This window comes from Vibrio sp. 10N.247.311.12 (assembly GCF_041467515.1).
Taxonomy (GTDB): domain Bacteria; phylum Pseudomonadota; class Gammaproteobacteria; order Enterobacterales; family Vibrionaceae; genus Vibrio; species Vibrio crassostreae_C.
The window spans coordinates 1-44,841 of sequence record NZ_JBFSUV010000048.1 but is presented as its reverse complement, the minus strand read 5'-3'; the positions used below and the strand labels follow the sequence as shown (position 1 = coordinate 44,841).

Here is a 44,841-nt window from a genome sequence, read left to right as displayed (position 1 = left end):
CCCGTAGAGGACTTTCACCTCCTAGATCAACGCCATGCTCGGCGCACAACAAAAATGTCAGCGTATTATACGCTGACATTTTTATTTATCCGGAGGCGGCTAGCTTACAGATATTTCTCAATCGGTAGCAATTGCAAAAAGCCTGACTGCATTCGTTCCCACTTACCCGTTTCTGGTTCGCTGTCCCAGCTTTGATCGCCTGAATACCAATACACATCACCGTCTTCCAGTTCCAAACGCCAGCTATTATCGTCACTCATTGCTTGTTCAATAGTTTTTGCTAACATTTCAGCAATCTCTTTATTCTCGATGATCAAAACCGATTCCGTATTGAGGTAGGTAGAACGCAAATTGAAGTTAAATGAGCCGATGCTCGCGATGCTGCGGTCAAATACGACTGACTTTGCGTGCAAGCCATAGGCCGTCTCAGGCGCACATTTAGACGCGTCTTGAGTCGATGCTTCACACAGCTTAGATTCTGGTTTTAGCTCAAACAGGTCGATACCATGCTCCAACATATCGTAACGTCTACCCGCATAAGCGGAGTGATTGGTCACCAGATCATTAGACGCCATAGAGTTCGTTAGCGCTTTTATCTCAACGCCCTTGTTATTCAATACCTGCCACTCTTCAAGCTGACCATCATCGAATACAAGGTAAGCCGATTCCAATAAGATCTCTTGTTTCGATTCGCTCGCTAACTTACCTAGAAGAATCGCGGTCGCTTTTGGTTCATCAGTATTATCGGAGTCATCAGGGACGGGTTGATCATAAACAAAACGCGCATTCACCCAAGTCATCTCACCAACCACCTCTTTCAGTAAACTATCAGCAGCCTTACGATCTAATGGTAATTCAGGATAATTTTGATAATGCGGAACGACAATATTATCTATCTTCGAGAGATCAGGTTGTTCGTCATCACCCAGCATATCGACAGGGTAAGACCAACGGCTGTTCCAGTATTCAACAAAACTGGTTTGGATGGTGTTAACTACCGAGCCCATGACTAATACATCGCGGTCTCGGAAATTGATTTCATCAGAAAGGTCAAAGTATTCATCACCGATATTACGGCCACCCACCACAGACAAAGTACCATCTACGGTAAACGACTTATTGTGCATACGGCGATTTAAGCGAGAAAAGTCACCGACAAAGCTCAGCCATTTACTGAAGCCACGGCGTGTTGGCGTTGGATTGAAGATACGAATCTCGACGTTAGGGTGCGCATCCAGTGCCGACAGCAAACCTTCACGTTCGTTGAGGTTGATATCATCCAGCATTACGCGAACCTTCACACCGCGCTCGGCCGCTGCTAATAAACGGCTAGCGAGATAGCTGCCCGATTCGTCAGAGTTCCAGATGTAATATTGAATGTCGATGGTGTGCTCGGCACTTTCGACCAGCGCTAATCGCTGTGCCAAGGCATCCCAACCAGACTCTTGCAGACGAACCGCAGTGGTGCCTTGCTCTAAAGCTTCAGGCTGAAATTCATTGGTTAGAACCGATAAAGAACTAGGTGCAGGAGAGGTTGGCGGTTCTGTTGGATGATCGATGCCTTCAGGAAGTGAAGAACACCCACCTAAAACGGCGATTAAGATTAACGTTAAACTGATGCGTTGGAGCACAGGCATGTATCTGACTTCCTTTTCACGATGGCGTCTTTAGAAACTTTCCGTACAGCTTTTCAATGAACAAGCTATTCCGATCTATTCATTGATTATTACTGCTAAAGCCTGAAATTTATAGGTAATTATCCAGTATAAATTTAAAGGTCGGTAAATTGGCCCACAAATCACTTAAGTTGGGTGAGTGCCAAACAGTATAAACTCAGCGGCTTTTCGACCATGTCAATGGTGAGCTCTATTCGGTCTGGGTGATGCTTCACCATTGTTTGGAGATCTAGTTTCACCGCTTGATTTCACACTAACAGGCGTGTCGACTTACTTATATGAGATTGTGCAAACGCATTACTTACGTAAGCGCTAAAGCTGTTGTTGATCTAAGGGCATGTAAGGATCAACACCGAAAACATTGTTCACGCTACGTACCCTTTATCGTCTCTCATTCTTGATGGTAGCTGGATATTATGAAGCTCTTGGTCGATCGCACTGGTGAACAGCTTTTAGAAATTCTGGAAGAGTCAGGAGATAAACTAACAGTTCAATTCATTAGTAATGAAGGCAATCGAATAGGTAAACCATTCCAAGATAACTTGAGTGGATTATTCCTCGCGGGTTGGAAGCCTCGCACCACTTCAACCGCCATCGGATTAGAACGCTTTAAGCAAGGCAAACTTGAAGATCCCAAAGTGAGTTTCGCATTGCACCAGCTCTATCCACTGGGTCGAGACGTAAAATTACCTTCTGGAGATATCGCCACAATCGCGAGTTACGCCAATACCCATGCCGATGGCTACTATATGTCTGTGCGCCTCAACGATGAATTAACCCGACTCAAGATTACACCCGATTGGGAACTGCAACCTTCCACTCAAAGATTGGCTCTGCCTTATTACCCAGCCCCAAGAACTAAAGAAGAGCTCGACAACATTGACGATTTTGATGCGTGGGCGGGCGGCTTCTAAATACTCCTCACCTACGCCTAGTAGCACATAATGCCCAAGTTATTATCAATTATTTTTTGACAATAATTCAAATGTAGCACTGTTTATCGTTTCAAATATTCCCACTATTATTTATCCATCGACACAGACTGCAGCTCAATGAACAAAGAGTGGCACTGTAAACACAGACAAATCACCATTTCGGTGAAAAATAATATAGGTACGAACATGACTCAACTAACTATCGTCGCAAACATCGTCGCTAACGAAGACAAAATTGAATTGGTTAAAGCAGAGCTGCTAAAGCTGATTGATATTACTCGCGCTGAAGAAGGCTGTATCAACTACGACCTTCACCAAGACAATGAAAACCCAGCACATTTCACTTTCTACGAAAACTGGACATCACGTGAACTTTGGCAAACACACATGGGTAATACCCACCTTGCTGAATACATGGCAGCAACGGAAGGCAGTGTTACGTCATTTACACTTAACGAGATGACTAAGATCGCTTAAGTACAATTTCAGTAGTCTGTTACTAGAAAGCACACTGACAAGCTATCGAGTTCGATTTGAAAGCCCCGCAGCACGCCAGCGGGGCTTTTTTCATTTAAGCGGATATCGTCGGTCTGCCTTAGTTAGAGCTTCAAACGGGGCTGAATAAAATCGATAAACGCTGAGATACGTTTAGAGACCGATGACGACTTGTAGTAAACCGCATTCACTCGCTCTCGATCTGTATTCGCAAGTTTGTCTTGTTCCAGAATAGGGATTAGACGCCCTGCTGCCATATCTTCCTGCACCATAAACCCCGATAAACAAGCTATCCCATTTCCAGCTAGTGCTAGTTGACGCACGGTTTCACCATTACTGGCTGTCACGGTAGGCGCGACATCACTTTGGTTTGGTAAAGGCCAATGGTTAAGCACTTTGTTACCCGCAAATCCCACAATTTGATGCGAGCTCAAATCTTCAGGCTTGGTGGGCAACCCACGCTTAGCGAGATAATCAGGTGACGCCACAATATGGAGTAAGCTTTTACCTAACGGTCGAGCGTGCAGTGTTGAATCGGACAGCTTACCGATTCGAATCGCAACATCAGTTCTCTTTTCGAGAAGATCAACGAAGCCTTCGTTGGAAGTGAGTTCCAACTCAATGTCTGGGTAAGCCTCTTTGAATGACTGCACCAACGGCACTAGCTGATGGAATACGAATGGACTGGCGGCATCGACTCTTAAACGACCTTTTGGCAACTCTCCGCGCGACACGATTTCTTCTTCCGCGCTCTGAATCATCTGTAATCCCACCCTGACTGAATCGACAAACTGCCGTCCTTCCTCCGTCAATTCCACGCGTCTCGTTGTTCGGTTGAATATTGAGACGCCGAGTTGCGACTCAACCTTACTCACCGAGCGAGACACCTTGGCGACCTGCACATCCAGCGCCTCTGCCGCCGCAGAAAAACCACCAGCATCGACAACGGTGAGTACCATTTCTAAATCATCTGAACGGGTTAACATGAGGCTCCTTCGCTATCTTCATTTTGTTTAATGTCATCTCGTTTGTGCTCATCACAGCTCAAATCACGGTGTCTTTTCGATCTCATCAGCTTAATCCAATGATCGGCTAACCCTCCAATTATTGCAAATACCACAAAGGTTATTTGTTAATGATGGCATTTTTCACAAATATATTTTGCTAGATAATCCTCGCCATCAAACGAAGCGCTCCTATTGCAGTCACAAGCTGCCCCATTTTATCGCGCTCGGTACTTAACAAAGAACAGTAAGAGAGATGATTATGCCACTAGCATTACTTGCATTGACGCTCAGCGCCTTTGCCATCGGAACCACAGAATTTGTCATCGTAGGCTTGATTCCTACCATGGCGAGCGACTTGAATGTATCTCTGCCATCAGCAGGTTTATTAGTCAGTTTATACGCGCTTGGCGTTGCTATTGGCGCACCAGTATTAACGGCATTAACCGGCAAATGGAATCGTAAATCGGTGTTGCTGACCGTGATGGCATTGTTTGTCATTGGTAACTTATTGGCGTGGCAAGCTCCAGGCTATAACACGCTGATCGCCGCACGAATTTTGACTGGCCTTGCCCATGGTGTGTTCTTCTCGATTGGGTCGACCATCGCGACAGGTTTGGTTTCAAAAGATAAAGCAGCCAGTGCCATTGCGATCATGTTTACAGGTTTAACGGTTGCATTGGTAACCGGCGTACCACTGGGCACTTATATCGGCCAAACCTTTGGCTGGCAAGCGACCTTCTTGATCGTTGCTCTGCTTGGCCTTATTGCTCTTATCGGTAGTGCTATCTTGGTTCCAAGCAACCTTAAGCAACCACCTGCGGCGAAGATTTCGGCACAACTAAAGGTTCTAACTCAACCACGCTTACTGTTGGTTTACGCTATCACAGCACTAGGTTATGGCGGTACGTTCACAGCGTTTACGTTCCTTGCTCCAATACTGGAAAATGTATCAGGGTTTGATTCGAGCTCTATCAGTCTCATCATGTTGGTTTACGGTGTGTCAGTGGCGGTAGGTAACATCTGGGGCGGAAAAATGGCCGACAAGATGGGCCCGATTAAAGCGTTGACCGTTATCTTCTCTGGTTTAGCCGCAGTACTGGTGGTATTCAACTTTACCGCAGTAAACCCTTACGCAGCTGTTGCTACCATTTTGGTTTGGGGTGCATTCGCATTCGGTAACGTTCCGGGGCTACAAGTGTATGTTGTGAAACTGGCTGAGAAATACACACCAGACGCAGTCGATGTCGCTTCTGGGTTGAACATTGCAGCCTTCAACGTCGGTATCGCATTAGGCTCATGGGGCGGTGGTTTGATTGTCGCGAAATCTGGATTAATGAACACCCCTTGGGTAGGTGCTGTGATCGTTTTGATCGCTCTTGTTCTGACTCGATTCAGTGGTGCGTTAGATAAAAAGCAAGCACAACAAGCTGTTCCATCTAGCATCTAGCATCTAGCAAGAATAGAAAAAACAAAGCCCGAACCTAGGTTCGGGCTTTATCAATTCAATCTGATTATTACTCGTTATCGATCGCTTTCAGCACTTTACATGGATTACCGACGGCAACCACATTGGCTGGGATGTCCTTGGTCACCACACTGCCTGCGCCAATCACGCTGTTTTCGCCAATAGTGACACCGGGGCAGATAATTACACCACCGCCAAGCCAAACATTATCGCCAACATTAATCGGTGTGCCAAACTCAACACCCTCTTCAACTCGGCCTTTCACATCAAGTGGATGACCTGCGGTCAGGATTTGAACGTTCGGACCAAGTAGCACATTGTCGCCAATAGTCACTTCAGCCACATCCAAAATCACGCAGTTAAAGTTAGCGTAGAAGTTCTTGCCCAGCTTGATGTTCGAGCCGTAGTCACAACGAAATGGAGGTTCTAGATGCGCGTTTTCACAGCCCGGAATGAGCTCTTGCGTTGCCGCTTCCCATTCAGGTGTGTCAGGAATACTGTTATTGAGTTTTTGAAGCACCTTACGACATTCGATTCGAGCTGAATAAAGCTCTTTATCCCAAGCCTGATAGGGTTCGCCTGCTAGCATTTTTTGTTTTTCTGTTTTCACGTTACTTACCTGTTCTCACATCACTTAGCTATTTTCATATTACTTAGCTAGTTTCACATTACTTAACTAATGCTGGTCAATTCATCGACCAAAAACGCAATATCGCATATCTAAATAACAGTGAATAAGGAGTGTTTGAGCTTGGTTTAAGAGATGCGCAGCTCATCACTTTTTGTAGGTAACATATGAAATTCGAACAGTGCTAATTTAGCTTCGCTATCGAATCACGTAGCACCAAACTGCCGGTGGTATTGATGGTGGTCGCTTGCTCTGTTTCACCGACAATTTGCAGGATCGCCTTTTGCGTCATTTGCTCTAATGGCACACTGACAGACGTTAAGCTTGGCGTTAAAAACGCCCCCACTTTGCTGTTATCAAAGCCGACGATCGAAACATCTTGAGGCAATGAGTACCCAAGTTCGGTTAACGCCTTAATCGCACCAATCGCCATATCATCGTTTTCAGACAAGATAGCAGTGAATGTGGTTCTGCTTTTTGCCAAAGCCTGAGCCGCGTGATAACCGCTCTCCATCGTCCAATCACCTTGAACAACGTTGGACTCATCCAATGCAACACCCTGTTTAGTTAGCACATCTTGATAGGCTTGGTAACGCAGCTCATCGGTCGAAGAACCGGCTTTACCACGAATCACTGCAATATCGGTATGACCCTGCTCGATGATGTGTTCAACCATCAAACAAGCGCTCTGATAATGGTCGGTGGTAATAGCATGATTGGGCTTCGACGGCATTTCTCGGTTGAGTACCAGAATCGGAGTGTCAGTGCTTTCGATGATCTGAGCTATCTCGCTTTCGGTTAAACATTGCGGATAGATGATGATGCCCGCGCACTTCATATCCAGCAGGAAATTGATCGCCTTTCTTTCGTCTTCAGCGCTGTGTTTGCCATCGGTGATCACCAATTGGTGATTCGACTTTTCGCTATAAGAAGCCGCGTGATACATCAAGGAAGAGAAGTAAGGGCCATTGAACAACTCATTGGTAATTACAAAGCCGATGAAATTGGTCTTCTTGGTCGCCAATTGCTGAGCCAACAAGTTCGGTCGATAACCTGTTTCTTGAATCGCATCAAATACCTTTTTCACCACATCTGGGCGCACGATGTTCTTGCCATTTAAGACACGAGAAACGGTCGATTTAGATACGCCTGCGCGGTTTGCGACATCAAGCATGGTTACCATTCGCTTCTTTTCCTTTATAAAAAATTAGCCGACATAGGCCGACTAATTCATTGCAAAATGACAGCTCACAGTTCACATAACTGCGCTGGGGAATGCATTCTAAATAGTGGCACCGTTAGATGCAATCACACCTTTATACCACTCGAAAGACTTCTTGCGCTTGCGTTCTAGTGAGCCAGATTGATCGTTGTGCTTATCTACGTAAATGAATCCGTAGCGTTTTTTCATCTCGCCCGTGGTGAACGAAACTAAGTCGATACAGCCCCAAGGGGTGTAACCCATCAAATCAACACCATCAATCGCAACGGCTTTTTTCATCTCTTTGATGTGGTCGCCAAGGTAAGCGATACGGTAGTCGTCATTAATGCTGCCATCTTCTTCAATGGTATCAACAGCGCCAAAACCGTTCTCAACGATGAACAATGGCACTTCATAACGTTCATACAGAGACGCTAAACAGAAACGCAAACCGGTTGGGTCAATTGGCCAGCCCCAATCGCTAGACTGGATAAACGGGTTATCGACCGAGTTTTCATGACCGCCGTCCATCGCTTCTTCAGTCGATTGGTGAGAAGAAGAATCCAAGGTATTAGACATGTAGTAGCTAAAGCCTAAGTAATCAGCCTTGCCTTCTTTTAGGATCTGCTCATCTTCGGGCTGCATCTCAATATTGAAGCCTTTGATTGCCCAGTCATGCTTAGCGTAATTTGGGTAATGACCACGCACCATTACATCCGAGAAGAAATAACGGTCACGCATCGCTTGCTGTGCCACCATGATGTCTTCTGGCTTTGAAGAACGAGGATAGAAAGGCACCATCGCACACATTGCGCCAATTTGAAGATTTGAATTGATCTCGTGACCTTTCTTAACCACCAACGCACTCGCAACAAACTGATGGTGAACCGCTTGATACATCGCCTCTTGCGGCTTTTCGCATTGTGGAAACTTCACGCCTGAGCATAACCAACCGAAAATATCTGCCGAGGTGTTCATCTGGTTGTTGATCTCGTTAAACGTCATCCAGTATTTCACTTTGTGTTGGTATCGTTCCATCACTGCAGTTGAATACTTAACGAAGAAGTCGATCACTTTGCGGTTCATCCAGCCGCCATATTCCTTAGCTAGATGGTAAGGCATTTCAAAGTGGCTCAGTGTTACCACAGGCTGAATGTCGTATTTCAACAGCTCGTCAAACAGATCATCGTAAAACGCTAAACCCGCTTCACACGGTTCAGCTTCATCGCCATTTGGGAAGATACGCGTCCACGCGATACTGGTACGGAAACACTTAAAGCCCATCTCAGCGAATAACTTAATGTCTTCTTTGTAGCGATGGTAGAAATCCACTGCGACTTGGTTAGGATAGTTTTCGCCATCAATCACGCCATCGGTGATTCGACGTTGTACACCATGAGCGCCCGCTGTTAATACATCAACAACACTGACACCTTTACCATTCGCATCCCAGCCGCCTTCTAGTTGATGCGCTGCTACTGCACCGCCCCATAAAAAATCGTTCGAAAATTCGTTGTTCATACCATTACTCACTACAAGTTATTCGTGAAAAAGATCAGAATTTGAGCTGCAATTACAACTCTGAAATCGATTTCAATAAAAGCAAAGATACAGATTGAAACCGGTTTCAGCAACAGTTAAAAGATCTTTTTTGATCGATCTAAAGACTAATCAACAGTCAGCATTACGATCAATGCTGTTCAAAATACTGATCATGCAGTGATTTGCCGGATAGGTCTTGAGTTCCCGGGTAGAACTGGACGAGTGTCTGATCGGCTAAAGTGAGGTGAATCCAACCCTCTTTGACTTTCAACCAGTTGGTGCCGTTGGTCTCATAGACGGCAGGAAACTTGCCCCAGCCAGACTCTGATACCTGCAGCTCTTGAAAGCGGTTAATCGGGGTTAGCTTATTGCTGTCGACGTTTGCGTCGGCATAGACTGATAAAGGCTCGATGGCATCATTTGGCTTAAACGTATAACAGCTCACAGAGGCTGAAGTTCGATCAAACCACTGGTAAGGTTGTGCGCCGATTAAATCGTAGACCGTGCAATCGTTAAATTGAATGGCCCACTCTTGGTGAGCTTTGAAACCAAGGTATCCAACGGGTTGGGATAGTTCAGGCTTCGGGTCAGCTTCTGGTTCATATACCGGTTCTGAGGTAGCACATCCCATCAGCCCAAGACTAAAAAGGAAAGTCAAAGCACGCTTCATCATTGTAATACCTCAGTTCCGTTAGTGAGTTAAAAGCTATTCAAGCTCCCTCCATTAAACGGTAAGTTCTAAGCGATTACCATCCGGATCGAGTACACAGCTCTCATAATAGCCATCGCCTGTTCTTCTTGGGCCATCTAAGCGCTCATAGCCGTCTTCGACCAAGCGACTTGTAAGTTCATCAACCGCTTGTTCCGAGCCTAATGAAATCGCCATATGAATGAAGCCCGTAAATTGATCATAGATGTCATCTTTCGATTCAGGCACCGAGTCCATTTCCATGATCTCTAAGCGACTTCCAGTTTCGAAAGAGAGGAAGTATGAAGAAAACCCTTTGGTCGGGTTGTGATATTTTACGTTGGATGTCGCGCCGAAATAATCTTCATAAAATCGCTTCAGTACTTCGAGTTGTTTGGTCCAAATTGCGATGTGTTCAATCTTCATTTTGTTTGCATAAGTTTGATGTCTAACGCTAGATTACTCATCAAATAAGGAACAATAAACAGAACGAAATTCATCGAAATTGTTCCTGATTAACGGGCTCGATTTTATGTCCATAACTGCACAGTATTGGCATCTATGTTTGTGGAATAGTTATCTTTCCTCCATAGTCAGGTTTTACACAATCTGAGATTCAAACTGTGAGCTTTTTAAAACTGATACTACTTGCGGCTATATGGGGAGGCTCGTTTCTTTTCATGAGAATGGCCGCCAATCCATTAGGGCCCGCAGTCTTAATTGAAGCGCGAGTTCTGTTTGCAGCACTTACTCTGCTTTTAGTTTCTTTCTATTTAAAAAAGAAGCTCTCTTTTCATGATCACGCAAAACACTTCTTCATTCTCGGCCTGTTTAACACCACACTTCCTTTTTTGCTTTTCGCTTATGCCGCGCAGACACTTAACGCCTCGACACTCGCCATCTTGAACTCTACCGCGCCAATATGGGCGGCAATCATTGGTGCAATATGGACCAAAACAGCACTCGAGGCGAAAGTTCTATTGGGACTTGGGATTGGGGTAACAGGAGTTGGCGTGTTAGTCGGTTGGGATGCGATGAACATTGGCCGTGAGGCTATGCTTCCTATCTTTGCAGCAGTGATGGCGGCCTTTAGCTACGGAATAGCGTCAAACTATACCAAACAAGCCCCTAAAGTTGAGGCATTCAACAATGCTCATGGCAGCATGTGGGCTGCGGTATTGCTGGTTTTGCCGTTTGTATTCTTTATTCCGATGAGAGAAACACCCGACGTTACGATCACTACATCGGTTGTCTTATTAGGCGCGGTATGTACTGGGTTAGCGTATCTACTTTACTTCAATCTCGTCTCTGAACTCGGCGCACCTTCAGCCCTGTCCGTGACCTTCATCATTCCGGTATTTGGTATTCTATGGGGTAACTTATTCTTAGATGAAGCAATTGGCATCAATACGATTGTTGGTTCAATTCTAGTTATCACCGGCACCATGTTGGTGACAGGAATGACGCCTTCTAAGATGATAGAGAGCGCCAAACAGAAACGAGCAGCAAGAGCGGCTCGTTAATCAGCCATATATTGCTGAATCTTGTTTCTCAGCCACTGATGAGCAGGGTTCAAATCGGTTCTTTTATGCCAAATCATGTATTGCTGCATCGGTAAGATTTCAAACGGCTGATCAAGGACTTGAAGCTGGAAGGATTCGGAAAATTGATTGGCAAAATCACGCGATGTACTGCCGACACAATCTGAGCCCGATACCAGCACACACATGGTCATCAGCGAGTCACACTCGGCACTCACTTTTCTCTGTTTCAGTGGCGACTTGGTAAAATAATCTGCCGTGTATAAACGGGTTCGACGCATTCTAAAAGTAACATGCTTTTCGTTGTAATATTGCTCTTGCGTCACAGAGCCATTGATTCTCGGATGCCCCTTTCGAGCTATCAGCACCAACTCATCTTCAATCATCGGCTGCTTCATGTAGCCGTTAACTTGCGGGTAATGGATATCAATCGCTAAATCAGCTTGTTGCATGCTCAAGCCTTGCAATAATTCTTCTTCGTTGTTCGGCACCATATTGAATTCAATCGAGATATTGCCCAACGTCTCATCTTGCTCGACGAGAGGTTGAAGCTTGGTTAATCCAATCTCATTCACCAGGATACGAAACACATGATGCTGCTGATTATCAAATGTCTTTAAAGTGCTTACTGCGCTGCTTATCCCTTCTAGAGCAGGCTCTACTCGGTCTGCCAATTGCACCGCAGCGTTAGTCGGAATAATCCCACGCCCTTCACGAATAAACAGGTCGGTATCAAGCTGAGATTGCAATCGCTTCAATGCCCCACTAACCCCAGGCTGAGTCATACCAAGCGATTCTGATGCAAGCGTGATCGACTTTAATCGATACACTTCTAAGAACACGCTCAATAGATTTAAATCCAACTTTTCCACGTCGCTCACCGTTACTCTCCCTGTCAATGTGGTCTTAATCAATCATAGGTCAGGATTCGTCTTCGTCGCCCAACCATCGCATGATTCAATACATAGCCAATCGTGATGTATTAAATAAAGCTTACTTTATTTGTTGCTATATGTCTTATTCCTATAATCGCCTCAACGAAACAAAATTCTGAAATGAAGAGGCTCTTATGACAACTTCTCGCACGTTCAAAAATGCATCACTGTTCCTGGCTATCTCGCTCGCATTCCCGGCAGTTGCAGCTAACCATGACCACGCACACTTCAGCGAAATTGGCGACCAAGGTGGCAAAAGCGCAACCGAGATGACGACCAAAGCAAACCAAGAGTTCGCAAAAACACTTAACTTTGCCGACACTCGCGCTTTCGACAATAACAACAAGGGCCTTATTGCTAGCTTCGACCAAGAGACGGGCGACATCATTCGCAATAGCTTTAACTTTATCGACCCAAGTGTGACGAATGCAGACCAAGCACCAGATTCAGTAAACCCTTCACTGTGGCGCCAAGCGGTATTGAACCAAGCAGCAGAAGGCTTATATGAAGTTGTTCCGGGTAAAGTTTACCAAGTTCGAGGCGCGGATTTAGCGTCTATCTCTTTCATTCGTAGTGACAACGGTTGGATCGCCTACGACGTTCTTCTGACCAAAGAATCAGCCGCCAAATCACTCGAATTCTTCAAGAACAATGTGCCTGATGGTGGTGAACTGCCCGTCGTTGCCATGATTTACTCTCACTCGCACGCTGATCACTTTGGTGGCGCAAGAGCAATCAAAGACGCATACCCAGATGTAAAAGTGTACGGTTCGAAAAACATTACTAAAGAGATCGTCGACGAAAACGTATTGGCGGGTAATGCAATGTCTCGTCGTACCGCTTATCAATATGGCGCAACGCTGAACCGACATGAACACGGTATTGTGGATGCAGCACTGTCGAAAGGTCTATCAACCGGTAGCATTACTTACGTACTGCCAGACTACGAGCTGAACCATAACGAAGAGATTGAAACTCTGGTTATCGACGGCCTAGAAATGCAATTCATGGATGCTTCAGGTACCGAAGCGGCCTCTGAAATGGTGACGTATATTCCAAGCATGAAAGCACTTTGGACTGGCGAGCTGACTTACCAAGGCATGCATAACCTGTACACGCTGCGTGGCGCTAAAGTACGTGACGGCTTGAAATGGTCTAAGAAGATCAACGAGATGTTAGTCACTTGGGGTGAAGATACTGAGGTGCTGTTTGCGTCTCACTCATCGCCAATCTGGGGCGAACAAGAGATCTCTGATTACCTAAAAATGCAGCGTGACGCTTACGGTTTTACTCATAACCAAACGCTTCGCTTAGCCAATAACGGTGTGGTTCTACAAGACATCGGGGACGAGATTTACAAGGTCATGCCAGACAGCATTCAACAGTCTTGGCACACCAACGGTTACCACGGTACTTACTCTCACAACGCTCGCGCTGTGTACAACATGTATCTTGGTTACTTCGACATGAACCCAGCTAACCTTAATCCATTACCAATCGAGCCAGAATCGGTGAAGTTTGTTGAGTACATGGGCGGCAGCGATGCTGTGATTGAAAAAGCGCAGCAAGATTTCCAAGAAGGTGAATACCGCTTCGTTGCAACAGCACTGAATAAGGTGATTCAAGCTGAGCCAGAGAACAAAGTTGCACGTGGCTTATTGGCAGATACATACGAGCAGTTGGGTTATCAATCAGAAGGTGCAGGTTGGAGAAACATCTACCTAACCGGCGCTCAAGAGCTTCGTATTGGCACACAACCGGGCGCACCGAAAACTGCATCTCCGGATGTGTTAGCGAACATGACGATTGAAAACCTACTCGATTACTTAGCCGTAAAAGTGGATTCGCTAAAAGCACAAGAAACACCATTTACATTGAATATTCAGTTGCCTGATGTAAAAGAGTTCTACTACGTTGAGATGTCTAACGGCAACCTGAACAACATCCAAGTATCAGAGCTGCAAGATGCGGATACGACACTGATCATCAATAAGTCTGACGTGTCTGACATCGTGCTTAAGAAAACAAGCCTTGGAAAACTGTTAGAAGACGGACAAGCAGGCGTGAAAGGTGATAAGACATCACTTAACAAACTGCTGTCTTCACTGACAGAAGCTGACACCTCTTTTGAGATTGTACCGCGCCCAAGTAAAGGCGAAGAAGTTGATGCAGAGCTATACCAAGATTCAGCGGTACACGCTCATTAAACGCCGGATACACTAAATAAAAACAACAGCAGTTAGCTAGAAAAACGTTCTATAAAGAACATAAAAACAAGCCCCTCCCTTTTGGTTGGGGCTTTCTTATTTGTTCTCAATGAGTGCTTCTTGAACGCTACTCTTACTGAAGCTGATAGCTACTCAGCTTGACCGTTTACGTCGCAATCCCAATAAGAAGGTGAACCATAATATTGAACAAAGTAATCGATAAATACGCGCACCTTTGGTGCAAGTAACTGAGCACTCGGGTATACCGCCCAGATAGCCGCCTCATCCTTTAAAGGGTAATCCGGCAACACCTCAACCAGCGAACCTTCCGCGAGCTGCTTGTATGCTATCCAACTCGCGCACATGGCAATGCCCAATCCATCGACACATACATCCCTTACCGCTTCACCGTGATCGACGCGGATAGCACCTAGGCTCTCTTCGAGTTTTCCGATATGAATACTGGCTACCGGAGGTGACAACCCACGCTCTTGTCCTGCTTGACCTATATTGTGCGTAGACGCGAGTCGCACAAACAATTTTAGATGTTCAATGTTCATCAATAATGGCTAGCCTGCGCTGAGTACACGCTGCTTATTGGCCGCAGCGGCACGGGGAATAATGTGAGTTTTAATATAGGCATTAAGCTTAAACCATGCAAAAGCGCCCGCTAAAACATTGGCGACTGTCGCAGCAATAACCGCATTGACCATGTCTCCGGTTATCGAGCCGATCCATAAAGCGGGAATGTAGAAAACAAACAAGCGTAGGAAAGAGACATTCAAAGCTTTACGCGGCACACCCAAGGCATTAAAGACCGACGCAACCAACATGCAAAGCCCAAGCGGCCCATAGCTGAACGGTATAAATAACAAGGTCACTTCAAACCAGCTGCGTATGCTTTGTTCTTCCGAGATAACAGGAATAATCCAGCCACTAAACAGCGCCAACAATGTTGCCATCACGGTGTGGAAAACCAATAAGAACTTCGCTGTTGTATTCAATAGCTCAGGGATTTTGCATCGCTGCTGCGCCCCTAGGTAACGACCAATCATAGGCGGGATAGACATCGTCAGAGCAAGAGAAAACACCAGCATAAAACTTTCAACACGGGCGAGTAAGCTCCAAAAAGCCATCTCATCGGTTCCGATTCTCGCAATCAATAGCATTGAGAAGAACGCGCTGACCGCAGGTAATATCTGATTCGCAGTGGTTGGCATTACCGTCTTGAATAACTCAAAACTGTAGCCTTTGATTCGGTTACTGCACGCGCCATTGAAGCCAAACCAACCTTTGCCGCGAGACTTGATTAGCATGTAGATTGCGCCGAAAGCGTAGCCAATGCTCGATGCGATCGCCGCCCCTGCGATGCCCATATCCAATCCAAAGATCAGAATAGGGTCGAGAATTAGGTTAATCACGCTGGCAGCCAAGAACATGCTGCCGGTTGTTTTGGTATCGCCATTGGCTCGATAAACGCAGGTGGCCAGATAAAGCACCGCCACCATCAATGCACTGAATAGCCACAACGGCCAGTACACATTAAAAATCAACAGCATGGATTGGTATTGAGCGTCAGAGACATCATTCACAAACGACGCAAAAACAGCATCGCTAAAAACAATCAGGCCTATGCAGATCAAAGCAATCACCAAGACACCGAACCCGACAGATAGTGAGGCAATTGAGGTGGATTTACGTTGTTCTTTTGCCCCTACCGCTTGAGAAATAATGGACGTTGCCGCGACACCGATTCCCACTTGAACACCGGTAAACGCCGCTTGGAATGGCAAGGTGATACCGTGAACCGCCAACTCATTCATCCCTAGCTGACCAATAAAGATCGAATCGACCAATTGCACCATCATGATCGCAAACACACCCAGCGTCAGTGGCAGCGTTTTCTCAATGATGGTTTTCAAAGTCGCGGATCTCATCTGCATAAGTCGGTTCACTCTTGTCTGTACCTTGGGGCTAATTACCTAGTTGAGCAGTATACGAAGCTAAATGAAAAGGATAAGAGCGCCAGACAAGGAATGAGTTTTTAGATTTCGTTGACAATCGAATTAGCAAGATACCTTCAACGTTAAAATATCCATCTAAGATACTGAATAAATTGAAATTATCAAACGCGCCAACACTCTTAATAATTCGTTAATAGTGTTTCGTTTAATGGTTAATTGTTGGTTCGAACATTCCTCGTTAGCCTGAATTTAGGTCGCATTCACACTGAATAGGCTGAAATGAAATCTCTCAGAAGGAATATGGAAATGGCATATCAAGGTTATACAACGTTTAAAGCTCAAGCCGAGAATGGAATTCTTACCGTCACTTTTGACTTCGGTACTGTGAATGTTCAAGGGCAAGAGACTTTGATGCTGACGAAGCCGAAGCACTCAAAGCGGAAGCTTATTGGTTGTATCAAGCTACGAGCAAAACTCCTGCGGTTAAGCGCTTCCAAATTGCCGATGAGCAAGGCCTAGAGCACGATATGGAAAACCAACGTAACTGGGAAACTCTGGTTATGAACGTTCAAGACATCAAATAACTCGGTCACTTCTCTTAATTTGGGTCAGTCACAAACTGACCCATTGTCTTACTTAATCGTTAAACGCCAACGGTTAACCACCAAGTGTTAAAATGGTCATTATTTGCCCCATAGACTCACATTTGAGTCTTCAGCTTGTGAGCCAAATGCAACTATGTGTCATTAATCTTTGTTATAACGTTGTTCAAACTATTTTTTGAAGGACGGAATATGCAAAAAATAATTCTGATCACAGGTGCCACGGATGGCATTGGTTTAGAGACTGCAAAAGCACTAACGCAGCAAGGGCACCATGTTCTAATTCATGGCCGCAACCCAGCTAAGGTCAATAAAGTCGTGACCGCTCTGTCTCGCCTGTCTAAGAATGCAATCATCGAAAGCTACATCGCAGACCTATCGACGCTCTCTGAAGTTGAGGCGCTCGTAACCCAAATCAAAAGCGATCACAAACGACTCGATATACTCATTAACAACGCAGGTGTGTATAAGGTGTCGGACATCACCACTCCAGACAATCTTGATGTACGTTTTGTCGTAAACACCATTGCGCCGTATCTCCTGACACAAAAGCTGCTTCCTCTTTTTGATGCGACAGGTCGTATCGTCAATCTATCTTCAGCAGCCCAAGCACCCGTCGATTTAGAGGCATTAATCAGCCCGAGTGCGGGTGAACTTGATGGTCCGGTTTACGCGCAAAGTAAGCTGGCGCTAACGATGTGGTCCATCGAATTAGCCAATACTCTTTTAGACAAAGGCACCGCAATTATCCCTGTAAACCCAGCCTCTTTCCTTGGCAGTAAATTAGTAAAAGATGCTTATGGCGTTGATGGAAACGACCTAGCGATTGGAGCCGATATTCTTTGTCGTGCTGCGCTCAGTGATGAGTTTGCCAACGCTTCTGGTAAATATTTTGATAATGATTCTGGGTTGTTCAAAGACCCGCACGCCGACGCATTAGACAACACTAAGAACCACAAGCTGGTGACAGTGCTTAATCAATTACTCGAAGAAAAGCTGTGCGTTACGCACTGATCATTAATTAGTAAAAAACGACCACTAACACTCCCCCCACACACGATCCAAGCCGCAGTTCTATCCATACAGACAAAGAACTGCGCGCTCTTTCGATTATTAAAATTTCTTTAATACTGATTCCCCGCTTTGCCCAATTATCACCCAAGATGCAGATTGCTAAACTTGCCCTCGTCGAAACAACACAGGCTACGGCCGAGGAGCATTTATGCGTTTTGAAGGTAAAGTTTATCGTCCTTGGATGGAAGCAGAGAGCGTACTCATCCAGACAACATTGGGGTGCAGTAACAACCAATGTACCTTCTGCACGATGTTTGATGATAAGCGTTTCAAAGTAAGAGATATCAAAGACATCTTTGAAGATATTGATGCGGCGAGAAAAATCTACCCGCATGTAGAGTCTATCTTTTTAGTCGATGGTAACGTAATGGCAATCCGAACCGAGATGCTGATTTCGATTCTGGATTACATCAAAATCACCTTTCCAGAGATCAAGAACATTTCTCTGTATTCAGGGTTCAATGACTTTCGCCGTAAGAGCTTGTCTGAATTAAAAGAGATTAAGTCGGCAGGTTTAAGCATGGCCTATTCCGGCTTGGAGTCCGGTGACCCAATTGTGCTTGAACGCATTCAAAAGCGCATGACGCGTGAGCATGCAATTGAAGGTATGAACTTAGCCCGTGAAGCAGACATCAAGGTGCTGGCTTCTTTCATCTTTGGCCTTGGCGGCAAAGAACGTTCTGTAGAGCATGCGATTAATACCACCAGCTTGCTGAACATCATGCAGCCAGATGCAATTGCACCGATGGCTTTAGCCGTTCAACCGGGGTCGGTGTTGGAAAAAGAAGTAAACCGTGGCGAGTTTGTTTTACCAACGCCATTGCAGATTCTGGAAGAAGAAAAATACTTGCTCGAAAACCTAGAAGATTTCGATTGCTACTACTGGGGCGACCACGGCAATAACATCTCACCAATGCGTGGCATGTTGCCTCAGGCTCGTAAGCCGTTTCTTGACAAGATAAATCAAGACATCGCGCATAACCCAATCACTAAGCAAAACGTCATTAAAACCTTTGCTTGGTAACGAGTAACCTCTACATCGTTTGAAGCAGCCACAAAAAGGGCCAGTATCAGCTGTCATTTTCTACTTATGTCGCTCTCTATCGAACTACCTGGAGCCGACCGCTCGGACTAATTCTGCGATTCCATCCCAATCACCCTTGTCCATTTTGTCTGTCGGTACCATCCAAGTTCCACCGCAGGCAACAACTGATTTCAGTGCTAAGTAAGACTCAACGTTCGCTGGGCTTACTCCGCCTGTCGGCATAAAGTTAACCGGATAAACAGCCGTCAACGCTTTCAACATAGCAACACCGCCAGATGGCTCTGCTGGGAAGAACTTTAGTGTCTTAAGCCCCATTTCCATTGCTTGTTCAACCAAGCTTGGGTTATTCACTCCAGGAACGATCGTAACCCCTCTTTGCTGACAGTATTTGACTGTGGTTGGATTCAAACCTGGGCTAACAATGAAATCAACACCCGCATCAATGGCAGTATCCACCTGATCTGTAGTCAGCACAGTACCTGCGCCAATCAGTAACTCAGGGTAGGCTTCACGCATCAAACGAATCGACTCTGCTGCCGCTTCTGTACGAAATGTCACTTCAGCACAAGGCAAACCATTTTCAACCAGCACTTTCGCCAGTGGTACAACCTGAGCAACGTCATTAATGGCGATCACCGGAACGATGCGAATATCTCTGAGTCGCTGTTCAATTGTTTTCATTGTTCATTTCTCTCATTATCAAACAGACAAATTAAGCCAAGTCGCTGCCGTTGCTTGCGATCACTTTTTTGTACCAGTGGAATGACTTTTTAGGAATACGATTTAACGTACCATTGCCTAGGTTGTCTCTGTCCACGTAGATAAACCCATAGCGCTTGCTCATCTCTCCGGTCGACGCCGCAACAAGATCGATACAACCCCAAGGTGTGTAACCCATCAATGGTACACCGTCTTCCATTGCTTCATGCATCGCAACAATGTGCTGACGAAGGTAATCAATGCGGTAATCATCGTTCACTTCTCCATTGTCATCCAAGGTATCACGAGCACCTAAGCCATTTTCTACCAAGAAAAGTGGTTTCTGGTAACGGTCATAGAGTGTGTTCATCGTAATTCGAAGACCTGTAGGGTCAATGACCCAGCCCCAATCACTTGCTGGAAGATGAGGGTTTTTGATGGACTTAACGACGTTCGCTGCACTCGTATTTCCTGCATTCATTTCAGCGGAAGCACAGCGTGAAGCGTAATAACTGAAAGAAATGAAATCGACGGTGTTCTTTAGAATCTCGAAATCTTCATCTTGTGTTTCAAGCACCACACCTTTGTTATCAAACACTTTTTGAGCATAAGATGGGTAGTAACCACGCGATTGAACATCAATAAAGAACAGGTTCTCGCGGTCTTTTTCCATAGCCATCAGCACATCTTCTGGCTTACATGAATATGGATAGAAGTTACCGCCCGCCAGCATACAACCCACTTGGTTTTGCTCATCAACTTCATGGGCAATCTTGGTTACCAAAGCGCTTGCTACTAGCTCATGGTGAGCTGCTTGGTACTTCACTTGATCGTGATTTTCGCCTTCCTGAAACAACAATCCAGCACCAGAAAACGGGCTCGCTAGTAAAATATTGATTTCGTTGAAAGTTAACCAGTATTTCACCAAGCCTTTGTAGTTTTCGAAACAGGTTCTCGCGTAACGGCTAAAGAACTCAATCATCTTACGATTACGCCACGAACCATACTCGTTGACCAAGTGCATAGGCACATCGAAATGGCACAAGGTAACGAGCGGCTCAATACCGTATTTCTTACACTCTTCAAAAACATCACGGTAAAAATCTAAGCCAGCTTGGTTCGGCTCTAGCTCGTCACCTTTTGGAAAGATTCGGCTCCAAGCGATGGATACGCGGAAGACTTTAAATCCCATCTCTGCCAGCAAGGCGATGTCTTCTTTGTAACGGTGATAAAAGTCTATCGCGTTATGGCTTGGGTAGAACTCGTCTTCGCTGAGCGTCACCTTATCAACCTGACCAAGCTTAATTGGCATGCGGTTCTCACCATAAGGGATCATATCTACGGTTGTTAGGCCTTTACCACCCGCTAAGTGAGCGCCTTCAGACTGGTTTGCAGCAATAGCGCCGCCCCATAAGAAATCTTCGGGAAATTGAATGTTTGACATCGAATACCTCGGAAACAATAAAAGTCACCTTACGCTGAAGTAAGGTGACTGAATAAATTAATCAATTCTAATTAAGACGCGGACACTACTGTCGGCTTGTCTTCTGCCTTACCAGCTTCTTTGTTTGCTGACTCTGAAGTTGCTTTCTCATCGGCATCATCTTCTGGAACATCTTCAAAGCCTAAAACTAGGGTTAGAACAAATGACAGAACAATAGACAATGCGATCAGACCGAACACCCAAACGATACTCATTGGGTCATTCACATCGAAGAACTGAACACTCGTAAACAAGCTTGGTGCTGCCATCGAGTGACTCGCAAGGCCACCCATGCCCGCTAATGCACCTACGATAAAACCAGTAATCATTGTTGCGATAAGTGGACGTTTCAGACGAACAAGCACGCCGTACAATGCAGGCTCAGAGATACCGGCGAAGATAGCTGAAGCACCTGCGGCTAATGATGTCTGCTTTAGTGCGCTGTTTTTGGTTTTGTAAGCAACAGCCAGACACGCACCACCCATACCGAGGTTGGCACCGATTTCTGAAGGCATAACCATACCTTCACGACCCGTCTCAGCAATGGTTTGAATAATCGTTGGAGTAAATACACGGTGCATACCAGTAAGAACAAGTAGAGGCCACAGTGCGCCCATGATAGCAACCGACAACCAACCTAATGTGTCATGAATTGTGTAAACAAGCGCTGAAAGTGCAGTACCAACCCAAATACCAAATGGACCGATAAGTACGATAGCAACCGGAGCTGCAATCAATACGATAAGCATAGGTTTCAGGAAGTTTTTAGTCACAGCAGGGGTAATGCTATCTACCCAACGTTCTATGTAAGAAAGAGCCCAAGTCATCACAAGTACAGGAATAACCGTGTAGGTGTATTTCACTGACGTGATTGGGATACCGAAGAAATCAACGTGCTTGCCTTCTGCTGCTTGCGCCATCAATTCCATAAAGTTCGGGTGGATTAAGACACCGGCAATCGCAATGGAAAGAGACATATTGGTCTTGAATTTGATCGATGCGGAAGCGGCAACCATAACCGGTAGGAAGAAGAAGGCGCCATCGCCAATCGCTTTCAAGATAATCAAGGTAGGTGCATTTGGCTCAACCCAGCCCAGCATCTCAAGTACCATGGCGAGCAGTTTGACCATTGAAGCGCCAATGATTGCTGGGATAAGAGGCGACATGGTACCAACCAGTGCGTCCAACATTTTCGCACCAATTGACTTAGCCGTTAGCTTCTCTTTTTTAGCAGGAACCTCTGACTCAGATACAGTGGATAGCTCACAAAGCGCCATCACTTCTTTGTATGCATACGATACCTCGTTACCAATGATAACTTGTACTTTGTCTCCATTATCAACAACACCCATCACACCTTTCAGTGCTTTTAGCTTGTTAATATCGACGCCATCTTGGCTGTGTAAAACGAATCGTAGTCGAGTCATGCAGTGTGTTAGGGCAGCCACATTTGTCTTGCCCCCAAGATGCTCAACAACAGATTTCGCAATTGCGCGGTAATCGTTGGCCATTTTATCCCCCAAAGATCTCTTTCCAGTGATTTTTAAACGCGAATATAGTGAGATGTGACTAATTTTCCGTCAGTAGGATGCAAAAACAATCACAATTGTTGTGAATTGTTGTTTTGTGTCCTTCATCACACTTCCTTAAGTTACCGGTAACATGTTACCGGTAACGATTATAAGATAAAGCCATATTTACAAGCGATGTTCAAAATTGAGATCACGCGCAAATTTGTTAAGAGGATTGAGTTATGGCTGGTAGTAGTGTCATCGTCATGGGTGTCAGTGCTTGTGGGAAAAGCACGATAGGCGAGCAGTTGGCAAAAAAACTTGGGCGTAAGTTCATTGATGGTGACGACCTTCATCCTCGAGCAAACATTCAAAAAATGGCGTCAGGCCAACCTCTTAATGATGATGATCGCGTTCCATGGCTGGAACGCGTTCGTGATGCAGCGTACAGCCTAGAAAGTAAAAATGAGCACGGCATTATTGTGTGTTCTGCGTTGAAGAAGAAGTACCGCGACCAAATTCGCGAAGGGAACAAAAACCTCACCTTTCTCTTTTTAGATGGCAACATTGACCTGATCTTGCATCGAATGCGTCAGCGCCAAGGCCACTTCATGAAAGAGAACATGATTAAAAGCCAGTTCGAAACATTAGAAAGACCCGATCACGAGCCAGATACGGTTGTCATAAGCATTGATGGCGATATTGATGACGTTGTGGACTGTGCTGCGATTGTGCTTTCAATGACTGATGAGGCAGAAACAGCATGACCCTTCCAACCATCCAAGCGGTGACTCAACGATTAATTGAACGAAGCAAAGAGACTCATGAAGCGTTTCTAAACCGAACTCAACATCAAGCCTCTGCAGGCAAAGGTGGCAAAGGGCTTTCTTGCGGCAACTTGGCTCACGCTGTCGCAGCTTCTTGTTCCGATGAGAAACGCTCGATTCTTGATCTCACTAAATCTAATGTGGCGTTAATCAGCTCTTACAACGATATGTTAAGCGCCCACCAGCCGTATCAACACTATCCAGATCAGATCAAAAAGGCGTTAGCTAAGTTCGGCCACACCTCTCAAGTAGCGGGCTGCGTTCCCGCGATGTGCGATGGGGTAACTCAAGGGCAACCAGGCATGGATATGTCTTTGTTTTCAAGGGACTTGATTGCTCAATCGACCGCTCTTTCACTGAGTCATAACGTGTTTGATTCAACCCTATTACTTGGCATTTGCGACAAGATAGCTCCAGGACAACTGATGGGCGCGCTCTCTTTTGCGCATCTACCCACCGCCTTTGTTCCAGCAGGCTTGATGGCAACGGGCATCAGCAATGATGAGAAAGTACACATTCGCCAAGAATACGCGGCTGGCAAGGTAGGAAAAAGTGCCTTGCTGGATATGGAGTGCAACGCTTATCACTCAGCGGGCACCTGCACTTTTTACGGCACAGCCAATACCAATCAGCTGGTATTTGAAGCGATGGGGCTGATGCTTCCGGGCTCAGCGTTTATTCACCCTGACTCTAAATTGCGCGCATCACTCACTCAGCATGCCGCCATTGAAATTGCTTCAATGACACCACAAGCCACAAACTTCCGCCCACTTTCTGAAGTCTTTACCGCTAAAAGCTTAATCAATGGCATTGTTGCCCTACTCGCATCAGGTGGCAGTACCAACCACAGCATTCACATGGTCGCGGTAGCACGCGCAGCAGGATTTATTCTGACTTGGCAAGACATCAGCGATCTATCCGATGTAGTGCCTTTACTTGCTCGAGTTTATCCCAACGGCCCAGCAGATATGAATGCGTTCCAAGCGGCAGGAGGAGTTCCCGCGCTGTTACGCCGTTTAGATCAAGCCAACTTACTGCACCGAGATGTCACACCTACCTTTGGCTCGTTTGAAGATCAAATGAGTATTCCAGAACTTGAAAATGGAAAGCTAACGTGGAAAAAGTGCAAACAGTCGGCAGATGCAGAGGTAATTGCAGGCCAAGAACAGGTATTCCAAAGCACAGGCGGAACGCGAGTCCTTTCAGGGAACCTTGGCAACGCAGTGATTAAAGTGTCAGCGGTTGCAGAAGAGCAACGTGTAATAGAAGCACCTGCGGTAGTTTTTGATTGCCAACATAAGGTAGAAGCTGCGTATCAACGAGGTGAGCTCAACAAAGATTGCATTGTTGTGGTGATAAATAATGGACCAGCTGCGAACGGTATGCCTGAACTGCATAAGCTCATGCCGATTCTAGGTAATGTTCAGAAACAAGGGTTTAAAGTGGCTCTGGTTACTGATGGGCGCCTTTCTGGAGCCTCAGGAAAGATCCCATCCGCGATTCATGTCTCACCAGAGGCTATTCGAGGAGGAACTATTGGGCTTGTTTGCGAAGGCGATATCCTGCGCTTAGATTGCGCGAGTGGCGAACTCAATAACCTCAACGACATGCAATCTCGCCAAGCGAAGGTATTTGAGGCGGACGCCAACCAGCAAACCATGGGGCGCAACCTATTTAGCGTGATGCGCCAAAGCGTTTCGAGTGCAGAACAAGGGGCGAGTTTTATCGTCTAGCTGTGTCATTACTTAAATGTAAAAGCAAAAGGGGCATCATTTCGATGCCCCTTTCAGTTTCCACGATACTTGGTTAAACGCTTTCGCCATCAGTGATGCGATAGCCCATATCCACTACCGTTTCCGTAACTGGCTCACCTTTCAATCGGGCAAGCAGTAGCTCGGCACTTTTCTTACCTATTTCATAACGTGGCGTATCCACGCTAGTCAGTTTTGGGCGTATGGTTTGACCAATATCTAACGCGTTATAGCCCACCACAGATAGCTGTTGCGGCACTTGGATTCCACGTTGCTGGGCAATGAGCAAGGTACCTATCGCGATGTCATCATTGGTGCAGAACACGCCATCTAGATCTGGGTAATCCGCAAGAGCGCGATCAAGCAGATCTTCAGCCAAAGAGAAGTTAGAGTGCTGTTCAGTCAACACGTGTTTAGGCTCTAATCCAGCCTCATACATCGCTTTGTCATAGCCTTGCAAACGCAACTTGGTTCGCGCATCCAATCGAGCGCCAAAGTAAGCAATAGAGCGTTTACCAGCTTCAATCATTCGCTTCACGACATGGTAAGAAGCATCAATATGGTCCAAGCCAACAACCATATCGATCGGATTGGTTGGGAGTTCCATCGTTTCAACAACAGAAACACCTGAATTCTTGATCATCTGTAACGTGCGGGGGGTGTGGTGGCTTTCCGTCAATATCAACCCATCAACTTGATACGAAAGCAGCGAAGCAATCTTTTCCTCTTCTTCCACAGCATCATAGCTAAAGTGAGCAAGCAACGTCTCGTAGCCATTCTCTTTAGTAACCGTTTCGATACCTTGAACAAACGCGGCAAAGATTTGGTTTGATAACGAAGGGAGCAAGATACCGATCGCTTTACTCGACGATTTAGAGAGCATAGCTGGCGCTTTGTTTTCGATGTATCCCATCTCTTCAATAACCGCTGCAATTTTAACGCGAGTTTTGGCTGCGACTGAATCGGGATTGCGCATGTAACGAGAGACGGTCATCTTTGTGACCCCCACTTTGTCTGCAACATCTTGAAGTGTGGTTCGAGTTTTCTTCTGCTGTTCTGTCATAACTATTTGAACTCTTTATTATGTTACAAGTAACATTATAAAGTTCTCACCGCCTCAAGTTCAACCCATTCGTTGTCATCGACACATAGTATTGAAATCGTTCTACCATCGGCAAATTAGTTTGGCGTTAACGAAAGGTTGGTATCACGCATGCTTGATGAAAGCTTGGCTTAACTGCTGAAAGAGTGAGTCTACGTTGGGTAGAGTTGTCAGATGTGCGGACAACGGAGTATGAACTTGCGCGTCCACCACGGTTGGATTGCCACAAACTTGATTATAAAAATTTACGGGTGCAACGATGTTCTCTAGGTCGACATCCAACAAGATACAAGCTTGCGAAAGTACGATTTGGCCGCCCCCTTGTTTAAGCAAAACACGCTGCGCCGTGCCCACTATTTTTTGTTTATTGATATTGAGGTTGTAGTCACCATCACAATAAGAACCGGGAGTCGCGTGTACATCCACATCGATGCCCAGTTCTTTAAAAAACAGGGTTAAGACATTGCACAGATGTAGATACGCTTTTTGGATGTTGTAGGCTTCATCACGAGGCCAATGGTAAATGTACGATAAGTTAATGATCCCCGGCAGTTGGGGAACGGGAGCGCCGCCTGTTTTACGTGAGGTGAGTTGCCAACCTTGTGCCGCGAGTTGTTTTCTAGACTCTACGGTCACAGGCCACTTTTTACCTGCGGGCAAAACAAGTGTCGGCGCTTTTGCTTGCCACAACATTAAGGCTTGCCCAATCTCACCCGCCTGAATTTGCTGCAATAATTCAGCTTCTTTTTCAAACGCACGATCAACATCAATGTGCGGGTAACGTACGAGTTTATTGGTTAACTTCAATGCACTTTCCTCTACAGATTGTGGTGACCTATCATTTAACGTTCTGCAATGGTTGATGAGATATGGGACTATGTGCGATGAAACATAGCACCAAAAGTTAGTTATTGGCGCCATAGTAGCTTGTCAGTTGCCCATCTCAAAGGTGAGTGCTAACATTTGTACACACACCAATAAAGGAATACATCATGGACACTAGAATTCAATTTCGTGTTGATGAAGAAACAAAACGCCTAGCTCAACAGATGGCTGAGAGCCAAGGTCGCACACTGAGTGGTGCTTGCCGTGAGCTTACTGAGCAACTCGCTGAGCAACAAAGACAGACATTATCTCACGATGCCTGGCTAACTGAACAAGTAAACCTAGCATTTGAGAAGTTTGACTCAGGAGAATCCGTTTTCGTTGAACACCAAACTGCTAAATCTCGAATGGAAGAACGCAAAGCCAGAATACGTAATCGAGGTAAGCAATGATTTTATGGGAAGAAGAATCACTCAATGATCGTGAAAGGATCTTTGAGTTTATCTATGACTTCAACCCTGATGCGGCAGAAAACGCTGACAACCTCATTGAAACAAAAGTAGAAAACTTGCTTGAGCAGCCTCTAATGGGTGTACAGAGAGACGGCATTCGTGGGCAATTACTTATAATTCCTGAGATTTCAATGATCGTCTCCTATTGGATCGAAGGCGACATTATCCGAATTATGCGCGTACTCCACCAGAAACAAAAGTTCCCAATAGATTGATTACTTCCTCTGGGCAACTAGCCCAATTAAGGGGTGAACAACGCCTCCACCCAACCTAAAGCATTGTGCCATAAACACTTAAGTTGAAGTAGGAGCAAAAGTGCCAAGCGTTGTGAATCCCTCTTAAATTGCTTGTTATAACACAATTGCTACACGTCACTTTCCGTTAGTATCTGACGACAATTTCGTACTGTGAGGACGCGAATTTCATGGCTAAGGCTATATATGATGCGATAGTGACCAAACAAAATTTCACGGTAATTGGTATGAGGCAGCTCAGGAACCATTCGCCCCATGTCAGGCATACTTGAGAGTAAATCAGTTTTATCAAAAACCTCATTAACCCAGTTTTCTGCCGCCACTGGATTATCCAGTGAAATAAACTCGGCTGCATCACCTAACTTTTGTAATGCTAGTGGTGACCAGACTACTTTCATTTCTTAATGCGCCCCAATACTTGAGCACGAGCGTCTTCATTGGAAACACCTAAACCTGAAGCTAATTGTGCTTCAGCAGTACGCATTTCTTCCAGTAACTCGATCTTCTCTTGCATTGCTTCATATTCTGCAACATCAAGGACAACCGCAACACCCTTACCACGTTGTGTGATAACTAGTGGTCTGCGAGTTTCGTTAATCTGTTTAATAAATGACGTCACGCCAGCACGAAATTCAGACAAAGGCTGAATATCTTGATCAAAATGGATGCGGCTCATGTTGAACTCCCTATGGTACAATTTAATGTACAAATAATAGTTCAAATAGCAATTTTGAGCAATAGCCTGATTTTGTGTTATAGCCGCGTTAAGGTGTGAGCAACGCAATACCGATGCTACCGTATACCGCCTTAAACACTGAACGCAACGCATAATAAAAATGCCACGCGTTGCGAATCACTCTTAAACATGTTGGAGTAAGTCGACCCATCTAGCCGAAAGGCATTGATAACAAGGAGAATGGCATTGACGAGAGCAGAGGAGATGTAACGACGAAAGAAACGAAAAATAGCTAACTGATTGATATGATTGCTATCCCAACCTTATCTTAGCTTCGCTCGCTTTGAGAAAAGCCTCAAAGCGATGTGCCCTTCAAGTTCAATCGTACAATTTACTTAATAAAGTGGCTTCGGGCTTGTTCAACACTCGGGATTTAGTGTTGGCTGCGCAACACCTTAATCCTTATTTGTTATGTGTTTTTACGATCACGTTGCTCAATGTGTCTTTTAGTTTCGTCCGGAATGATATCGTTATACAAACTTTCCAGTTCCTTTGGTTTAGTAATTAGCTCTTCTGCAATGTAATTAAGAATCTGAAAAAGTTTCAAAGCAACATCCGTACTATCTTGGAAATCAATAGCGCCCGGATGTACTGCGTTGTTGCCTACTACTCGTAGAATATCTAAAGCTTGCTGAATCTTGGGACTCAATCCGTCCGAAACCAAACCTTTTATATCATCGTTGATATTTTTACCTGATTTACCGACTTGCTTTAAAAGGATTTGTAGAGCAAGACGTAGCAGAGCAGAGGCACCTTTGGGTGAATTGTTCAATATGGATGCAGCTTCCAAATAAATTGATTTTATATCTTCATTTAGGTCGTTGTTAGGCTCTGGGATGGAGTTAGCTACTGGAAATACGACTTTATCATTTACCCATAGAGTCTCTGCATTACAACTAGCACACATAGAGATTGAGAAGTTGTCTGGAACATATTGTCTCAAATTTCTCGCTAAGTCATTTTTATAACGTTCCATAAAGCTTTGTAAATCGCGCTCCGTATACTCAGAAATAGACGAGCGAGCATCCAAATAAGAGTGTTCTAAAATAGCAGACGTTATTCTTGTAACAGTTTGCCTGCTGAACCAGCGCTGTTGAGACAGAACACCACAGTGTAAACATTTAAACTTATCTTCGTTTAATTTAGGAATTGTCATAGATTACCTCCAAGAAACACATAACGAATGATATGGACTCCCTCTACCTGACACTCTGCGTGCCATACTTACTTAGTACACGCTGAAGAACTGGAGGTTACTATGTCCACCATTCAAACTATTGGCGTTGACCTCGCCAAGAATGTATTCAGTATTCACGGCGTTGATGCATATGGCAAGTGCGTCCTACGCAAAACTGTCAAAAGAAACAAACTCTTAGACACATTCGCGAAGTTACCTCCCTGCCTCATCGGTATGGAGGCGTGCTCTGGTGCACACCACTGGGCGAGAGAGCTACTGAAACTAGGTCATAACCCGAAAATTATGGCGTCCAAATTCGTTATTCCATATCGACAAAATGAGAAGAACGATGCCAATGACGCAGAGGCCATCTGTGAAGCGGTATCTAGACCCAAAACACGATTTGTCTCTATAAAAAGTGAAGAGCAACAAGCTGTGCTTTGCCTGCACCGTATTCGACAGGGGCTAATTAAAACAAGAACGGCGACTATTAACCAGCTCAGAGGTTTGCTTTCCGAATTTGGTATTGTGATGCCTCAGGGGCGCTACTCGGCTCAAAACACTATTGGTAGTGTCCTTGAAGATGCAGAAAATGGTTTGCCTATACTCGCTCGAGAGCTACTTCAAGATCTATCGAACAAGATTCAACACCTTAACCTAGAAGTATTGCACTATGATCGTAGAGTCTCTGCTTTAGTTCGTGAGATGGCTTCAGCCAAAGCCCTCATGGATATTCCAGGTGTCGGTGAACACAGTGCAAGTGCCATTGTCGCAACCGTCAATGACGCCAAACAATTTGGCTCTAGCCGCCAATTTGCCGCTTGGATAGGGTTGGTTCCAAGACAATACTCAACAGGTGGTCATGTTCATCTTGGTCGCATCAGCAAAAGAGGCGAAAAACATATTCGCACTCTACTTATTCATGGCGCAAGAGCCGTTATTGCACGATGTAAAGAGAAAACCGATCGCAACAGTATTTGGTTAAATCAACTCGTTGAACGACGAGGTTATAAACGAGCAGCTGTCGCCCTAGCAGCAAAAAACGCTCGTATAATATGGGCATTATTAACAACAGGAAAAGAGTACAAGATTAACTATGTAAACGGTTAACACTCACCGAGTCAAAGCAATAGCAAATGATGACAATACGACCAGACCGAGATGCCTAAACCTGTTTAATTGGGAAGTAATAAATACTGTTTAACGAATGAGGCGGGCATCAAGCGAATATCATCAAGGTGACGGAACGATTCCGATTAAACACCGAATGTAGAGCTGCTGTCCGAACCACTGTTGTCAGCGGGAGCTATTGTTGACAAAAGAGGGAGTCCATGTAGCCCAATTAAGGGGTGAACAACGCCTCCACCCAAACCTAAAGCATTGTGCCATAAACACTAAACTGACTTGAAGTGAGAGCGCCAAGCGTTGTGAATCCCTCTTAAATTGCTTGTTAGTTTTACTTATATATGGGTCTGTAACGTTCTTCTAGATCTTGTTTTTTACGCCCTTGAATTTGACCTAGTAGCACATAGTTTACCGTTGGTACTTTTGTCAGTATATCAACTGCAAGAGGATATTCTTCATAAGTAGGTAACGAAGGACTGATTCTCCCTCCGAATTTCTTTAGTATCTTGGTGTCAATTTTTCCATCGACCACCGCTGAAAACCCAACCAAAAAGCAACTAACTTCAACTAAAAGGTCATCAGTCATATGCAAGCATCTTTCTGTTAAATCACTAAGCAGCGCCATATTACCGACACCAATCAAACTCTGTATTTCTGGAAATTTTAATGGTTTACCGTAGACCTCTGACAACTTAGGCATCAAAGCCTCAATCATACTGTTTCGCTTTTCCCATACTTTAACAACAGTATTAAAGTTCGAGACAATCGTAGCGATATAATCCAATGACGCCCATTTATTAAACTCTGAAGCCTCATGTCGGGATATAAAAGACAATGACGGCAAATCGAATTCAACCTTAATTTCTTTAAGTAACACGGGCGGTACGCCTAACATTCGATTGATAGGTTCATCAGTTATCAACCCAAAGTAGTTCGATTTAATACCTATCAGACTGGAACGAAGCTCTAAAGCAGAAAGTATTGTTTTATTGACTGTTCTGATTTTATCCAACTCAATCTTGGTAAACTCTTGCTGATTTACCGTATAGTAAGCGACTCCTGCACCAAGTGCGCCTGAAACCAATACGCTTCCAACAGGCAAAATATAGTCTTTTACGAAATTTGTATGCAGCCCCTCGATAGCCGTTACTATCAGCTGAATGTCATTACTCAATTGTTTCTCTCAAATTTAATTGTAAAACTAACGCCGCCTTAAGCTGTGAGTGAACGTGTGCCATGTTTGAGCGTTAGAGAGTCGGCACGCGTTTACGAATCAGTCTTGAAGGCTTTGTTTTGCGCCTATTTACAACTAACACCTTCAGGTAATTTGACACTGTACTTATAATCTACCGGCTTGGTGAAATCTGTACGTGAAATAGTTTCATCAATCAAAAAATTGTATAAGAAGTCTGTATTACATGATTTATCAAAGGTAGAGCCTAAGGTGAAAAGTACTTTTTCCTTAGTTGTCAGATCATAATAGTGTAGAGCGAAAGACGTATAAATTGATGAGCCAGTTTTTGTCGAACTTCCTGTCACACCAAATGTTTTCTGGTTTGTTGTGTTGCAGGTTGCGGAGTACCCATAACCAGAGCAAGTTGTCGTTGAGTAACCACTATCAACCATGCCGTAGTCTGCCGATTCATAAGTATAAGTGTCATACTCTTGCTTTACAGAGATATACGCAGCACCAACAGGCGTAATATTTTTTTTATCCAGTTCTCTTTCGGAGTAAACAGAGGTAAAGCCTCTTGCTTTCATAGCGTCAATTACAGACCGGACATAAAATTTTGATTTCAAGTCATTTTCATCAAAAGTTGCTACAACTATTGGAGCATCAGAGTAAAAGTTAACATCTGGGTCAAAGACCGTATATTGATTCGCTTCGATAGTAGTTTGGCAGCCAGTCAAAATAGCAGCTGCACTGAAAATCATAATTAATTGTTTCATTTAAAAATCTTATTTTCTGGTGACCATTTAAATGATCTCATATTTCACTTGCTAGGTAGTTGATATCCATCAAGCCTATTTGGCGCATAACGAATGACATGGATTCCCCCTACCGAGGCTCTGCCACACTGATGTGGTACTTAAATGCATCGGAGGCACCATGTCTGATTATTCTTATTTCTGCGGTATCGACCTAGCTAAAAACCACTTCAGTGTTCATGCTGTAGACCAAAATGGTAAGGTCATCAGTCTGTAACCGACCCTAAACTACTGACTACAATAGCAAATATGCCACTCATGCGTATAGATATTGATGCGTGTGGTGGTGCACATTATTGGGAAAGGGTGAATCTAAATTATGCCGTGGCTATCTCCAAAACAGTCCGACACCTTTTCTCGATAACACAGGGGCTTGATGGCTTCTGTCTGACAAAGTTGTCTGATATGGTGGCGGCAGAACTTCAGCAATTGTTTAGATAGTATTGAATATGAAAACACTAACCATACTTGATGGCGGCATGGGCCGAGAACTCAAAGAAATTGGCGCGCCATTTTCTCAACCGCTTTGGAGTGCTCAAGCGCTGATTGAAGCACCCGAATTTGTTAGCCAAGCGCATCAAAACTTTGTCGATGCAGGTGCTGAAATCCTAATCACCAATAGCTACGCGTGTGTGCCTTTTCACTTGGGTGCAGAGCTGTTCGAACAACGAGGTTTTGAACTAGCCGCACTGTCTGGTGAGCTGGCTAAAGCAGTTGCTAACAATGCTTCTCACACCGTAAAAGTGGCGGGCGCGATTCCACCGCCATTTGGCAGCTACCGACCAGACTTATTTAAGGTAGAAGAGGCGGCGCCAATCATTCAAACGCTTTACGATGCCCAGGATCCAAACATCGATCTTTGGATAGCGGAAACCATCTGCAGCCTGCAAGAGTTCGAATCCATTCATGCGGTTCTTAAGCAGTCAGATAAGCCGTGTTACTACGCATTCAGTTTGGAAGATACCAAGGGCGATTCTGCCAATATTCGTTCTGGCGAGAGCGTAACAGACGCCATCAAACTTGCCTGCCAATCAAACGCGACAGGCATTATGTTTAACTGTTCAGTGCCTGAAGTGATGGATCAAGCCATTATCGATGCCAAGAAAGTGATCGATGAGCTAGGCAGTGATTTAGACATTGGTGTCTATGCCAATAACTTTGCGCCTATCAGCAGCGAACATGAAGCGAATGACATGTTTCAAGAAATGCGTGAGCTGGATGGCCAAGGTTACTTAACTTACGCCAAACGCTGGCATGCACTGGGCGCGAATATTATCGGTGGCTGTTGTGGCATCGGGCCAAAACACATTAAAGCCCTAACCGATTGGAAATGCTCCCTACAGAGCTAATCCTGAGCTTCAACTAGAATAAAATAAATAGAGAACAGGTTGAGAAATCTGTTCTCTATTTGTATGTGGCGTCTCTGAGTACACTGATACAAAACAACGATTTGGAGCAACTGATGAGCGACACGCAACGCAAAATTAAATGGGGCATCGCAGGGCTAGGCAATATCGCCAATCGATTCGCAACCGCTGTAACGGAGCACTGTCTGCATGGTGAGCTTTATGCGGTTGCCGCCAGAGATCACTCACGCGCAGCCACGTTCGCCAACAAGTTTGCTTGCGACAAGGCTTATGGCTCTTATGAAGAGATGGCGAATGACCCAAGTGTTGAAGCGGTTTACATCGCTACGGTTCACCCATACCACCAGCCACTCACTGAGTTGTTTCTAAAGAATAAAAAACATGTATTGGTCGAGAAGCCGGCTTTCACCAACCTTGCTGACTGGCTTGAGATGAAAGCCCTCGCGAAACAAAATGGCGTGATGCTGTTAGAAGCAATGAAAACCGTGGTGTTTCCCGCATATCGTGAGCTCCAATCATTCTTGGTCGATAACAACATTCAGATAGATTCCATCGAAGCCAGCTTTGGTAACCATCATGACTATGAGCCCGATTTGTTTATCTTCAATCCGGATTTGTCAGGCGGAGCAACACTCGATGTTGGGGTCTATGGGCTTTGGTTCTTTTACGATCTGTGCCGAACGCTGGGTGTAAACCCTTCAAAACCTCAGGTAGAGATGTCGTGTCTTTATGAGGGAGCGAATGTTGATACCAATGCATGCTTTACATTCTCTGGTGATATAAGCGGTAAGATATCGGCATCAACAGTGCAAAACCTTCCCCGAACAGCACACTTGAGTGGACCTGAAACCAAAATCACCATTCACGAAAAATGGTGGAATCCGGCCTTTATTGAGATTGAACATCAAGGCCAAAAGTCGACCATTAACTACCGAGTGATAGGGAATGGATTCGAGTTTGAAATCGACCATTTTTCAGATTTGGTGCTTCAAGGCAAAACTGAATCGAATATCCTGAGCTCAGAGATAACCTCTCGAGTTCTCGATACGATGGAAAACGCACTCATTGACTCTGGCTATCAACACTTAACTCAACCTCGTCGTTAGGAAAAGCAAATTGGGCAACCTTAAGCGTAAGCTTGAACTGTATGAAAAGATATTTCAGGCTTTTGGGCCTGGAGTATCACATTGTCAGGTCAACCAACTGGCCACACTGCTGCACGTGAGTGAACGTCACGTTCAGACCTTACTCAAAGCGATGACAGCGCAAGGCTGGATTGAGTGGCAAGCTAGCTCAGGCCGCAGCAAGAAAGCACAACTCACGTGTCTGGTTGAGCCCATTGAGGCATGTTACCAATACGCGCAAACCCAAGCCGATGCGGGTAATATAGAACAGGTGTTTGGCACCTTAAGCTTCAACGGCCGCAATGCTGGCGCTGAGTTGCAAGCCTTTCTAAGCAGCACCAATCCGTCGGCGCAGAATATCGCGTATATCCCGTTTCACCGAGAGCTCGAGGCTCTTCACCCTCAACGAGTACTTAGACGCACCGAACGTTTCTTAGTGATGCAAGTTTGCCAACGTCTTACCACCGTTCAGCACGGCAAACTCAGCGGCGATTTAGCTTATCATTGGCAGCCTAATCAAGATGCGACACAGTGGCGCTTTCAGATTCGCAATGGTGTTCACTTTCATAACGGTCGAACGCTTGAACCTCAAGACATAGCACGCAACCTTAACTCTCTCTGCCAAAGCAAAATATGGCGTCGCTGTTATCAGCATATTGATGAGGTCTCTGTCTTGGCAGGCAATGTGGTTGTCGTGAAATTGAATCAACCTGATTGGCATTTACCGCGCTTACTTGCTAGGGCTGAAGCCTCCGTATTTGATAACTCATCACCGACTGATAGGCTAATTGGTTCTGGCGCGTTCTCATTAGACATTTTCTCAAGCAATATGTTGAGATTAAGCCGCAATAGCGCGTATTCACACAGCACGCCGATTCTTAATCGAGTCGAGTTGTGGGTCTACCCGGAATGGGCACAGAGCAAAGCCTGCGCTCAAAATCAGGTGTGCGTGAAACTGCCCGAGAAGACGACCAGCGTGCGTGGCGATGACCATTCTTCCCAACCGGATTTCGGCTCAACCTTCTTTAAGATTCAAAGCCCGATGTTGTCTTCAACCGTTCGTGAGTTCACCGTTGAAGACACCTCTGAATGCCAAGCCCTTTTCGAGCAGTTGTCCGTGTCTGGCGACCACAAAACCAGCGTGGAATATGGTCACTACCAAACTAACTACCTAACTACCAAAGACGTCGCGTTGTGTAGCATTATTGATGAGAACGACACCTTCACTTCGTGGTTAAGCTTTTTCACTCGCTTCCCGTTTGAGGACTTAACTTTGCCTGCTGAGATGCTAGAGAAAATCGAACAAGGCTTAGCCTCAATAACAAGCCAGCCAAACTTTGAGTTAGCGATGAATACACTGTTGGAACTCAAGCATTGGTTGAATGACTCTGGGGTTGTGGTTGAGCTCAAGCAAGAGGCGTTCAACTTAGAGGTTTCTGAAAAGATACACGGCGCGCAAGTGAATGGTTTCGGTTGGTGTGAACTCGACAAGCTGTGGATTAGCCATTTGTAAGCGTATTTCGTAGCTGAATGTATTTCACAACCTAGCCCAACCAAGCTGCAACCAATCATTATGTTCAGTCACAGCGTAGGTCGAATAGGCTAAGGGTTAGCTCACTAGCGATAATTCAGACTCTTTATAGATACGGTTAGCCACTTTGTATGCAGCCGGAGACATCAGTGTCTCTTTGCATCTGCGCTTAAATTGCTCGACTTCAATCGTTTGTTCTTCCAGTAAATAGCACAGCTCACTCAAGTAGTTAGCTTCAAACACAGCTTGACCAAGTGGCGTGCATTCGTATCGGCTCGACTCTTGGTAGCCAATCGCGGTCAACACTGATTCTGGCAGTTCCCAGAACTTAGCAATGGTGTAAGTCAGGCGAATGGAGTAGCTGTTCATCAGGCGCTTCAATGCTAACGAGTTAGGTGGAACAGAAGGATCAACATGCTTGAAGGCTTCTACCATCATCTGGAAAATGATCATCTTGCCTAAGTTGCGAATTAACCCAACAAAGTACGCCGCCGCTTGATCTTCTTGAGATGAAGAGTCTTTCATCAACTCCAGAGAAAACGACGCAGTCTGAACACTGTGATTCCAAATTTTCTCACCGAAGTGACGCCAGTAAATATTGTTCCCCGGCGTGAAGTTCTTCATGTAGCTATTCACTACCCCTTCAACAAGCCCTTGAGAACCCATATTTAGGAATGCTGTTTTTAGGTCAGTAACCTGTTTTTCACCGCGCTTATAGAAAGCACTGTTAGCCAGTTTAATCACATCGGCTGCCATACTCGGCTCGCGCTCAATCACTGTTAGTAATGCGTCAACATCAAACTCGTCGCTCTGTAATTCTGCCATTAACGTGGTCACAGAGGCTGGCATCACTGGCAGTTCATTAAGCAAAGCTTTTGGAGAGCGAATCAAGCGTTCAATCTGACAAGCAACAAAATCACTAAATGGGTCTGACTCCGTTCGAAGGCGAGACTCTCCAAACAAATAATCGAGGAACTCACCATCGTGAAGGCTAAGCGTATTATCGACGATTAATGATGATGGTTGAGCTGAAGAAGGCGGAACAAAGATTGAAGACCGAACAGAATCAGTAGCAACGGTTTGTTGTTGCTCTTTTTGGACAGGCTCTGCAGAGGGTTTGTTTTTTGAATCAACAAAAGGCGAGAATAGTGCCTGCAATACCCTTTTAAACATCAATACGGCTCCTAGATGAATACAACATAGATAGGGATATATAACGGCGGTGATTATCGCACAGTTAATTAATAAACCACACAGTGACAAATGAATCATTAACTTTTCAGCTGTATAGGATCTGTTACTCAACAGCCTTCGAGACTAGGCCTCCTGTATTCGCCAGAAACAAAAAAGCGAGCACATGATACTGGCTCGCTCTTACATAGATTAGATGCGAGACACTGTCTAAAGTTAGCTCTGAGCGACTTCCAACACGATCTTACCAACGTGTTTTTTCTTTAAGAATTCATCTTGCGCTTTATGAATATCGGCCAGCGGGTAAGACTCTGCGACGATGGCGCCAATCTGCTGCTTCTCAATACGGTCGACTAGATTTTGGAATACCTGTGGCTCTAAAACCGTGCAACCAAAAAAGCTGAGATCTTTGAGATACAAAGTTCGGACATCAAGATCAACCATAGCGCCACCAATTGCGCCAGATACGGCATAACGGCCATGTGGTTTCAGCACTTCAAGGAACTCAGGCCACTTGTCACCTGCCACCAAATCGATAACCACATTGACGCTACTTTCGCCTAACGCTTTAACCAAATCCGCATCACGGGCAATCACTTCATCAGCGCCAAGTTCAAGTAACTGTTGGTTCTTACTTGGGCTAGTGATGGCAATAACATACGCGCCGCGAGCTTTTGCTAGCTGAATAGCCGCAGAGCCCACACCGCCCGATGCACCTGAGATAAGCACGCGATCACCCTCAGCCACATTGGCGCGCGTCAGCATGTTTTCTGCGGTCGAGTAAGAGCATGGGAAAGACGCTAGCTCAACATCCGACATGGTGCTGTTCACCGCGTATGCATGCTTAGCTGCCACTTTGGTGTATTCAGCGAAACCACCATCGCACTCAGAACCGAAATACCATGGCTGCGGTAAATCTTGCCCATAAACCTCGGTCAAACAAGGCTCAATCAGAACACGCTCGCCAATACGGTCAGCAGAGACTTCATTGCCGACTGCCACGATGAAGCCGCACACGTCAGCACCTTGGATGCGAGGGAATTTCAACGCTTCACCCGACCAACTGGCATCGTCTGAATCATCACTTTTCGCATACCAACCGATTCGCGTGTTGATGTCGGTATTATTAACGCCTGCTGCCATGACTTTGATCAGCACTTCATTAGGCTCAATTTTTGGAACAGCAATGTCTTCACGGTAACCCAGCATTTCTGCCCCGCCGTGTCCTAGCATCTCTACGCCTTTCATTGTTTTTGGCACTTCAAAATTCATACTGTTTCCTTGAGTAATTTTGTCACCATATTCTGTGCCGATGCCACTGCTTCTTCGCCCAATACTGGCCACGCACTTGATACGCCTTCATGAAGTAGAAAGAGCTCCGAAGCGAGGTCGTCTCTTTGGCTTTGCTTAGCCATTAACGCCTGAACTTCTTTCTTATGCTCGATTACGGCTTGGTTAATCAGTTCGTTGTCAGGAAAAGCAGCCAGTGCGTTCATCGATAAACAACCGTGCGGCGCGTACTCTTCCATCCACAGTTGAAGCTTGTTGAAGATATGAGTAACCGCTTGGTAGCCCGAGCGAGGGGAATCTTCCAACAGCAGACTCAAGTAACGCTGATGACGATGTTCTAACGCCCCGACAATCATCGCTTCTTTTGAAGGAAAATGTTTATACAAGGTTCTCAGGCTTACATCGCACGCCGTTTTTAGCTGTGCAACACTCGGCTCAGCAAAACCTTGCTGGCTAAACGCCACCTCTAAGCTTGCTGCAATCTGTTCTCTCAACATAGTGCTCTCTTAATACTGAATACCAATCGTAGTAAGTAACAGTGATAGGTATAACAACAGGTAGAATGGTTGCTCTACCTACAGAGTAGAACGATCATTCTACCCGTGTCAATGAGATCTTTTTATAGAGCCCTAAAAACGAAAAATCCCGGATCCAATTAGTAGATGCGGGATTTCAATTATCAAAACCACTAGATTATTGCTTAGTGAAATTAGGATTCAATCAGTGTTAAAGAATCCAAAATCCCTTTTCCACTGTGGATTCCACCTTCATTTTCGCTGGCAGGTTTGCTGCGGATTAAGTAGCCCGCGTAACCGTCCAATTCGGTAACTGGTTTGCCTTGATAGTAAGCGGTGAATAGGCCGACTTCGCTGACTAAATCTGTCACTAGCGTTTGTTGGGTGTCACGTACAGCAATGGTCGGCACGTCACGCTCATGCGGGTACAAGCGCTGCATCAATGCCCACGCGTCGTACTCTTCTGGTTTAAGCTGGCTTAGTTGTTCGCTGATGTCGTCACCAAAAACACAATGACCACCGCCCTCGCCTTGGTTTTTTAGCACCCACTCTTGCTTATCAGCTTGTGTGTTAAACCATTCAATCGATTCACTGGTGATTGGCTTCATGTCAGCTAATACACTCTTGACCAGTTCGGCTTCTTCTAGCGTTAAACCCCAACGTGCGTATTCTGCTGCAGGCATCATGGTCAGCAGCATTTGCATGGTTTTACTGGTCGCTAATTGCTGGCTGATGGTCGCGTTCATTGCGACATGGTGTTGCTCCATAAACAAGCGAGTCTGACTTAGCGTGTGGCAACAAACCGATTCATTGAGTTCTGGAGCCCAGTAATCTGAATACTGATAGCCAGCTCTTAGGTACACCACATCGACAGCGCCGACATCTTTCAGTAACAAGCGTTGATTGTCACCCGATGAAAGCTGACAGCTCAATTGTTCAAAGGTACGACGAACCGTACGAACTCCCTGTTTTTGTAGCTCGACTTCAAGCAAGTGTTGGTCATAAACGTTGTCTTCGTTCTTCTGCACCACCATCAAGAAAACTGGTTTATCTTGCTCCTTAAAGTCGGTTTTCACTTGCCTTGCAGCATTAGCGATACCATAAGCCAACTGCGTTAAACCTTGGTTTTCAGCCGGCGTTGCAGATGGGTCTTCTAACCAATCGTTATAAACGTTTGGCCATTGGTTTTGCATGAATGAGTGGAACTCTGTTGCGCGCTGACCAAAAGGTGCCATCCCTGCCGCAATGCCGTTGAACTCAATCACTTTTGCACCGTGTTGGCGATCATCCATAAAATCAGTGCGCATCAACAACAAAGGTTGTCGCGCTGGATTCAAGCGCTCATACGCACTGCCATGGGCTTGTCGGTGCAACTCCATCAGGCGACCAAAAAACGGATCGGCTTTCGCCATATCGCTCAATGATGTCTGTAAAAAGTCGTGGTCTTCAGAAACATTATTGATGAGCTTGGTGATAAGCGGCGTCACCTTCAACAAATGTTCAAAAACCCCACGCTCAATACTCATTGGAGCCAAACTGAACGGGCAATGTCTCGCGGTATTGTCAGCTTGTCGAAACGCGACGCCGTGCATGAGTGCCCACTGACACGTATCTTCAATAATTTGTTGCGGAATCAATGACGTGAGCATTGGATTCATTTTGGTCTCTCACTATTAACTGGGATTAAGTGCTCTACTAAGACGATGCCCATTCTAAAAAGACGAAAAAAAAGCGAAAAATCTTTCACTTCTTTGAATACTTCAGTTAACAATTCACATCTGAGTGTCTTGGGTCTTATTGACGATCAGATCGCGCAACCATTTGTGGCTCGGTTCTGAATCAAAGTATTTATGCCACAATAGGAACAAACCTCCCGGTACCAAATCGACCGGAACAGGCTTCATCACCAACTCTCCGCTATCAATGTAATCGCGTACTGAGTTGTATGGGTAACACATAAGTAAATCACTCTGCTTACACAGCTTAATGGCACTGGTGATATCTGAAACGTTAGCCGCCTTGTTGATCTCCAGTTGCTTAGAATTGAGCACTTCCATCAATAACCAGTCACCCGCACCACCTGTCACCAACTGTATATGTCGATATTTCAAAAAGGTGTCGAGACTCCATTCCTCTTGCAACGCAGGATGGTCATTACGCATCAAACACACCGAGTAATCCAAGCACAGCTCGACGTAGTCAAGCGCATCAGGAATACACTGCACGTGGGTAGAAGCGCGCTCATCTAGCTCAAAAATACCGATCCCAAAATCCACTTCACGCTTTAATAATCGCTTGAAGCTATCGCTGCTCCACGTTGAACTGTTAACGGTAATATGAGGCGCATCGGCGAGTGCAGTCGGCATAAAGTGCGGATAAATCGCCGTGTAGGCGGTTTCGACAAGGTCTATAGTGAAGGTACGCTCACTGTCTTTAGGGTCGAAAACTTCGGGAACGGTCAGCTTTTCGATTTGCAGTAGGATTTGATGGATCTTAGGCGCTAACGTGAGTGCTTTGGGTGTGGGAAATAGCCCTTTGGATTCACGCTCAAATAGCGGATCATCAAACAAAGCTCTCAGCTTAGTGAGCTGTTTACTTACCGCTGACTGGCTCAAAAAGAGTCGCTCTGCTGTTTTACTCACACTTCGTTCTTCAATAAGAACATGTAGGCAAAGTAGCAAATTCATGTCGCATTTAAGTAAGCTTTTAACATCTACCATGATATTCCCTAAATTCAGGTTAATGATGATTAATTGTCACTTTAAATCATATCATGGTCTTGGTAGATTTAGCGCATGTGAGTTAACACGCTCAAATAATAATAGAATTAAGGAATACTCATGGATTTTCTAGCACTACCAAAGATTGATTTACACTGCCACCTAGACGGAAGTGTTCGCCCAGATACGATTATTGACCTAGCAAAACAGTACAATATCGAACTACCTGAAGATCGCGACGCGGTTGTTCAATCTCTAACGGTGCCAGAAGATTGCAAAAACCTAGATGAGTATCTGGCTTGTTTCAGTCTGCCGCTACAAGTGATGCAAACTGAAGAAGCGATTGAGCGTATTTCTTTCGAGCTTTACGAAGATGCTGCACTAGAAAACGTTAAGTACCTAGAAGTTCGTTTCGCACCAATCCTGCACGTAAACAAGGGCTTGTCTCTTGATACGATCATTGCAAGTGCAGTAAAAGGCATGAAGCGTGCAGAAGAGAAATACGACATCAAGGGCAACTACATTATGTCTGTACTTCGTATGTTCCCGAAAGACTCAATCAAAGACGTGATCGATGCAGGCCAACCTTACCTAGGTAAAGGCGTGGTTGCGTTTGATATTGCTGGCGGTGAAAAACCGGGCTTCTGCGCTGAATTCCCTGAGTACACGCAATACGCGATCGAAAAAGGCTACCGTGTGACGGTTCACGCAGGTGAGCAATGGCATGGTCAGAACGTTTACGATGCAGTAACTCTGCTTGATGCTGAGCGTATCGGCCACGGTGTTCATATCCAAGGTAACGAAGACGCATACAACATCGTTAAAGAGAAGCAGGTTGCGCTTGAAACTTGCCCAACAAGTAACGTGCAAACTAAATGTATTCACAAATTTAGCGACCACCCAATTGCTGAATTCAAGAAAGACGGCATCGTTGTAACGATCAACACAGACAACCGTACTGTGTCGAACACAACCATGACCAACGAAGTGAAGCGTGTGTGTGAAACGTTCGGTCTAACACAAGAAGACTACGCAGAGATCTACAAATACTCTGTGGAGAGCGCTTTTGCTTCAGACGAAGTGAAACAGCACCTAATGGGTTTCGTTGAGCAAATCTAATTTGGCAAAGTATGCCTTTTGCCGCATAGCTGAGCCCACTTAAAGATATAAAACAGGAAGAGAAAGGCTGAGGCTTTTCTCTTTTTTTATGTCTAATTATCCGTATTCTAGTACCCATGTTGACTAGTGAGGTGCAAGCGATGAAAACGAAAACAGAACTCGATAAAATGCTGTCCGGCGAGATTTTTGATGGCGCAGACCATGAGATAGACCACATTCGCACTCACGCGAGCAAGGCTCTGTCAGACTTCAATCAATGTTCAGACGATACTCAGCTACCAAGTCTTCAGGCTAACCTGTTTGGTAAAGCAGGCAGCAGCGTTGTCCGTCCCCCGTTTCATTGTGAGTTTGGTAAAACCATTGAGATCGGTGACGACACCTTTATCAACATGAACGTGGTGATGCTTGATGGCGCGAATATCAAGATTGGTAACAATGTATTGATAGGGCCAAGTGCCCAGTTTTACACAGCCTCTCACTCACTGGATTATCTCAGCCGCCGTAAGTGGGAAACTTTCTGCCTACCTATCACAGTCGAAGACGATGTGTGGATTGGTGGAAACTCAGTCATCAACCAAGGCGTTACGATTGGCGCTCGCTCTGTTATCGCAGCGAACTCAGTGGTTAACAGTGATGTACCACCAGATTGCCTGTACGGCGGCACTCCAGCCAAGTTGATTCGGCATTTGAATGCCGAACAAACTCGCGATTAAACAAGAAAGCGCGTATCCAAATCTAAAAAAGAGCGATGTTTCAATAGCATGGCTCTTAATCTAATTATCAGCGTTGTTTTATCGCACGCTTGTTCACCGCGAATTTGAAGCACGACAGCCGCAACTAAAACCAGCGCTGATATAGTCAAAAACAAGAATGCAACGATAGACTTAGGTGGGTATCTTTTCATTTTCTACACCCTCAAATTTTTACTGCTCCATAATCGAGTAGGAGGAGGCCTCACGGCCTCCGTCCTCTCACACCACCGTACAAG

At 45.2% G+C, this 44,841-nt stretch carries 43 protein-coding genes and 2 pseudogenes; 19 read left to right on the top strand and 26 right to left on the bottom strand.

Annotated features, from left to right (window positions below; genetic code table 11):
- Window positions 1–104: 104 nt before the first annotated feature.
- The gene (locus AB6E30_RS18780) at window positions 105–1,637 is read right to left on the bottom strand and encodes a phospholipase D family protein (protein WP_372104837.1); all 1,533 of its coding nucleotides are present in this window, start codon (window positions 1,635–1,637) and stop codon (window positions 105–107) included.
- Between the two features lie 455 nt (window positions 1,638–2,092).
- Between AB6E30_RS18780 and AB6E30_RS18775 the strand changes: the two genes are divergently transcribed.
- Window positions 2,093–2,590, top strand: coding sequence for a hypothetical protein (locus tag AB6E30_RS18775; protein WP_372104835.1), 498 nt, complete (start codon window positions 2,093–2,095; stop codon window positions 2,588–2,590).
- Between the two features lie 207 nt (window positions 2,591–2,797).
- Window positions 2,798–3,088 (top strand): putative quinol monooxygenase, encoded by a 291-nt coding sequence (locus tag AB6E30_RS18770; RefSeq protein WP_017062386.1) that lies wholly within the window; start codon window positions 2,798–2,800, stop codon window positions 3,086–3,088.
- Window positions 3,089–3,210: 122 nt separating this feature from the next.
- Here the strand turns inward: AB6E30_RS18770 and AB6E30_RS18765 are convergent, their stop codons facing one another.
- Window positions 3,211–4,092, bottom strand: coding sequence for a LysR family transcriptional regulator (locus AB6E30_RS18765; protein WP_017082594.1), 882 nt, complete (start codon window positions 4,090–4,092; stop codon window positions 3,211–3,213).
- 280 nt (window positions 4,093–4,372) lie between these two features.
- Between AB6E30_RS18765 and AB6E30_RS18760 the strand changes: the two genes are divergently transcribed.
- Window positions 4,373–5,560, top strand: a complete 1,188-nt coding sequence (locus AB6E30_RS18760) for an MFS transporter (protein WP_029222798.1) — start codon at window positions 4,373–4,375, stop codon at window positions 5,558–5,560.
- 67 nt (window positions 5,561–5,627) lie between these two features.
- On the opposite strand, the gene AB6E30_RS18755 is transcribed toward AB6E30_RS18760, so the two are convergent.
- The 5 genes from AB6E30_RS18755 to AB6E30_RS18735 all read right to left on the bottom strand — a co-directional run bounded on the left by AB6E30_RS18755 (window position 5,628) and on the right by AB6E30_RS18735 (window position 10,063).
- A complete protein-coding gene (locus AB6E30_RS18755) occupies window positions 5,628–6,188 on the bottom strand; it encodes a sugar O-acetyltransferase (protein ID WP_061037884.1) in 561 nt (186 codons plus the stop codon).
- A gap of 202 nt (window positions 6,189–6,390) precedes the next feature.
- On the bottom strand, window positions 6,391–7,389 hold the full coding sequence (locus AB6E30_RS18750) for a LacI family DNA-binding transcriptional regulator (RefSeq protein ID WP_372104833.1): 999 nt from the start codon (window positions 7,387–7,389) through the stop codon (window positions 6,391–6,393).
- Between the two features lie 99 nt (window positions 7,390–7,488).
- Window positions 7,489–8,928 carry a 6-phospho-beta-glucosidase gene (locus tag AB6E30_RS18745; protein ID WP_372104831.1) on the bottom strand — a complete coding sequence of 480 codons (1,440 nt, stop codon included), beginning with the start codon at window positions 8,926–8,928 and terminating at the stop codon, window positions 7,489–7,491.
- 169 nt (window positions 8,929–9,097) lie between these two features.
- Complete coding sequence (locus tag AB6E30_RS18740) at window positions 9,098–9,622, bottom strand: hypothetical protein (RefSeq protein WP_372104829.1); 525 nt, start codon at window positions 9,620–9,622, stop codon at window positions 9,098–9,100.
- Between the two features lie 51 nt (window positions 9,623–9,673).
- Window positions 9,674–10,063, bottom strand: a complete 390-nt coding sequence (locus AB6E30_RS18735) for a VOC family protein (RefSeq protein WP_372104828.1) — start codon at window positions 10,061–10,063, stop codon at window positions 9,674–9,676.
- Between the two features lie 254 nt (window positions 10,064–10,317).
- Here AB6E30_RS18735 and AB6E30_RS18730 point away from each other — a divergent pair, with 254 nt between their 5' ends.
- Window positions 10,318–11,160 carry a DMT family transporter gene (locus AB6E30_RS18730; RefSeq protein ID WP_029235183.1) on the top strand — a complete coding sequence of 281 codons (843 nt, stop codon included), beginning with the start codon at window positions 10,318–10,320 and terminating at the stop codon, window positions 11,158–11,160.
- Here the strand turns inward: AB6E30_RS18730 and AB6E30_RS18725 are convergent.
- On the bottom strand, window positions 11,157–12,059 hold the full coding sequence (locus AB6E30_RS18725) for a LysR family transcriptional regulator (RefSeq protein ID WP_017059462.1): 903 nt from the start codon (window positions 12,057–12,059) through the stop codon (window positions 11,157–11,159). The two genes, AB6E30_RS18730 and AB6E30_RS18725, sit on opposite strands and share 4 nt — an antisense overlap.
- A gap of 188 nt (window positions 12,060–12,247) precedes the next feature.
- Between AB6E30_RS18725 and AB6E30_RS18720 the strand changes: the two genes are divergently transcribed.
- On the top strand, window positions 12,248–14,320 hold the full coding sequence (locus AB6E30_RS18720; RefSeq protein ID WP_372104826.1) for an alkyl/aryl-sulfatase: 2,073 nt from the start codon (window positions 12,248–12,250) through the stop codon (window positions 14,318–14,320).
- Window positions 14,321–14,469: 149 nt separating this feature from the next.
- Here AB6E30_RS18720 and AB6E30_RS18715 read toward each other — a convergent pair whose 3' ends face one another.
- Both AB6E30_RS18715 and AB6E30_RS18710 read right to left on the bottom strand, forming a co-directional pair.
- Window positions 14,470–14,880: a LysR family transcriptional regulator gene (locus tag AB6E30_RS18715; protein ID WP_229648100.1), complete on the bottom strand. Its 411-nt coding sequence runs from the start codon at window positions 14,878–14,880 to the stop codon at window positions 14,470–14,472.
- A 9-nt stretch (window positions 14,881–14,889) separates the two neighbouring features.
- Window positions 14,890–16,263 (bottom strand): MATE family efflux transporter, encoded by a 1,374-nt coding sequence (locus AB6E30_RS18710; protein ID WP_372104824.1) that lies wholly within the window; start codon window positions 16,261–16,263, stop codon window positions 14,890–14,892.
- Between the two features lie 446 nt (window positions 16,264–16,709).
- Here AB6E30_RS18710 and AB6E30_RS18705 point away from each other — a divergent pair.
- The 3 genes and pseudogenes from AB6E30_RS18705 to AB6E30_RS18695 all read left to right on the top strand — a co-directional run.
- Window positions 16,710–16,868, top strand: a pseudogene (locus AB6E30_RS18705) (enoyl-CoA hydratase/isomerase family protein); the annotation flags it as partial.
- A 210-nt stretch (window positions 16,869–17,078) separates the two neighbouring features.
- Window positions 17,079–17,900 (top strand): SDR family NAD(P)-dependent oxidoreductase, encoded by an 822-nt coding sequence (locus tag AB6E30_RS18700; RefSeq protein ID WP_137002222.1) that lies wholly within the window; start codon window positions 17,079–17,081, stop codon window positions 17,898–17,900.
- 208 nt (window positions 17,901–18,108) lie between these two features.
- A complete protein-coding gene (locus tag AB6E30_RS18695; RefSeq protein WP_017087617.1) occupies window positions 18,109–18,984 on the top strand; it encodes a radical SAM protein in 876 nt (291 codons plus the stop codon).
- A gap of 84 nt (window positions 18,985–19,068) precedes the next feature.
- On the opposite strand, the gene AB6E30_RS18690 is transcribed toward AB6E30_RS18695, so the two are convergent.
- The 3 genes from AB6E30_RS18690 to ascF form a co-directional block, all read right to left on the bottom strand.
- Complete coding sequence (locus AB6E30_RS18690; protein WP_372104823.1) at window positions 19,069–19,686, bottom strand: bifunctional 4-hydroxy-2-oxoglutarate aldolase/2-dehydro-3-deoxy-phosphogluconate aldolase; 618 nt, start codon at window positions 19,684–19,686, stop codon at window positions 19,069–19,071.
- 31 nt (window positions 19,687–19,717) lie between these two features.
- Window positions 19,718–21,148: a 6-phospho-beta-glucosidase gene (ascB, locus tag AB6E30_RS18685; protein ID WP_372104821.1), complete on the bottom strand. Its 1,431-nt coding sequence runs from the start codon at window positions 21,146–21,148 to the stop codon at window positions 19,718–19,720.
- Between the two features lie 71 nt (window positions 21,149–21,219).
- Window positions 21,220–22,698: a PTS cellobiose/arbutin/salicin transporter subunit IIBC gene (ascF, locus tag AB6E30_RS18680; RefSeq protein WP_017064040.1), complete on the bottom strand. Its 1,479-nt coding sequence runs from the start codon at window positions 22,696–22,698 to the stop codon at window positions 21,220–21,222.
- A 242-nt stretch (window positions 22,699–22,940) separates the two neighbouring features.
- Between ascF and AB6E30_RS18675 the strand changes: the two genes are divergently transcribed.
- Together AB6E30_RS18675 and edd are read left to right on the top strand one after the other, a co-directional pair.
- Window positions 22,941–23,465, top strand: a complete 525-nt coding sequence (locus AB6E30_RS18675) for a gluconokinase (RefSeq protein WP_372104819.1) — start codon at window positions 22,941–22,943, stop codon at window positions 23,463–23,465.
- A complete protein-coding gene (gene edd / locus AB6E30_RS18670) occupies window positions 23,462–25,258 on the top strand; it encodes a phosphogluconate dehydratase (protein WP_372104817.1) in 1,797 nt (598 codons plus the stop codon). Before AB6E30_RS18675 ends, edd begins: the two co-directional genes overlap by 4 nt.
- Before the next feature lie 73 nt (window positions 25,259–25,331).
- Here the strand turns inward: edd and AB6E30_RS18665 are convergent, their stop codons facing one another.
- Both AB6E30_RS18665 and AB6E30_RS18660 read right to left on the bottom strand, forming a co-directional pair.
- The gene (locus AB6E30_RS18665) at window positions 25,332–26,339 is read right to left on the bottom strand and encodes a LacI family DNA-binding transcriptional regulator (protein WP_017059450.1); all 1,008 of its coding nucleotides are present in this window, start codon (window positions 26,337–26,339) and stop codon (window positions 25,332–25,334) included.
- A 144-nt stretch (window positions 26,340–26,483) separates the two neighbouring features.
- Window positions 26,484–27,185 (bottom strand): biotin/lipoate A/B protein ligase family protein, encoded by a 702-nt coding sequence (locus tag AB6E30_RS18660; protein ID WP_372104815.1) that lies wholly within the window; start codon window positions 27,183–27,185, stop codon window positions 26,484–26,486.
- A 185-nt stretch (window positions 27,186–27,370) separates the two neighbouring features.
- On the opposite strand from AB6E30_RS18660, the gene AB6E30_RS18655 reads away from it, so the two are divergent.
- Both AB6E30_RS18655 and AB6E30_RS18650 read left to right on the top strand, forming a co-directional pair.
- Window positions 27,371–27,655 carry a hypothetical protein gene (locus AB6E30_RS18655; protein ID WP_017059448.1) on the top strand — a complete coding sequence of 95 codons (285 nt, stop codon included), beginning with the start codon at window positions 27,371–27,373 and terminating at the stop codon, window positions 27,653–27,655.
- Window positions 27,652–27,930 (top strand): type II toxin-antitoxin system RelE/ParE family toxin, encoded by a 279-nt coding sequence (locus AB6E30_RS18650; RefSeq protein ID WP_372104813.1) that lies wholly within the window; start codon window positions 27,652–27,654, stop codon window positions 27,928–27,930. Before AB6E30_RS18655 ends, AB6E30_RS18650 begins: the two co-directional genes overlap by 4 nt.
- A gap of 149 nt (window positions 27,931–28,079) precedes the next feature.
- On the opposite strand, the gene AB6E30_RS18645 is transcribed toward AB6E30_RS18650, so the two are convergent.
- From AB6E30_RS18645 to AB6E30_RS18635, 3 genes are all read right to left on the bottom strand, one after another.
- Window positions 28,080–28,367, bottom strand: coding sequence for a type II toxin-antitoxin system RelE/ParE family toxin (locus AB6E30_RS18645; RefSeq protein ID WP_017064044.1), 288 nt, complete (start codon window positions 28,365–28,367; stop codon window positions 28,080–28,082).
- Window positions 28,364–28,645: a type II toxin-antitoxin system Phd/YefM family antitoxin gene (locus tag AB6E30_RS18640; RefSeq protein ID WP_011080399.1), complete on the bottom strand. Its 282-nt coding sequence runs from the start codon at window positions 28,643–28,645 to the stop codon at window positions 28,364–28,366. The genes AB6E30_RS18645 and AB6E30_RS18640 overlap by 4 nt, the downstream gene beginning before the upstream one ends.
- Window positions 28,646–29,114: 469 nt before the next feature.
- Complete coding sequence (locus AB6E30_RS18635) at window positions 29,115–29,861, bottom strand: DUF4145 domain-containing protein (protein WP_372104811.1); 747 nt, start codon at window positions 29,859–29,861, stop codon at window positions 29,115–29,117.
- 102 nt (window positions 29,862–29,963) lie between these two features.
- Between AB6E30_RS18635 and AB6E30_RS18630 the strand changes: the two genes are divergently transcribed.
- Window positions 29,964–30,992 (top strand): IS110 family transposase, encoded by a 1,029-nt coding sequence (locus AB6E30_RS18630; protein WP_017041084.1) that lies wholly within the window; start codon window positions 29,964–29,966, stop codon window positions 30,990–30,992.
- Window positions 30,993–31,338: 346 nt separating this feature from the next.
- On the opposite strand, the gene AB6E30_RS18625 is transcribed toward AB6E30_RS18630, so the two are convergent.
- Window positions 31,339–32,181, bottom strand: a complete 843-nt coding sequence (locus tag AB6E30_RS18625) for a hypothetical protein (RefSeq protein WP_372104810.1) — start codon at window positions 32,179–32,181, stop codon at window positions 31,339–31,341.
- 125 nt (window positions 32,182–32,306) lie between these two features.
- Window positions 32,307–32,957, bottom strand: a complete 651-nt coding sequence (locus AB6E30_RS18620) for a lipoprotein (RefSeq protein ID WP_102561756.1) — start codon at window positions 32,955–32,957, stop codon at window positions 32,307–32,309.
- Between the two features lie 160 nt (window positions 32,958–33,117).
- Between AB6E30_RS18620 and AB6E30_RS18615 the strand changes: the two are divergent.
- The 4 genes and pseudogenes from AB6E30_RS18615 to AB6E30_RS18600 all read left to right on the top strand — a co-directional run.
- A pseudogene (locus AB6E30_RS18615) lies at window positions 33,118–33,302 on the top strand (IS110 family transposase); the annotation flags it as partial.
- A 143-nt stretch (window positions 33,303–33,445) separates the two neighbouring features.
- Window positions 33,446–34,345, top strand: a complete 900-nt coding sequence (locus tag AB6E30_RS18610; protein WP_372104808.1) for a homocysteine S-methyltransferase family protein — start codon at window positions 33,446–33,448, stop codon at window positions 34,343–34,345.
- A 113-nt stretch (window positions 34,346–34,458) separates the two neighbouring features.
- Window positions 34,459–35,469: a Gfo/Idh/MocA family protein gene (locus tag AB6E30_RS18605; protein ID WP_372104807.1), complete on the top strand. Its 1,011-nt coding sequence runs from the start codon at window positions 34,459–34,461 to the stop codon at window positions 35,467–35,469.
- Between the two features lie 10 nt (window positions 35,470–35,479).
- On the top strand, window positions 35,480–37,000 hold the full coding sequence (locus tag AB6E30_RS18600; protein WP_372104805.1) for an SgrR family transcriptional regulator: 1,521 nt from the start codon (window positions 35,480–35,482) through the stop codon (window positions 36,998–37,000).
- 96 nt (window positions 37,001–37,096) lie between these two features.
- On the opposite strand, the gene AB6E30_RS18595 is transcribed toward AB6E30_RS18600, so the two are convergent.
- From AB6E30_RS18595 to AB6E30_RS18575, 5 genes are all read right to left on the bottom strand, one after another.
- A complete protein-coding gene (locus AB6E30_RS18595) occupies window positions 37,097–38,191 on the bottom strand; it encodes an HDOD domain-containing protein (protein ID WP_372104803.1) in 1,095 nt (364 codons plus the stop codon).
- Between the two features lie 234 nt (window positions 38,192–38,425).
- Window positions 38,426–39,481 (bottom strand): alcohol dehydrogenase family protein, encoded by a 1,056-nt coding sequence (locus AB6E30_RS18590; protein ID WP_108192312.1) that lies wholly within the window; start codon window positions 39,479–39,481, stop codon window positions 38,426–38,428.
- Window positions 39,478–39,996, bottom strand: coding sequence for a TetR/AcrR family transcriptional regulator (locus AB6E30_RS18585; RefSeq protein ID WP_108192313.1), 519 nt, complete (start codon window positions 39,994–39,996; stop codon window positions 39,478–39,480). The genes AB6E30_RS18590 and AB6E30_RS18585 overlap by 4 nt, the downstream gene beginning before the upstream one ends.
- A 212-nt stretch (window positions 39,997–40,208) precedes the next feature.
- Window positions 40,209–41,663 (bottom strand): glutathione synthase, encoded by a 1,455-nt coding sequence (locus tag AB6E30_RS18580; protein ID WP_108110762.1) that lies wholly within the window; start codon window positions 41,661–41,663, stop codon window positions 40,209–40,211.
- A gap of 123 nt (window positions 41,664–41,786) precedes the next feature.
- Window positions 41,787–42,734, bottom strand: coding sequence for a LysR substrate-binding domain-containing protein (locus AB6E30_RS18575; RefSeq protein WP_108110763.1), 948 nt, complete (start codon window positions 42,732–42,734; stop codon window positions 41,787–41,789).
- A 120-nt stretch (window positions 42,735–42,854) separates the two neighbouring features.
- Between AB6E30_RS18575 and add the strand changes: the two genes are divergently transcribed.
- Window positions 42,855–43,853 carry an adenosine deaminase gene (gene add, locus AB6E30_RS18570; protein WP_102540047.1) on the top strand — a complete coding sequence of 333 codons (999 nt, stop codon included), beginning with the start codon at window positions 42,855–42,857 and terminating at the stop codon, window positions 43,851–43,853.
- Between the two features lie 140 nt (window positions 43,854–43,993).
- Window positions 43,994–44,566: a sugar O-acetyltransferase gene (locus AB6E30_RS18565; protein WP_108110764.1), complete on the top strand. Its 573-nt coding sequence runs from the start codon at window positions 43,994–43,996 to the stop codon at window positions 44,564–44,566.
- Here AB6E30_RS18565 and AB6E30_RS18560 read toward each other — a convergent pair.
- On the bottom strand, window positions 44,563–44,757 hold the full coding sequence (locus AB6E30_RS18560) for a hypothetical protein (protein ID WP_017072485.1): 195 nt from the start codon (window positions 44,755–44,757) through the stop codon (window positions 44,563–44,565). The two genes, AB6E30_RS18565 and AB6E30_RS18560, sit on opposite strands and share 4 nt — an antisense overlap.
- Window positions 44,758–44,841: the final 84 nt, after the last annotated feature.

Coding starts and splice junctions, on each gene's coding strand:
- AB6E30_RS18770 (WP_017062386.1), top strand. CDS start 2,798: ATGACTCAACTAACTATCGTCGCAAACATCGTCGCTAACGAAGACAAA.
- AB6E30_RS18735 (WP_372104828.1), bottom strand. CDS start 10,063: ATGAAGATTGAACACATCGCAATTTGGACCAAACAACTCGAAGTACTG.
- ascB (WP_372104821.1), bottom strand. CDS start 21,148: ATGTCAAACATTCAATTTCCCGAAGATTTCTTATGGGGCGGCGCTATT.
- AB6E30_RS18630 (WP_017041084.1), top strand. CDS start 29,964: ATGTCCACCATTCAAACTATTGGCGTTGACCTCGCCAAGAATGTATTC.
- AB6E30_RS18645 (WP_017064044.1), bottom strand. CDS start 28,367: ATGAAAGTAGTCTGGTCACCACTAGCATTACAAAAGTTAGGTGATGCA.
- AB6E30_RS18750 (WP_372104833.1), bottom strand. CDS start 7,389: ATGGTAACCATGCTTGATGTCGCAAACCGCGCAGGCGTATCTAAATCG.
- AB6E30_RS18560 (WP_017072485.1), bottom strand. CDS start 44,757: ATGAAAAGATACCCACCTAAGTCTATCGTTGCATTCTTGTTTTTGACT.
- AB6E30_RS18740 (WP_372104829.1), bottom strand. CDS start 9,622: ATGATGAAGCGTGCTTTGACTTTCCTTTTTAGTCTTGGGCTGATGGGA.
- AB6E30_RS18710 (WP_372104824.1), bottom strand. CDS start 16,263: ATGCAGATGAGATCCGCGACTTTGAAAACCATCATTGAGAAAACGCTG.
- AB6E30_RS18575 (WP_108110763.1), bottom strand. CDS start 42,734: ATGGTAGATGTTAAAAGCTTACTTAAATGCGACATGAATTTGCTACTT.
- ascF (WP_017064040.1), bottom strand. CDS start 22,698: ATGGCCAACGATTACCGCGCAATTGCGAAATCTGTTGTTGAGCATCTT.
- edd (WP_372104817.1), top strand. CDS start 23,462: ATGACCCTTCCAACCATCCAAGCGGTGACTCAACGATTAATTGAACGA.
- AB6E30_RS18635 (WP_372104811.1), bottom strand. CDS start 29,861: ATGACAATTCCTAAATTAAACGAAGATAAGTTTAAATGTTTACACTGT.
- AB6E30_RS18760 (WP_029222798.1), top strand. CDS start 4,373: ATGCCACTAGCATTACTTGCATTGACGCTCAGCGCCTTTGCCATCGGA.
- AB6E30_RS18720 (WP_372104826.1), top strand. CDS start 12,248: ATGACAACTTCTCGCACGTTCAAAAATGCATCACTGTTCCTGGCTATC.
- AB6E30_RS18665 (WP_017059450.1), bottom strand. CDS start 26,339: ATGACAGAACAGCAGAAGAAAACTCGAACCACACTTCAAGATGTTGCA.
- AB6E30_RS18690 (WP_372104823.1), bottom strand. CDS start 19,686: ATGAAAACAATTGAACAGCGACTCAGAGATATTCGCATCGTTCCGGTG.
- AB6E30_RS18675 (WP_372104819.1), top strand. CDS start 22,941: ATGGCTGGTAGTAGTGTCATCGTCATGGGTGTCAGTGCTTGTGGGAAA.
- AB6E30_RS18565 (WP_108110764.1), top strand. CDS start 43,994: ATGAAAACGAAAACAGAACTCGATAAAATGCTGTCCGGCGAGATTTTT.
- AB6E30_RS18775 (WP_372104835.1), top strand. CDS start 2,093: ATGAAGCTCTTGGTCGATCGCACTGGTGAACAGCTTTTAGAAATTCTG.
- AB6E30_RS18655 (WP_017059448.1), top strand. CDS start 27,371: ATGGACACTAGAATTCAATTTCGTGTTGATGAAGAAACAAAACGCCTA.
- AB6E30_RS18715 (WP_229648100.1), bottom strand. CDS start 14,880: ATGAACATTGAACATCTAAAATTGTTTGTGCGACTCGCGTCTACGCAC.
- AB6E30_RS18650 (WP_372104813.1), top strand. CDS start 27,652: ATGATTTTATGGGAAGAAGAATCACTCAATGATCGTGAAAGGATCTTT.
- AB6E30_RS18695 (WP_017087617.1), top strand. CDS start 18,109: ATGCGTTTTGAAGGTAAAGTTTATCGTCCTTGGATGGAAGCAGAGAGC.
- AB6E30_RS18620 (WP_102561756.1), bottom strand. CDS start 32,957: ATGAAACAATTAATTATGATTTTCAGTGCAGCTGCTATTTTGACTGGC.
- AB6E30_RS18765 (WP_017082594.1), bottom strand. CDS start 4,092: ATGTTAACCCGTTCAGATGATTTAGAAATGGTACTCACCGTTGTCGAT.
- AB6E30_RS18730 (WP_029235183.1), top strand. CDS start 10,318: ATGAGAATGGCCGCCAATCCATTAGGGCCCGCAGTCTTAATTGAAGCG.
- AB6E30_RS18780 (WP_372104837.1), bottom strand. CDS start 1,637: ATGCCTGTGCTCCAACGCATCAGTTTAACGTTAATCTTAATCGCCGTT.
- add (WP_102540047.1), top strand. CDS start 42,855: ATGGATTTTCTAGCACTACCAAAGATTGATTTACACTGCCACCTAGAC.
- AB6E30_RS18640 (WP_011080399.1), bottom strand. CDS start 28,645: ATGAGCCGCATCCATTTTGATCAAGATATTCAGCCTTTGTCTGAATTT.
- AB6E30_RS18580 (WP_108110762.1), bottom strand. CDS start 41,663: ATGCTCACGTCATTGATTCCGCAACAAATTATTGAAGATACGTGTCAG.
- AB6E30_RS18590 (WP_108192312.1), bottom strand. CDS start 39,481: ATGAATTTTGAAGTGCCAAAAACAATGAAAGGCGTAGAGATGCTAGGA.
- AB6E30_RS18745 (WP_372104831.1), bottom strand. CDS start 8,928: ATGAACAACGAATTTTCGAACGATTTTTTATGGGGCGGTGCAGTAGCA.
- AB6E30_RS18585 (WP_108192313.1), bottom strand. CDS start 39,996: ATGTTGAGAGAACAGATTGCAGCAAGCTTAGAGGTGGCGTTTAGCCAG.
- AB6E30_RS18595 (WP_372104803.1), bottom strand. CDS start 38,191: ATGTTTAAAAGGGTATTGCAGGCACTATTCTCGCCTTTTGTTGATTCA.
- AB6E30_RS18700 (WP_137002222.1), top strand. CDS start 17,079: ATGCAAAAAATAATTCTGATCACAGGTGCCACGGATGGCATTGGTTTA.
- AB6E30_RS18610 (WP_372104808.1), top strand. CDS start 33,446: ATGAAAACACTAACCATACTTGATGGCGGCATGGGCCGAGAACTCAAA.
- AB6E30_RS18605 (WP_372104807.1), top strand. CDS start 34,459: ATGAGCGACACGCAACGCAAAATTAAATGGGGCATCGCAGGGCTAGGC.